The sequence below is a fragment of the Roseateles puraquae genome (assembly GCF_002205845.1).
Lineage (GTDB): Bacteria > Pseudomonadota > Gammaproteobacteria > Burkholderiales > Burkholderiaceae_C > Pelomonas > Pelomonas puraquae.
Genome location: NZ_NISI01000005.1, coordinates 510079 through 565551, shown reverse-complemented (window position 1 = coordinate 565551; position 55473 = coordinate 510079). Strand labels below are relative to the sequence as shown.

The window sequence follows — 55473 nt, the reverse complement described above, 5'->3', positions numbered from 1 at the left end:
GCGTCGAGCAGCTGCCGCTGATCTGGGAGGAACTCATCGCGGCCGGCTTCGAGAGCGGCCACGCCTACGGCAAGTCGTTGCGCACCGTGAAGAGCTGCGTGGGCAGCACCTGGTGCCGCTATGGCGTGGACGATTCAGTCGGCCTCGCGGTGGAGATCGAGAACCGCTACAAGGGCCTGCGCGCGCCGCACAAGATCAAGTTCGGCGTCTCCGGCTGCACCCGCGAGTGCGCGGAGGCGCAGGGCAAGGACGTGGGCATCATCGCCACCGACAAGGGCTGGAACCTGTACGTCTGCGGCAATGGTGGCATGAAGCCACGCCACGCCGAGCTGATCGCCAGCGATCTGTCCAAGGCCGACCTGATCAAGTTCATCGACCGCTTCCTGATGTTCTACGTGCGCACCGCCGACCGGCTGCAGCGCACCAGTACCTGGCGAGACAACATGGAAGGCGGGCTGGACTACCTGCGCAACGTCATCGTCCACGACAGCCTGGGCCTGGGCGCCGAGCTGGAAGCGCAGATGCAGGCCGTCGTCGACACCTATCAGTGCGAGTGGAAGACCGCCGTCACCACGCCAGCCGTGCGCCAGCGCTTCCGCAGCTTCGTCAACAGTGACAAGGCCGATGAGCACATCGTCTTCGTGGACGAGCGCGGCCAGATCCGCCCCGCACGCGCGGACGAACGCCGCGCGGTCGAAGCCCAAACGGCCTGAACCGCCTGAACCCCCAGGAGCCCCGCATGAGCCAACGCTTCACCCCCATCTGCAGCGTCGACCAGATCCTGCCCAACACCGGCGTCGCCGCGCTGGTGGAGGGCCGCCACGTGGCCGTGTTCCGCATCGGCAACGACCGCTTCCATGCCATCGACAACATCGATCCGCGCTCGGGCGCCAGCGTGCTGTCGCGCGGCCTGGTCGGCAACCTCGGCGAGCGTGTCGTCGTCGCATCGCCGCTCTACAAGAACCATTTCGACCTGCAGACCGGCGAGTGCCTGGAGGCGCCGGAGCAATCGGTGCGCGCCCATGCCGTGCAGGTGCAGGACGGCCGCGTGCTGGTGGCCCTGAACTGAACCAATCCCACGAAAGAAGAGACAACCCATGGCCTACGTCGTTCCGACCGAGTTCGTCACCAAGATGGTGGACGCCGGTGAATCCAAGCTGCTGATGTCCACCCGCGACACCCTGATCCGTGCCTACATGGCCGGCGCCATCCTGGCGCTGGCGGCGGCCTTCGCGGTGACGGTCAGCGTCAACACCGGCAACCCGTTGATCGGCGCGCTGTTGTTTCCGGTCGGCTTCATCATGCTCTACCTGATGGGCTTCGATCTGCTGACCGGCGTGTTCACGCTCGTGCCGCTGGCCGTGCTCGACAAGCGCCCCGGCGCCACCTGGGGCGGCGTGTTCCGCAACTGGACGCTGGTGTTCTTGGGCAACTTTGCCGGTGCGCTGACGGTGGCGGTCTTCATGGCCATCATCTTCACGTTCGGCTTCAGCGAGGCGCCCAATGCCGTGGGCCAGAAGATCGGCCACATCGGCGAAGGCCGCACCGTGGGCTACGCGGCCCATGGCGCCGCGGGCATGCTCACGCTCTTCATCCGCGGCGTGCTGTGCAACTGGATGGTGTCGACCGGCGTTGTCGCCGCCATGATGTCCACGTCGGTCTCGGGCAAGGCCATCGGCATGTGGATGCCCATCATGGTGTTCTTCTACATGGGCTTCGAGCACAGCATCGTCAACATGTTCCTGTTCCCGTCGGGCCTGATGCTGGGCGGCCAGTTCACGCTGATGGACTATCTGATCTGGAACGAAATCCCCACCGTGCTGGGCAACCTCGTCGGTGGCCTGACCTTCGTCGGCCTGACGCTGTACTCGACGCATTACAAGACAGCCCCGAAACGGGCCCTGTCCTGATGCTGCGGCTGTCCGTCGGCCAGCACTCCGAGGCCGGCCGCAAGCCGCACAACCAGGACTTCCACGGCGTCGCCCAGCCGACCAACGCCCAGCGCCGCTCACGCGGCATCGCCCTGGCCATCGCCGACGGCATCAGCAGCAGCCCCGTGAGCCAGATCGCCAGCGCCGCTGCGGTGCGCGGCTTCCTGGAGGACTACTACGGCACCTCCGAGGCCTGGACGGTGCGCCGCGCTGCCCACTGCGTGCTGGCGGCCACCAACGCCTGGCTGCATGCGCAGACGCAGCGCGGCGACGGGCGCTTCAACAAGGATCGCGGCTACGTCTGCACCTTCAGCGCGCTGGTCTTCAAGGGGCGTGAGGTGCATCTGCTGCACGTGGGCGACACGCGGGCCTACCGCGTGCACGCCCAGGCCCTGGAGCAACTCAGCCAGGATCACCGCGTGCGCGTGGAGGGCGGCCAGGCCTACCTCGGGCGGGCGCTGGGCCTCGTCCCGCACCTGGAGGCCGATCACGCCTGCTGGCCCGTCGAGCTGGGCGAGACCTTCCTGCTGGCGACGGACGGGGCTTACGAGTACCTGGACGTCGCCGCCGTGCAGAACGCCTTGAGCGGCCAGCCTGATGATCTGCAGGCGGCTGCGCGTGCGCTGGTCAACACCGCCATCGCCCGCGGCAGCCCGGACAACGCGACCGTGATGCTGGCCCGCGTCGAAGCCCTGCCCGGTTCACTCGCGGCACCTATCCGCCGAGATGGGCTTCGCCTGCCACCGCGACTCGCAGCGGGCCAGCGCTTTGAGGCGTACCTGGTCGTCCGTGAGCTGCAGCAGACCGCGCGCAGTCAGGTCGTGCTGGCCGTGGACGCCCAGGGCCGTGAATGGGCGCTGAAGCTGCCCAGCGCCCATCTAGCCGCCAGCGCGCGGGAGCTGGATCGCTTCGCCTGCGAGGAGTGGGTGGCGCGGCGGGTGGACAGCCCCCACGTCATCAAGGCGGCGCCGGCTGAGGCGCAGACGCGAGTTTCTGTTCACCGCCGTCGAGTTCATTCACGGTCAGACGCTGGCGCAATGGATGATCGATCATCCGCACCCCGGGCTGGCCGAGGTGCGCGGTCTGGTCGAGCAGATCGCTCGCGGGCTCCTGGCCCTGCACCGCAAGGAGATGCTGCACCAGGACCTGCGGCCCGAGAACCTTCTCATCGACAGACACGGCACGGTCGTGCTGATCGATCTGGCATCGGCCCATGTCGCGGGCCTGAGCGAGGGCCTGGGCGACGCTCGTGCGCTCGAACTGGCAGGCACGCTGCAATACACCGCGCCGGAGTACTTCACGGGGCGGGGAGGTACACCGCTGGCCGAGCTTTTCTCGCTGGCCGTGCTGGCCTACCAGATGCTGGCCGGCGCGCTCCCTTACGGCCTGGACGTGCCACGGGTGCGCAGCGAGCGCGACCTGCACAAGCTGCATTACGTGCCCCTGCGCACGCGCCGCCCCGACCTGCCGGAATGGCTGGACCGGGTGCTCAGGAAGGCCTTGCATGCGCAGCCGGCGAGGCGCCAGCAGGCGCTGTCGGAGTTCATTCATGACCTGTACGCGCCGGGTCTGGAGTTCACGCGGCACGACCGCTTGCCGCTGCAGCAACGCCATCCCCTGCTCTTCTGGCAGGGGCTGACGCTGCTATTCGCCCTGGCGACGCTGGTGCTGCTGGCGCTGCGGGTCCATGGGCGTTGAGCCCCGAGACAGACCAGGCCCTTCTTCGGCGGGCCGCGGCGGCCGCCGTCAGACGTCCAGCCCCAGCTCCTGGATCTTGCGCGTGATGGTGTTGCGCCCGATGCCGAGCTTTTGCGCGGCCTCGATGCGGCGGCCCCGCGTGATGTCCAGCGCGGTCAGGATGAGCTGGGCCTCGAAACGCTTGGTGAGCGCGTCCCACACGTCGGTTTCGCCAGCGGCCAGGCGGGCACGGGCGTCGGCCGCCATGTCGGCGAGCCAGCCTTCGCCGCTGCTGGTGTTGGCCGGCGTGGGAGCGACGGCCGGCAACGCAGCCGCGGCCAGTGGCGCAGGCGCGGGGCTGGTCATGGGTGAACTGCCGGGCGCGGGCACGTAGCCTGGCTGGAGTTCGTCCGGCAGGTCCTTGGGCTCGATGACCTGGCTGGGCGCCATCACGCTGAGCCAGTGGCAGATGTTTTCCAGCTGCCGCACGTTGCCGGGAAACTCGAAGTGGGTAAGCACCGCGAGCGCCGCGTCGCTGAGCCGCTTGGGCTCCACGCCGAGCTCGGTCGCGCTGCGCTGCAGGAAATGGCGCGCCAGGGCCGGCACGTCTTCCTTGCGCTCGCGCAGCGGTGGCAGGCGCAGGCGGATGACGTTCAGGCGGTGGAACAAGTCCTCGCGGAACACGCCCTGGCGCACGCGCTCTTCCAGGTTCTGGTGGGTGGCGGCGATGACACGCACATTGCTGCGCAGCGGGCTGTGTCCACCGACGCGGTAGAACTGACCGTCCGACAGCACGCGCAACAGGCGCGTCTGCAGCTCGAAGGGCATGTCGCCGATTTCGTCCAGGAAGAGCGTGCCGCCATCGGCCTGCTCGAAGCGCCCGCGCCGCGAGGCCTGAGCGCCGGTGAAGGCGCCGCGCTCGTGGCCGAAGAGCTCGCTCTCCAGCAGGTCCTTCGGGATGGCCGCGGTGTTGATGGCCACGAACGGGCCCTCGCCGCGCGGGCTGTGCTTGTGCAGGGCGCGGGCGACGAGCTCCTTGCCCGAGCCACTCTCGCCGGTGATCATGACCGTCACGTTGCTCTGCGACAGCCGGCCGATGGCGCGGAAGACGTCTTGCATGGCCGGTGCCTGGCCGAGCATCTCGGGCACCTGGGCCGCGGCCTCCTGCTCACCGGCCTCCCGTTGGCTTTCTTCCTGCGCGCGGCGGATCAACTCGACCGCACGCGGCAGGTCGAAGGGCTTGGGCAGGTACTCGAAGGCACCGCCCTGGAAGGCCGACACGGCGCTGTCCAGATCAGAGTACGCCGTCATGATGATGACGGGCAGCGCGGGCAGCCGGGCCTTGACCTTGGCCAGCAGCTCCAGCCCCGAGCCGCCGGGCATGCGGATGTCGGAGACCAACACCTGCGGCACGTCGTCGTCGAGCGCGCTGAGCATGTCGCGCGCATTGCTGAAGCTGCGCACCGGCAGGCCTTCGCGGGCCAGGGCCTTCTCGAGCACGAAGCGGATCGAGTGGTCGTCGTCTACAACCCAGATGGATTTCATTCGGTTCCTCGGCCGTGCCGGCGGGCTCGTGACCTCAGGGCAGTGGCAATGTGATTCGGAAATTCGTCAAACCCGGCTCGCTCTCGCAATCGATCATGCCCTGGTGTTGCTGGGCGATCGTCTGCGCGAGCGTGAGTCCGAGGCCCGAGCCGCCTTCCCGTCCGGAGACCAGGGGGAAGAAGATGCGATCCCGGATCTCGGCGGGGACGCCGGGACCGTTGTCCTCGATATGCAATTCCAATGCCAAGCGCCACCGCTGCTTACCGATCGTCACCTGCCGGGCGACGCGCGTGCGCAGCACGATGTGGGCGTCACCCACGGCCATGCGAGGCCCCAACACCTGGGCCGCGTTCTGCACGATGTTGAGCACCATCTGGATCAGCTGCTCGCGGTCGCCGCGGAAATCGGGCAGCGAGGTGTCGTAGTCGCGGGTGATGGTCAGGCCCTTGGGATGCTCGATCAGCACCAGCGCCCTCACCCGCTCGCAGATTTCATGGATGTTCACGTCGCCCACCACCTGGGCCTTGCGGTGCGGGGCGAGCAGCCGGTCCACCAGGCTCTGCAGGCGGTCGACCTCGTGCACGATGACCTGGGTGTACTCGGTCAGCTCGGGGTTGCCCTCCTGCAGTTCCAGCGCGAGGAGCTGCGCGGCCCCACGGATGCCACCGAGCGGGTTCTTGATCTCGTGCGCGAGGTTGCGCGTGAGCTCCTTGGTGGCCTGCACCTGGTCGAGGTTGCGCTCGTCGCGGTCCTGCCGCGCCTGCTGGGCGATCTCGATGAGTTCCACCAGCACCCGTGGCGCGTTCTCGGCACCGGCCTCCATCTGCGACACGATGACATGCACGGGCAGGCCATCTTCGGGCGCCCAGGCGCCACGCCGCAGCAGCGCATCGAAGCGGCTGCTGGAGTAGTGGTTGGCGGCGACGCCGGCCAACGTCTCGGTCAGGCGTTGGGGGTCGTCGAACCAATCGGGCAGCTGGGCCTTCTGCACGGTGCGCCGCGACAGGCGCATCACGTTCTCGAAGGCGGCATTGGCGAACAGGCATTCGCCGTCGGCACTGGCGACGACGACCATCGTGGCCAGCAGGTCCAGGCCGGCAAACTCGGCCGGCAGCAAGAAGTTGTCAGTCATGGCGCTGGGAAGAGCCTCCCCGGGCGCCATCGGCCCTAGGAGGGAAGTTTGGCGATCTCGCGCTTGAGCGCTTGCACATCGGCCTCGTAGCGGGCGATGTTTTCCTTGAGTTCGGCCATGCGATCCAGGTACTTCTGGTAGTTGCGCTCGTCGCCGCGGCGCTCGCCCTGGCCGTTGTTGAATTCCTTCTGCGCATTGGCCAGGCGCTCCTCGGCCTGGCGCAATTCGGTCTGCAGCACGCGACGCCGCTCGTCATCGCGCACCCGCTGCTGCCCGGCGTCGACACGGGTGTCACCACTGCGCGCTCCGCTGTCCGAGCTGGCCGCTGGCGCGTTGCCCGGTCGTGGCTTGGCCGTCTGCAGCACGGTGATGGGCGTGCCCTCGATCGTGCGGCAACCCTTTTCCGCGGCCTCCTTGGCCGACAGCGCGTCGGTGTAGAGGACCGGCGGGCCGGGGCAACGGTAGACCGTGCCCTGGGCTTGCGCGCCCAGGCTCGCCAGGACAAGCAGCGGTGCCAGCAGTCGATTCAGCATGCCGGAATTGTGGCCCAGATGCGGCAACAAAAAAGGGGCCGCGCCAGCGGCCCCCTTCGGTGGGGATGTCAGAGGCAGCGTGCGTGCTGCCCATGGCCATCACAGCGCGTAGTACATGTCGAACTCGACCGGGTGGGTCGCCATGCGGAAGCGGGTCACCTCCTGCATCTTCAGGTCGATGTAGGCGTCGATGTAGCTGTCCGTGAACACGCCGCCCTTGGTCAGGAAGGCACGGTCCTTGTCGAGGTACTCGAGGGCCTGGTCGAGGCTGTGGCAGACGGTCGGGATCTTCGCGTCTTCTTCCGGCGGCAGGTGGTACAGGTCCTTCGTGGCGGCTTCGCCCGGGTGGATCTTGTTCTCCACGCCGTCCAGGCCAGCCATCAGCAGGGCCGAGAAGGCCAGGTAGGGGTTGGCGGAGGGGTCCGGGAAGCGCGCTTCGATGCGGCGGCCCTTCGGGTTGGCGACATAGGGGATGCGGATCGAGGCCGAGCGGTTCTTGGCCGAGTAGGCCAGCTTCACCGGGGCTTCGAAGCCGGGCACCAGGCGCTTGTAGCTGTTGGTGCCGGGGTTGGTGATGGCGTTCAGCGCACGGGCGTGCTTGATGATGCCGCCGATGTAGTACAGCGCGAACTCGCTCAGGCCGGCGTAGCCGTCACCCGCGAACAGGTTCTTGCCGTCCTTCCAGACTGACTGGTGAACGTGCATGCCGCTGCCGTTGTCGCCGACGAGCGGCTTGGGCATGAACGTGGCCGTCTTGCCGTAGGCATGGGCGACGTTGGTGATGATGTACTTCTGCAGTTGCAGCCAGTCGGCGCGCTGGACCAGCGAGCTGAACTTGGTGCCGATTTCCATCTGACCCGCGTTGGCCACTTCGTGGTGGTGCACTTCGACCGGGATGCCCATCTGCTCGAGGATCAGGCACATTTCCGAGCGCATGTCCTGGCCGCTGTCGACCGGGGGCACGGGGAAGTAGCCGCCCTTGACGGTGGGACGGTAGCCGGAATTGCCGTGCTCGTACTCCTTGGAGGAGTTCCAGGCGCCTTCCTCGGACTCGATCTTGAAGAACGAGCCGGACATCTCATTGCCCCAGCGCACGCTGTCGAAGATGAAGAACTCGGGTTCCGGGCCGAAGTAGGCGGTGTCGCCCAGGCCGGAGGCCTTGAGGTAGGCCTCGGCGCGCTTGGCCAGGGAGCGCGGATCGCGCTCGTAGGCCTTGCCGTCGGCAGGGTCGACCACGTCGCACGACAGGATCAGCGTCGGCTCTTCGAAGAAGGGGTCGATGTTGGCGGTGTTCGGATCGGGCATGAGCAGCATGTCCGAGGCTTCGATGCCCTTCCAGCCGGCGATCGAGGAGCCGTCGAAAGCGTGACCCGACGTGAACTTGTCTTCGTCGAAGGCGGACACGGGCACGGAGACGTGCTGTTCCTTGCCACGGGTATCGGTGAAGCGGAAGTCGACGAACTTGACTTCGTTTTCCTTCACCATGTTCATCACATCGGCGACGGTCTTGGCCATCAAAAGCTCCTAGCGGGATCGAGAGGGGTGGGATGCTGCCGCCAGCGCACACGCGCCAGCGGCCACGGAGAAATTCAAAGCAGGTTGCATGCCAGATGCACCGACATGGGTAGCCGCCCCGTGGCGCCGAACATTATGGGCCGGTAGCTCTTCACGCGGCCAGGGCTATCGCACCATCTCAGTGCTGATGGTTGCACCAAACTGGATCACGCCCTGTTTCAGGGCGCCGTAGGCGGCTTCCATCTGCTCGGCATCGCCCTTCACGCCCAGCTCGATGCAGCGCCCCCACTGCGGATGGTCGACGCTGGGCAGGCTGAAGACCTTGATGCCCGGAAAGCCCGATTCCACCGACTCCATCAGGGGCGTGAGGCTGGCTTCCATCGCGCCTTGCACGATCAGCGAACGCTCCAGCACCCCCACCTGGCGATGCAGTTGCGGGTAGCGGTCGAGCACCCAGGCCATCATCGGATGGGCCATGACGGGGAAGCCCGGCACGAAGTGCACGTTGCCGACGAAGAAACCCGGAATCTTGTTGTACGGGTTGGGAATGATCCCGGCGCCCTCGGGGAACACGCCCATCTCGAAGCGCCGGACGCTGTCGGGCTCGTCTGCAGTGACCGTCTTGCCCTGCTCCGCCGCCATCTGCTGGATGCGCAGCCAGATCAGCTCACGCGCCTCGGGGTGCAGGGCCAGTGGCCGGTCGAGCGCGGCGGCGGCGGCCTGGCGGGTGTGGTCGTCGGGCGTGGCGCCGATGCCGCCGCAGCTCACCACCAGCTGGCCGCTGGCAAAGGCCTCGCGCAGCCGGGCGGTCAGCAGTTCACGGTCGTCGCCCAGGTACTGCGCCCACGACAGCTGCATGCCGCGCTCGGCAAGCAGCTCGATGAACTTGGCGAGGTGCGAGTCGCGGCGCTTGCCCGACAGGATCTCGTCGCCCACGATGATGAGTCCGACTTGCATGGCATTCGACTTTCAGGGGGTGTCGATCACGAGGGCCGATTCGGCCACCGGCTCGGCGGCGCGCCGGGCCTGCAGCGCGGCCAGCGCGTAGTGGGTGAACCAGGCGGTCGAGAAGGCGAACACCAGGGTGTAGAGCCAGATCGCCACGAGGATCATGAAGGGCGCCAGGATGACGCCGGTGACGCCCGACACCGCCCAGATCAGCGACGGCACGGCGCCCAGGTAGCCGCTGATGACGCCCATCGTCAGCATGGGGATGCGGTGGTCCTTCAGCAGGCCGCGGCGCTCCTCGGCGGAGGCGTGCTCGGCGAGCACATCAAAGCCGAACACGCGGTAGGTCAGCCAGCCCCAGATCAGCGGCGGCAACACCATCACCAGCGGCGGGATGAGCCACAGCGGCATCGACAGCACGATGAGCACCAGCGCCAGCAGTGTGGCGCCCAGCGACGCCAGCACGCTCTGCACCAGCGTGCCGCCGCGCTTCTTCTCGAGCAGCGGAAAGCGCCGCTGTGCCACCAGCCCGACGATGGCCGGCGTCATGCACAGGGCCACCAGCAGCAGGCTCAGCAGCAGCACGACGGGCAGCACCCCCGCCAGCACCACGATGGCCGCCAGCGCGCTGCGGAAGGACTGCAGGCCCATGCTGTCCAGCCATTGCAGCAGGCTCTCGATCAGACGCCAGTTCTCCAGCGTCGCGCGCACGCTGGCGATGGCGCTTTCCCAGAAGAAGAACATGAAGCCGAACACCAGCACGCCGCCAATCGCCAGCGGCAGCAGCGACAGCGCGATGACGCGCGGGTGCAGGCAGTAGGCGGCGGCGCGCCAGAACGCGTCGATGAGACCTTGCATCAGGTGGCCCGTTTGAAGGAGGCGAAGAAGCGCAGCAGGCCCAGCCACTGCTGCGACCAGAAGCCCCGCCCATAGTCGCGACCGCCTTCTTCGGGCAGCTGGTCGCGCACGCCGGTGGGGTCGAAGCGCGTGTCGAAGTTGGCGGTGCGAAACAGGATGTCCCACACCGGCAGCAGCACGCCGAAGTTGTGGCCGCCCAGCGTGCCGCGGCCATCGGACTCATGCCCGATGCCGATGCTGTGGTGCAGGCGATGGAAACGCGGGCTCACCAGCAGCCGCTCACCGATGCGTCCGAACCCCAGGCGCAGATTGGCATGCTGCAGGCTCTCGTGCAGCTGGGTGATGACGGTGATGGCCACGAACTGCCCGGGCTCGACACCGATCAGCCGCGCCAGCAGCGCGAAGACGGTGGCCACGATGACGTCATCCAGCAGATGGTTGCGGTTGTCGCTCCACATCGTCATCTGGCGCTGGCTGTGATGCAGGCTGTGCAGCGCCCACCAGGCATTGAGCTGGTGTTGGCCGCGGTGCACCCAGTAGTTGACGAAGTCAAAGACCACCAGATAGATGACAAAGCTCACCCAGGCCACGTCGGTCACACCCGGCCACAGGCCGTCCAGCTGCCAGGTCGGCAGGCCCGCCAGGCGCAGTTGGCCGGCGATGCCATCCCACAGCGGCTCAATGCTGAAGAACATCAGCAGACGCACCAGCCCCAGGCGGTGGATGAGGGTGTAAAACACATCGGTACGCACCGCCGCGTGATCCGTCACCGGCTCCACCGGCCAGCGCCGCTCCAGCAGCCCGATGCCCAGCAGCAGCACGGCCACCTGGATCAGGCCCCAGAGCAGCCAGCCGGTGGCATCGAAGGCGTCTTCCAGCAGGTTGCCCAGGCCCATGCCGAAGACGATGGGCTGCACGACGGACTCATACAGCGCCAGTTGCAGGCTGTCGAAAGTGTTGGAAATCCAGTCGATCACGGCTTGTTGGGCGGGGTCGCAAACAGCGACGAATAGCGCGGATGTTCTCGCAACGGGGCGAAGCATAGGCCGCGTTGCTCCAGCCCGGTCATCAGCGGCTCAAGGACCGCCGGCGCCCAGGGGTCTTGACGTTCCCAGATGCCCAGGTGGGCGAGCAGGATGTCGCCAGGCTTGATGTCCCGCAGGGCCTTCTCCAACAGCAGGGCGTTCGGGTAGGTCTGGCTCGGCAGCTCGTCTCCCAGGAAGCCGGCGCGGCTCCAGCCCACGTGGGTGAAGCCACAGGCCTTGGCCGCGTTCAGCAGCGCGGCGGAGGTGCGCCCGGCTGGCGCGCGGAACAGCGGCGACAGCGGCTTGCCCGTCATCGCCGTGAAGCGCTCGCCCACCTTCTTCAGGTTGCTGCAGTACTGCTCTGGCGTGAGCTCGCGCACCACGGGTGGCTGCACGCCGGCCTGCGTGCGCACCTTGAAGCGCACCACCTTGCCCTCGGCATCGAGGATGTCTTCGAGGAAGACGTCGTGATCCCAGGTGTGCGAGCCGAAGTCATGCCCCTCGGCAGCGCGCTCGCGCCACCACGGCGCCCAGGTCTCGTCCAGCGTCGTGCCGCCAGTCTTGGTGGGCTCGCTGGCCAGGAAGAAGGTGACCCGCGCGTTGTGCCGCTTCAGCGTCTCGGCAATCAGCGGCGCGACACCCATGTGGCCGGTGTCGAAGGTGAGGTACACCGGCTTGTCGCAGGTCGGCTGCGCCATGGCGGTGGAGGTCGCCAGGGCCGTCAGCAGCATCCTGGCGAGGAACTTTCGAACGCGGGGCATCACAGCCGGGGCTTGTGATCCAGCGTCCAGATGCCGTGCGGCGACTTGCCGACCTTGACCTGCCGCACCACCTTGCGGGTGGTGGTGTCGATCTCGGTCACCTTGCCGGCCCAGCGCGAGGTCACCAGCAGGGTCTTGCCGTCGGTCAGCAGTTCCATGTCGTCCGGGCCCGAGGGGCCGGGGAACTGGTCAACCACGCTCATCGTGGTCACGTCGATCTTGCTGATGGTGTTGGCGGCTCGGTTGCTGACCAGCACATGGCGCTTGTCACCCCAGGCGCGGAACGAGTGGGCGCCATTGCCCGTCTCGATACGCTTGGCCAGCTTGGGCGCGGCGCCGCTCACGTCCCACACCTCGACGAACTTGTCGCCCGTGAGGCCCACGAGAATGAACTTGTCGTCGGGCGTCAGGTAAATGTCGGCCGGCATCTTGCCCACGCGCTGCTTCCACTTGATGGCCTGCGTGGCCAGGTCGATGGCCAGCAGCTCGTCGCTGTCCTGCAGGCTGACATACAGCGTCGTGCTCTTGGTGTCGATGTTCAGGTGGCTGGGCGTCTTGGGCGCGGCAATGCGCTTGACCAGCTGCAACGGCTCGGCGGCGGTGCTGCCCTGCCAGCGGTAGAGGTCCACGCGGTCCAGGCGGTTGGACGCGGTGACGAACCACTTCATGTCCGGCGAGAAGCGCAGGTGATACGGGTCAGGGATGCCGCGCACCACGCGCTGGACTTCCGCCGTGCGCGGGTCGATGAAGGTCAGCGAGTCGCCCAGCGCGTTGGCCACGATCAGCGACTTCTCGTCCGGCGACAGGTAGAGGTGATGCGGCTCCTTGCCCGTGGGAAAGCGCTTCACCACCGTGAAGCTGACGGGGTCGACGACCGAGACATCGGCGTCCAGCGAGTTCAGCACGAAGATGGGCGGACGCGCCGGCTGGGCCTGGGCCCCCACTGCAGCCAACCATCCCAAGGCCAACACCCATCTGCGCAACATGCCGAGTACTCCAAGAAAAAGGGCGGCCCACTGCCGCCCTGTACAAGCTCAAGAACCCGAGTTTATCGGGCCGACCTGTTCGGCCCCTGTCCCAGGTCAAGGTGCGCGCAGGCTCAGTCGTTGTCACCGCCCAGCAGACCGCCCAGGAGGCCGCCCCCCGCCACGGCGCCAAGCACGGAGCCTTCCTCGCGGCCACCGCCGCCCGTCTGCGGCGCCGCGGCAAAGATGCGCGAAGCCAGGCGCGAGAACGGCAGGCTCTGCAGCCACACCTCGCCCGGGCCAGTGAGCTTGGCCAGGAACAGGCCTTCACCACCGAACAGTGCCGTCTTGATCTTGCCGACGTACTGGATCTCGAAGTTCACGCCCGGCGTGTAGGCCACCACGCAGCCGGTGTCCACGAGCAGCGTCTGGCCGGGCTGCAGCGTACGGCGCACCACGGTGCCGCCTGCGTGCACGAAGGCCAGGCCGTCGCCCTCGAGCTTCTGCATGATGAAGCCCTCGCCGCCGAAGAAGCCGGTGGACAGCTTCTGCTGGAGGGCGATGCCCAGCGACACGCCGCGGGCGGCGCACAGGAAGGCGTCCTTCTGGCAGATCAGCATGCCGCCGAGCTGGCGCAGATCCATCGGCAGGATCTTGCCGGGGTAAGGCGCCGCGAAAGCCACCCGCAGCTTGCCGGCACCCTGGTTGGTGTAGATCGTCGTGAAGAGCGACTCGCCCGTGATCAGGCGCTTGCCGGCGCCCAGCAGCTTGCCGAAGAAGCCGCCCTGGCTGGCCGAACCGTCGCCGAACACCGTGTCCATGGTGATGCCCGCGTCCATGAACATCATCGAGCCGGCCTCGCCAATCGCCGCCTCGCCGGGGTCGAGCTCGACCTCGACAAACTGCATCTCGGCACCCTTGATTTCGTAGTCAACAACATCCATGGCCATGTGGCTCTCCTGACGGACCAAAAACGGGCCGCATGATAGCCACGCGGCAGCGGGCCACCTTTAATTTCTCTCTTGACAGAAATTTCAGGCGGCGTACGCTGTGCGCCATGGAACTCACCGACATCAGCCGCCGATTCATCGTCCACTGGGGCGAGATGGGCGCCAACTGGGGCGTGAACCGCAGCGTCGCCCAGGTCCACGCCCTGCTTTATGTGCATGGCCAGCCCCTGCATGCGGAAGACATCGCCGACACCCTGGTGCTGGCCCGCTCCAACGTCAGCAACAGCTTGAAGGAGCTGCTGAACTGGCGACTGATCCGCGTGACCCACCTGCTCGGCGACCGACGCGATTACTACGAAACCTCGGGCGACGTGTGGGAGCTCTTCCGCACCATCGTGAGGGAGCGCAAGGAACGCGAGTTCGACCCCACGGTGGCGCTGCTGCGCGAGCTGGCCGCTGATCCGGGGCTCGAGAACGAATCGCCTGCCCTGCAGGACCGTCTGCGCAGCACGCTGGCGCTGATGCAGACGCTGGGCAGCTGGAGCGACGAGATGCTGCGCCTGAGCCCGGCCACGCTGGAGAAGATCCTGCGGCTGGGTGCGCAGGTGCAGCGTTTCGTGCGTCCGGCCGAGCCCGCAGCGCCGGCAGCCGAAGCCGCGTCCGTCTTCCCGGTCACTCCGCCCATGCCGCCCATGGGATGACGCCCACAGCCTGACGAGGCCGCGACGGCCTCTTTTTTGGCCCCTTAGTTTCTCTTTCAACAGAAATAACAGCCATGAACGCCACCACCACCCCACGCACCACCCACACCGTCTACTACGACGGCGACTGCCCGCTGTGCAGCAGCGAAATGGCCTTCTTGATGCGGGCCAACCGTGAGGGCCGGCTGGGCTTTGTCGACATTTCGCGCCCCGGCTTCGATGCCCAGGCCCTGGGCGTGCCCCGGGAGGCCCTGATGGCCCTGCTGCACGTGCGTGACGCGGCCGGCCAGTGGCTGATCGGCGTGCCAGCCATCCAGGCGGTGTATGCCGCCACGGGCCACCGGCGCCTGGCCGCTGCGCTTGAGCATCCCGTCATCGCCCGCCTGGCGCGGCCGGCTTACGCGTGGCTGGCCCGCAATCGCTATCACCTGCCACGCTGGCTGCTGGCGGCCACGCACCTGCACACCGGCCGCTGCGCCCCGGACGGCACCTGCCGGATTCGCCCGGAACGCTGAAAGGACCGCCATGCGCATCCTCGTCATCGGCGCGGGCGGTTTCATCGGCCGCCATGTTTGCCAGGCCCTCATCGCCGCGGGCCATGAGGCGGTGCCGGCGGCACTGCGCCCCGTCACGGCCTGGGACACGCCACAGGCCTGGGCCCGCGCCCTGGCCGGCATGGACGGCGTGATCTACACGGCCGGCTGCCTGCGCGACCAGGCCGAGGGCGTGCGCGACCTGCTTGACCTGCTGCACCACCGCGCGCCGGCCGCCCTGGCGACTGCCTGCGAGATCGCCGGCATCAGGCGTTTGGTGCATGTCTCGGCCTTGTGCGGCGGTCCAAGCGCTTATGCGCGCAGCAAGCAGGCCGGTGACGTGGCGCTGGCCGGTCGGGCGCACATCGTGCGGCCGAGCCTGGTGCTTGGGCCCGGTGGCGTCAGCAGCCGCATGCTGGCGCGGCTCAGTCGCCTGCCCTGGCTGCCCCTCCCCTCAGCGGTGGCCCGCTGCCACGTTCAACCCATCCGCGTGGAAGACCTCGCCGAAGGCCTCGTCCGGCTGCTGGACGCGCCCACGCCCCACGTCGACTGGACTGCTGTCGGCCCACAGATCGTCACCGTGGCCGAGCTCATTGCGCAGCGTCGCGCCGCCAGCGGACGCGCGCCGGCCCGTCTCCTGGACCTGCCCGACGCCCTGAGCCGGCTGAGCGCCCGGCTGGGCGACCGCCTCCCGCTCGGCCCTTGGTGCAGCACTGCCCTGGACCTGCTGGCGCGGGACAGCACCGCCCCCGACGCCTGTTCTCCCCTGGGCCGGCCCCTGCGCGGCGCCCTCGCGGGCGGCTGGACCTGACGCTGCGGTGGCACGGACAGGCAACCGCCGGAACGCAGCCCCCCTAGATTTGTGTCTTGATGCATCCGCCTACCCGAGATGCGGATGCACGGCGATACAGATGACCACAGGCAGAAAACAAGCAGGCGCTGACACTTTGCCGATGGACCTGCACATCGAATCCCAGATGCCCGCCTTGACCCCCGACCAGGCGCTGACCGGCTGGCGACGCGAGTTCTGCGTCGAGCTGCTAGGCGATGGGCGGGCCCGCATCTTCACGCGGATGGTCATTTCACCCTCGCACAAAGCCGCCGAGCTGCAGCACGGGGTGCTGTTCCACCGCGTGGGCGCGGCCTTCCGGGATTTGCGCAGCTGCATGCAAGCCGCCGCGGGCCCGCTGCGGCAGCTGGTGGCCTCCGCGGTTCGCCAGCAGCCCTGCCGGGACAACCTCTTCTCGGCCGTGGTTTACGACCACCAGGCCTGGGAGCGGGTGATGGAAGCGCTGGACCACTGGCAGCGCCGGCCGCATGCGGCGGCACGCGGTGTGGCCGCCGCACCGCAGGGGCCTCGGCCGGCGCTGCGCCAACTGCCCATCCTGAGCCGCCGCAGCCTCGGCGCCCAGCCCGGCGCGCACTGAGCCGGAGCCAGAAGCGACAACGTCAGCCCGGAGGCTGCCGCTCGGCGCATGCAGGCTGCGTTCAGCCCATGTGCAGGCCGCCGTTGCAGGAGAAGTCGGCGCCCGTGGTGAAGCCACTGTCGTCACCAGCGAGCCACGCGACGACAGAGCCGATTTCCTCGGGCGTTCCCAGGCGCTTGACCGGGATGGTGGCGACGATCTTTTCCAGGATCTCGGGCTTGATCGCCTTGACCATGTCAGTGCCGATGTAGCCGGGGCTCACGGTGTTCACCGTCACGCCCTTGGCGGCCAGTTCCTGGGCCAGGGCCATGGTGAAGCCGTGCATGCCGGCCTTGGCGGCGGAGTAGTTGGTCTGGCCGGCCTGGCCCTTCTCGCCGTTGACCGAGCTGATCTGGATGATGCGGCCCCAGCCCTTTTCCACCATGCCCGGCACGACCTGCTTGGTCACGTTGAACATGGAGTTCAGGTTGGTGTCGATGACGGCCTTCCAGTCCTCCGGGGTCATCTTCAGGAACATGCGGTCACGCGTGATGCCTGCGTTGTTGACCAGCACGTCGATGGTGCCGTGCTCCTGCACCGCCTTGGTGAAGGCCTCGACGGTGGAATCCCAGTCCGCCACGTTGCCGACCGACGCATAGAAGGTGTAGCCCAGGGCCTTCTGCTCGTCGAGCCACTTGGTGAAGTCACGGCTCGGGCCGCAGCCGGCGATGACCTTGAAGCCTTCCTTGTGCAGGCGTTGGCAGATGGCGGTACCGATACCGCCCATGCCCCCGGTGACGTAGGCAATTTTTTGGCTCATGGAAGTCTCCTCGTGATTGGACTGTGGGGGATTCGAGTTTCAGCGTTCAACCGTCAGGGCGACACCCATGCCACCACCAATGCACAGCGAGGCAATACCCTTCTTGGCATCGCGCTTGATCATCTCGTGCAGCAGCGTGACGAGCACGCGGCAGCCGCTGGCACCGATCGGATGGCCCAGCGCGATGGCGCCGCCATTGACGTTGACCTTGCTCGTGTCCCAGCCCATCTCGTTGTGCACGGCACAGGCCTGGGCCGCGAAGGCCTCGTTGATTTCCAGCAAATCCAGGTCGGCCGGCTTCCAGCCCGCCCGCTCCAGCGCCTTGCGGGCGGCGGGCACGGGGCCCATGCCCATGTAGGCCGGGTCCAGGCCCGCGGAGGCGTAGGAGGCGATGCGCGCCAGCGGCGTGAGGCCCAGGGCTGCTGCCTTGGCCGCGGTCATGACGACCACACCGGCGGCGCCGTCGTTCAGGCCGGAGGCATTGCCCGCGGTCACGCTGCCGGCCTTGTCGAAGGCGGGGCGCAGGCCGGCCAGGGCTTCGGCGTTGGACTTGCGGTTGATGAACTCGTCGGCCGCGAAGACGATCGGGTCGCCCTTCTTCTGCGCAATGCTGAAGGGCACGATCTCGTCCTTGAAGCGGCCGGCGTCCTGGGCCGCGGCAGCCTTTTGCTGCGAGGCCAGCGCAAGGGCGTCTTGCTGCTCGCGCGTGATGCCGTACTTCTTGGCCACGTTTTCGGCGGTGATGCCCATGTGGTACTGGTTGTAGACGTCCCACAGGCCGTCCACGATCATGGTGTCGACCATCTTCCAGTCGCCCATGCGCTGGCCGTCGCGCGAGTTGGGCAGCACGTGGGGCGACAGGCTCATGCTCTCCTGGCCGCCGGCGATGACGATCTCGCTGTCGCCGTCCCGGATGGCCTGGGCGGCCAGCATCACGGCCTTCAGGCCCGAGCCACAGACCTTGTTGATGGTCATGGCCGGCACCGCCTGCGGCAGGCCCGACTTGATCACGGCCTGGCGCGCCGGGTTCTGGCCCACGCCGGCGGTGAGCACCTGGCCGAGGATGACCTCGCCAATCTGCTCGCCCGACAGGCCCGTGCGGCGCAGCAGGTCCTGGATGACGGCGGCGCCCAGTTCGCTGGCGGGGGTCTTGGCGAGCGTGCCGCCGAACTTGCCGATGGCGGTGCGCGCGGCGGCGACGATGACGATGTCCTGTTGGCTCATGGTGTCTCCAGAAAAATAATCAGGCTTTGACCTTGACGTAGCGGCCGGGCGCGGGCTCGATCGCCTTGAATTTGCGGTTGCCCGGGGTCTTGGGTGCAGGCTTCTTCGCGCCGGCGTGCGAGGCGAGCCAAGCGGACCAGTCGGTCCACCAGCTTCCCGGGTGTTCGGTCGCGCCTTGCAGCCAGGCATCGGGGTCGGCCGGCAGCGCGGTGCTCTTGCTGATCCAGTGGCTGCGCTTGCCCTTGGCCGGCGGGTTGATGACGCCGGCAATATGGCCCGACGCCCCCATCACGAAGCGCCGCTTGCCCTTGAAGAGCTGGGTGTTCCGGTAGGCCGCCTGCCAGGGCACGATGTGGTCTTCACGCGAGCCGTAGATGTAGACCGGGCAGTCGATGGCGCCGAGGTCCAGCTTCTCGCCACACACCGTCAGCTTGCCCGGCACCTTCAGCTCGTTTTGCAGGTAGGTGTGGCGCAAGTACCAGCAGTACATCGGTCCGGGCAGGTTGGTGGAGTCGCCGTTCCAGTACAACAGGTCGAAGGCCGGCGGCGCTTCGCCCTTGAGGTAGTTGCCCACGACATAGTTCCACACGAGGTCGTTGGGCCGCAGGAAGCTGAAGGTGGTGGCCAGCTCCTGGCCGTGCAGCAATTGCGGACCGTTGTGCGCCTCGGGGCCGAGCGTGGCCTCGCGCAAGCGCACGCTGGCTTCGTCCACGAAGATGTCCAGGATGCCGTTGTCGGCAAAGTCCAGCAGCGTGGTCAGCAGCGTCAGGCTGGCGGCGGCCTGTTCCCCGCGGGCGGCCAGCACGGCCAGGGCCGTGGCCAGGATGGTGCCGCCGACGCAGAAGCCCAGCGTGTTGATTCGCTCCTGCCCGGAAATCTCCTGGACGACGCGAATGGCCTGGATGGCCCCCTGCTCGACGTAGTCGTCCCAGGTCAGGTGCTTGACCGATTCATCGGGGTTGCGCCAGCTCACCACGAACACCCGGTGACCCTCGGCCACCGCGTAACGGATCAGGGAGTTGTCGGGCTGCAGGTCAAGGATGTAGAACTTGTTGATGCAAGGCGGCACCAGCAGGAAGGGGCGCGCATGCACCTGCGGCGTCAGGGGCGTGTACTCGATCAGCTGGAAAAGCGCGTTCTCGAAGACCACGCTGCCGGCCGTCGTGGCGACGTTGCGGCCCACTTCGAAGGCGCTTTCGTCGGTCTGGGACACATGACCGCGCTGCACGTCGCCCCACAGCTGCTGCAGGCCGCGGGCCAGGGTCTCCCCGTGGCTGTCCAGCGCGAGCTTTTGCGCCTCCGGGTTGAGCGCCAGGAAGTTGCTCGGAGACGCCGCGTCCACGAACTGCTGCACGGCGAACTTGATGCGGGCCTTGGTCTTGTCGTCGGCCTCCACCTGCTCGGCCATCTTGCCCAGCGTGCGGCCATTGAGCAGATAAAGCTGGCTCATGAAATGGGCCGCCGGGTTGGATCGCCATTCCGGCGCGGCGAAACGCCGGTCCGTTGCGGACGGCGCCTCGCCCTGGCCGAGCGATGCGTTCCAGAGCGCAGTCGCCTGCTTCAGGTAGTCGGCCTGCAACTCGGCCAGCGCAGCGGGGGAAATCTGCGGGAGATGCGCCATGTGCTGCATCAGATCAGCAAAGGGCTGCGCATCCGTTGCAGGCGGCGCATCGTTCTTCTTGCGAGTGGCCATGTCTTCCTCGGAACTCCCGCGTCAGCGGTGTTGTCTCGGTCCGTTGCAATAAGCTTGCCACATTCCGCTGATGCGGCTTTGTAACCGCGCGCGCTGACGCGCCCATGACACATGTACCTCGTTGCCATTGCCTGGGGCTACGTCGCGCTGATGATGGCCGCCGCCGAAGCGCTGAGCCCGCAGGGCACGCTCTTCGGCGCCTTCGTCACGTTGATGCTGTATGGCGTGCTCCCGCTGGGACTCTTGATGTACATCCTCGGCACGCCGGGCCGCAAGCGGCGCCGCCAGGCCGATGAGTTAGCCGCGCAACGCGATGCAGGCGGCCATCCGGCCCCGAGGTCGGCCGAGGGCCTCGCCGCGGAACGAGAAGAAGCGTGAATCATCGGTCAGCGTGCACCAGCCGCCGCCACTGATCTGGGTGACACCGGCAGCGTTCAAGCGTTGGCGAGCCAGCAAGGGCAGGTCCGCGCGCCAGCGAGGCTCGGGATTGGGGCGGTAGAGAAAGCCCGCCTGGTCGTGTGCGACGGCCTCGCGCCCGAAGGCCCTCACCACCTCGGCGCCCACCTCGAACGCTTCGGGTCCGATGCACGCACCCAGCCAGGCGCGCACCTCACCGGGCGCACAACCGGCCGCACGGCAGAGTTCTGCCACGGTGTTCTCCAGCACGCCCGCCGCCAGCCCGCGCCAGCCGGCATGGGCGCCGGCCACGCCGCCGGGAGCAGCAAATAGCACCGGCAGGCAGTCGGCCACGAGGATGGCGACAGCAAGATCGGGGTCGGTCGACACGGCAGCGTCGGCCGCCGGGGCGTTGTCGTCATGCCACTCGGGCCGCAGCTGCACCACGGCCGCACCGTGCACCTGATCCAGGAAGATGGGCCGGGCACCGAGCAGCGGCTGCAAAGCTTCGCGCTGGGCGCGCACCTCGGCCGGATCGCCGGCCTTGCGGCCGTAGTTGGGGCCGCGCGTCGTCATGAAGGCCGTGACGTCGACCTCCTCGGGCCAGTCCGGCCGCAACCAGGCCGCGTCAGGCCGCATCGGGGCACACGCTCGGGTGCGTCTGGGCAAACGCCGGATGGGCCAGGCAGGCGGCATTGATGCGCATCACCGTGGGGTAGGCCTCCAGCGGGCAGTTGAATCGCTCGGCGTTGTAGACCTGCGGCACGAGCAGGCAGTCCGCCAGGCCCGGCGTGTCACCGAAGCAGAAGGCGCCGGCCGTGGCCGCCAGGCGCTGCTCCACGATGGCCAGGCCTGTCGCGACCCAGTGGTGGTACCAGCGGTCGACCGTGGCCTGGTCCTGGCCCAGGTCGTTCTTCAGGTAGCGCAGCACGCGCAGGTTGTTCAGCGGGTGGATGTCACAGCCGATGTCCTGCGCCAGCGCGCGCACCTGCGCCCGCGCCAGCGGGTCGCGCGGCAGCAGCGGCGGCTCGGGATGGGTCTCGTCCAGGTATTCGAGGATGGCCATGGACTGGCTCAGCCAGGCGCCGTCGTCCAGCACCAGTGCGGGCACCAGGTGCGAGACCTGCCGGTTGGCGAAGGGCTCGGCGAACTGCTCGTTCTTCGCCAGGTGGATGGCCGCGTAGTCGTAGTCCAGGCCCTTGAGCGCCAGGCCGATGCGCACCCGCCAGGAGGCCGACGAGCGGAAGTAGTTGTAGAGCTTCATGGCCTGGATTCTCACCCTCTATAAACTCGGCCGCATGCCCTTCCCCGCCCGCTTCAAGCACTGCCCGAACTGCGGCGCCGCCGTGGACTACCGCATCCCCGCCGACGACAACCGCGAACGTGCCGTCTGCCCGAGCTGCCACAGCATCCACTACCAGAACCCGCTGAACGTCGTCGGCACGCTGCCGGTGTGGGAGGCTGACGGCCGCGTACTGCTGTGCCGCCGCGCGATCGAGCCGCGCCACGGGCTGTGGACACTGCCGGCCGGCTTCATGGAGCTGGGCGAGACCACCGCCGAGGGCGCCCTGCGCGAGACGCAGGAAGAAGCCGGCGCCGATGTCGAGATGGGGCCGCTGTACACCGTGCTGAACGTCGTGCGCGTGGGCCAGATCCACCTCTTCTACCGCGCGCGGCTGCGCTCGCCCGAGTTCAACCCGGGGCCCGAATCGCTGGAGGCGCGGCTGTTTGCGGAGGCCGACATCCCCTGGGAGGAGCTCGCCTTCAAGACCACGCGCGAGACCCTGCGCTGCTTCTTCGAGGACCGGGCCCGGGGCGGCAGCTACGCGCTGCGTGAGATCGACGTGGCCTGAGCGGCGTCAGTTCAGCGTCACGAGCAGGGCGGCCTGCAGCACGCTGCGGCGCTTGAGCGCCAGACTCGCCTCGCCCTCCAGCTGAGCGACCAGGGCCACCGTCGGATGAGCAGGCGTGGCCAGGCCCGCGAACACCGGGATGCCGGCGCTGCGCGCGATGCGCCGCACGAGGGACACCGGCAAGTGCTGGCACTCCACGGCGTCGTAGAGCTGGCCGAGCATGCGGGCCGTGTTGTCGACCTGCTCGTCGCTGCTGGCATCGTCCAACCCGGCGCGCACCGACGACACCCGGGCGCCCAGCGCCTTGGCCGCCTCGATGAAGGCGGTGGCCGCGGCGTCCGCTCCGTCAGGCGTCACCAGAGCGAGTTGCTTGCCTGCCAGCAACGGGGCTGCGGCCCCGCCGGCCCGCGCCAGCGCGCCAGCCTGGCGCAGCAGGGCTGCCGCCAGGGCGGGTTGCTGGAAATCGACGCCGACAGCGCCGTCGTTGGCCTGTGAACACATGGCTTGTCAGCGTAGCGAGCGCAACTCGCCGAGCCTTGATGAAAGTCAACCCGGGGGGATCTGGTTTGCTGGTACTTATCCGGTCACCTTCTGTTCACGGACTGTTACGCAGCGCTACCGAGCGATGTCCCGCATTGCTCGTCCATTGGCAAGCCCTCCCTAGCATGACCTCCATCGAACGCCCCACGGAGAACGCCATGCAGACCCTCGCCACGACGCGCACCACCCCCGCCTTCAACGCCCGCCCCGCGGCCGTCGTCGGCTCCCGGGAGGTGGCACGCAACAGCACCGGTCAGCGCATTGCCGAGGCCCTGCAGTTGATCGCCACGGCGCTGGAACCGAAGCGCCGCATCGTGCACGCTGGCGACGTGATCTACCGCGCCGGCGACCGATTCGAGCACCTGCACATCCTGAACTCCGGCTTCTTCAAGCTGGTCAGCCTGTCCAGCGACGGCCGCGAGCAGGTCGTGGGCCTGCGCTTCCGTGGCGACTGGCTGGGTTTCAGCGCCATCTCTCATGGCGTCTACGGCTGCGACGCCATCGCGCTGGACACCGCCGAGGTGTGGACGGTGCGCTACGACGCGCTGCTGCAGGCCTGCATCACGCACCCGGCGCTGATGGCCATCGTGCATGAGGCGATGAGCAACGAGATCCTGCGCGACCGCGACTCGCTGATGACGATCTGCACCTTGCCGGCCGACGCCCGCGTGGCGGCTTTCCTGCACTACTGGGCCGAGTCGTTGTCGGCTCGCGGCCTGCGCGCCGACCAGTTCAGCCTGCGCCTGACCCGTGCCGAGATCGGCAACTACCTCGGCCTCACGCTCGAAACCGTCAGCCGCGTGCTGTCGCGTCTGGCGCGCGCCGAGCTGATCGCGTTCAACGAAAAGAGCCGCCGGGACATCTGCATCCCCGACTTCCCGGCGCTGGCCGCCTACGTCGAGCGCCGCGATGCGCCGGCCGGCCTGCACTGACCTGCCAGCCGCCTGCTGAAAGCCCCTTTCATGGATGCAGCCTCCGCCCCGGATCTGGACACCCCACAGCCAGGCACGGGCGAGGCGGCGAGCGCCGCCGCCCAGGGCCTGCGCCAGTTCATGGCCACGCCACTGGCATTGGCCCTGGTGTATGCCGCCTTCGGCATGCTGTGGATCCTGCTGTCCGACCGGCTGCTGCAGCAAGCCAGCGCGGACTTGGCCACGCTGTCGGCCCTCGCCCAGGGCAAGGGCATCGCCTTCGTGCTGCTGACCAGCAGCCTCATCTATCTCGTGGCCGCACGCCGGCAACGCGCCGTGGCTCCGCCGACGTCGCCTGACCTCGGCGACCTGGCGGCCCATGAACGACCGCTGCGGCTCATGGGCGTCTTCGCGCTGCCGTGCGTCGCCATCGTCGCCGCCAGCCTGGTCAGCTACGCCAGCAATGCCAGCCGCGACCACGCCGAGCACGTCGAACGGCTGCGCCGTGAGGCCCAGGCCAAGGCCAACCTCGTGCAGGGCTGGATTGATCGCCGGGTGCGCGAGGCACGCCAACTCTCCGCGGACCCCACGCTGCGCGGCAGCCTGCTGCGCTGGCGCCGCACACAGGACGAAGCCGCCACCCTCGCGCTGCGCCGCCAACTCCAGATGCTGCTCGCCTCAGGGCACTACAGCGCCGCGCTGATGCTCGACGCCCAAGGCCACCCCGTGCTGAACGCCGACGACGGCCCGGCCGACCTCGACCCCGCCGTGGTGGACGCGGCCCTCATGGCGCTGCAACAGGGCCGGGTGTCGGGCAGCGACTTCCTCGCCCGCCCAGGCCTGGCCGACAGCCTGCGCTTTGAATTGCTCGTGCCCTTGCTGGGCAGCGATGGGCATGCCGACCTGGTCCTGGTGTTGCGCACGGAGCCGCGACGCTCACTGCTGCCGCAGTTGCTCGCAGGGGCTGGATTCGGTGCGCCCGAGACGCTGCTGGTGCGCCCGGGCCCGAAGGGCCTGCTGGCCGTGGGGCTGGGCGGCAGCGACACACCCCTCGTGCGCATCACCAACAGCCCGCCGGGTGACACCAGCCTGGCTGCACTGACCGCCAACCCGGCATTGGCCGGCACGCTGCTCAACGGCCTGCCCCTGGCCCACGCCGGCCGCACCAGCGAGCCCACCGCTGCCGTGGCCTTGCCGCTGCCCGGCTCGCCCTGGTTCGTGGTGGTCCAGGTCCCACGCGACAGCCTGCATGGCGAAGGCGTCGCATCGGGCGCAGCCCTGTTGCTGCTGGTCGACGTGCTGGCCGTGCTGATCACCGGCGCCGTGGTGTTCGTGGCGCTGCGCCGGCGCGAGCAGCAGACCGCTGCCCGCCTGGCCGCGGACCACGCCGAGAAGGAACGCGCCTGGCAGATCGCCGAGGCCATCGCCAACTCGTCGAGCGACCTGATCTTCGCGAAGGACCTGCAGGGGCGTTACCTGTTCGCCAACCGGGAACTCGGCCGCCTGTTGGGCCGGGCGCCCGCCACGCTGATCGGCAAGACAGCCCGGGACATCCCGGCACCGGACCAGGTGCACCACCTGCTGGGCGACGTGGCCGCCGTGGCCCGGTCCGAACAACCCGTCAGCTTGGAGATGCAGCTTGCCACTGCCCAGGGCGACCGCATCTATGCCTGCACCAAGGGGCGCCTCGTGGACAACACCGGCCAGGTGATCGGCGTCTATGGCATCTCCAGTGACATCACCGCGCGGCGGGACCTGCAGCAGCGCATGCAGCAATGGGCCACCGCCTTCGACGACATCCGCGACGGCGTCATCGTGACCGACCCGCTGGGCTATATCCAGTCGGTCAACCGTGCGTTCAGCCAGATCACCGGCTACACCGCCGAGGAGGCCATCGGCGACAACATGCGCCTGGTGCACTCCGGCCGCCACGGTCGCGCGTTCTACGAGCAGATGTGGACGCTGCTGAACCAGACCGGCCACTGGCAAGGCGAGATCTGGAACCGCCGCAAGAACGGCGAGATCTACCCCGAGTGGCTGACCATCCGCGCGGTGCGCAACGACGACGGGCCGGTGACCCACTACGTGGGCGTGTTTACCGACATCAGCCGCATCAAGGACAGCGAGGCCCAGGCCGACTGGCTGTTCCACAACGACCCGCTGACCAAACTGCCCAACCGCGCCCAGCTGCAGCGCCGCCTGGAGCAGGCCCTGGCCCGCGCCAGGCGACGCGAGGCCCGCCCGGCCCTGATGGTCATCGACCTGGACGGCTTCAAGACCGTCAACGACAGCCTGGGTCACCCCGCGGGCGACGAGCTGCTGATCTGCGTGGCCGAGCGACTGCAGGCCCGGCTGCGCCACAAGGACTGCCTCGGGCGGCTGGGTGGCGACGAGTTCCTGCTCATCATCGAGAACGCCGCGCAGGCGGACGACCTCGGCCAGATCGCGCGCGACGTGCTGGCCGCGGTGTCGGAGCCGGTGGCCCTGTCCTGCGGCCGCGATGCCTACCTGACGGCCAGCATCGGCATCAGCCTGTTCCCCGACAGCGAAAGCCCCACTGCGGTGGAGCTGCTGCGCGACGCGGATGCGGCCCTGCACCGGGCCAAGGACCTGGGACGCAACCGCTACTGCTTCTACACCGGCGACATGCATGCCCAGGCCATGGCCAAGCTCGAGCTGGAGGCGGCCCTGAGCCGTGCCATCGAGCGCGAGGAACTGCTGCTGCACTACCAACCCAAGGTGGCCGCGCAGACCGGTGAGGTGGTGGGTGCCGAGGCCCTGCTGCGGTGGCAACGCGGCGCATCAGGACTCGTGCCACCGGGGCAGTTCATTCCGCTGGCCGAGCAGAGCAGCCTGATCCTGGACATCGGCGCCTGGGTCATCGACCGCGCCTGCCGCCAGCTGCGACAGTGGCTGGATGCCGGCCAGCCGGTGGTGCGCGTCGCCGTCAACGTCGCCGCGCGGCAGTTTGCGGCGGGCGACCTCGACACCGTCGTGGCCGCCGCCCTGCAGCGCCACGGCATCGACGCCGAACTGCTGGAGCTGGAGCTCACCGAGGGCATGCTGATGAGCAACCCACAGCAAGGCACCGCGATGCTGCAGCGGCTGCGCGGGCTGGGCGTCAAGATCTCGCTCGACGATTTCGGCACCGGCTATTCGAGCCTGGCCTATCTGCACCAGTTCCCGATCGACACCCTGAAGATCGACCAATCCTTCGTGCGTCGCATCGGCGAAGTGCCTGACGGCGAAGCCCTGGTGGACGCGGTCATCGGCCTGGCCCACCGCCTGCACCTGCGCGTGGTGGCCGAGGGCGTCGAGACCCCGGCCCAGCGTGCTCACCTGCTGCGCCAGGGCTGTGACGAGATGCAGGGCTACCACTTCGGTCGCCCGGCACCGGCGGAGTCGCTGCAGGCGATGCTGTCCCAGCCGCGCGGCTGACGCGCGTCAGCCCGCCGCCGCCAGCGCGCGGGCCATGGCCTGGGCCAGCTCGGCGCGCGAGTAGGGTTTCTGCAGCAGCTCCCAGCTCGGCGGCGCCTGTTGGTCCGCCTCGAGCAGGTCGGCCGAGAACCCCGACATCAGCAGGATGGCCAGCTGCGGCAGGCGGGCCTGGGCGATGCCGGCGAGCTCAGTGCCACGCATGCCCGAGCCCAGGGCAATGTCGGTCAGCAGCAACTCGAAGGGCGCCTCGGGCGTCAACAGCAGCAGCGCCTGCTCGGCGCTGGCGCAGGTCGTCACATCACAACCCAGGGCGTCGAGGAACTGCCGTGCCACCGCGCGCACCTCGGCATCGTCTTCCACCATCAGCACTTTCAGGCCTGGCGGCAGCGTGTCGGTGCCGGTGGCCACCTCCTCGCGCGCCGGGGCCACGTCCCAGGGGCGCGGCAGGAAAAGCGCGATGGTCGTGCCCGCGCCCACGGTCGAGTCGATGGTGACCGCGCCGCGCGACTGCTTTGCAAAGCCATACACCGTGCTCAGCCCAAGGCCCGTGCCGCGGCCAGCCTGCTTGGTCGTGAAGAAGGGCTCGAAGGCGCGCTCCTTGACTGCCTCCGGCATGCCGGTGCCGCTGTCGGCGATGGCAATGCGCAGGAAGCGCTCGTCCAGCGCACTCGGGTCATCGATCTCGCGCCGCACCTGCGCCGGCAGCACACCGGCCGGCCCGGCACTGAAACGCAGCGTGCCGCCCTCGGGCATGGCGTCACGCGCGTTGATGGCGATGTTGAGCAGGGCCGACTCCAGCTGCCCCGGGTCGGCCAGCACCGCCAGGGCCGCCGGCGCGGCGGGCAGCTCCACGCTGATGGTGATGCGCTGGTCCAGCGTGCGGCGAAGCATGTCGGCCAGCGAATGCAGCAGCAGGCCGACATCCACCGTCGTCGGCTGCAGCACCTGGCGACGCGAGAACACCAGCAACTTGCTGGTCAGCTCAGCGCCGCGCCGGGCTGCGCGGGTGGCGGCGCTCACCAGCTGCTGGCCGAAGGCATGGTCGGCCAGCGCGGGGAGTTCTTCCAGCACCTGCAGGTTGCCCTGGATGACGGTGAGCAGGTTGTTGAAGTCGTGCGCGATGCCGCCCGTCAGCTGGCCCACGCTCTCCAGCCGCTGCGCGTGGTTGAGGGCTTCTTCGCTCTGGGCGCGCTGCAGGCACGTGGCGAGCAGGTTGGCCAACGATTGCAGGAAGCGGGTCTCGTCGTCACCGAAATGTGCCAACTGGCGCGACCGCACGCACAGCACGCCCGTCATGCGACCTCGGTCGAACAGCGGCACTGCCAGCAGGCTGGCCATGCCCGCCTCCAGATCGGCCTGCGGCACAGCAAAGCGTTGCTCGCGCGACAGGTCATCCACCCGCAGCGGCTCGCCACGCGACATCACGTGGCCGGCTGCGGTCCCGGGGTCGTTGGGCAAGCAGGCCCCGAGCGGGGCCGACGCGAAGTGGCCGCAACGGCTGACCACCCGCAGCGAGCGCCGGTCGGGCTCCAGCAGCATGACGCTCGAGAACTCCGCCTCCAGCGCCTGCGCGGCCAGCTCGGGCACACGCATCAGCAGCTTCTGTGGGTCGCGCTCGTCCACGGCCAGGCGGCCGAGCTGGGCCAGGTGTTCGCTGTGCCGCGCGCGCGTGAGCGCCTGGCGCACGCGGGGGTAGCTGCCGATGTCGCGGATGGCGGCCACCACGAACGGCCGGCCGTGGCTTTGCAGCGGGCTCAGCGCGATCTCCACCATCACCTCACTGCCGTCCTTGCGGCGCGCCACCAGCTCCATCTGCGTGCCCATGGGGCGTGGCCGGGGGGCCTGGCCATAGGCCTCGCGATAGGCGGCATGGCGGGGCCGGATGCTGTCGGGCACCAGCGCATCCACCGGCAGGCCGACGAGCTCGTGTTGCGCGTAGCCAAGCAACTGCGCGGCCGAGGGGTTGGCCAGCACGATCTGGCCCTGGGGGTCGACCAGCAACAGGCCGTCGGCCGCGGCAGAGAACAGCGAGCGATAGACGCCCAGGTCGTCGATGACCGGCGGGGGCGCGCCTGCGGGCGAAGCGGTGGTCATCAGGCCACCGGCCCGACGGGCGGGATGAAGATGTAGCCTGCACCTCGCACCGACTTGATGATCTGCGGGTTCTCGGGGTCGGCCTCCAGCTTCTTGCGCAGCCGCCCCACCTGCACGTCGATCGTGCGGTCAAACGGCGCCGCCTCGCGGCCGCGGGTCTGCTCCAGCAGGAAGTCACGTGACAGCACCCGACCGCCATGCTGGGCCAGCGTGGCGAGCAGCTCGAACTCGCCGGTGGTGAGCCGCACCTCGGCCCCGGCGGGGTCGTCGAGACGGCGTGCCGCCAGATCCAGCCGCCAGCCGAGGAAGCCGAGCGCCGGACCCGACGGCGCAAGGGGCGCTGCCGGCGAGGCGGCCGGGACCGGCGCCGCCGCCGCGAGCGTCGGCGGTTCCATGCGTCGCAGCACCGCCTTGATCCGCGCCACCAGCTCACGCAGGTCGAAGGGCTTGGTGACGTAGTCGTCCGCGCCGACCTCCAGGCCGACGACCTTGTCCACCGCATCGCCCCGGCCGGTGATGATGACCAGGCCACAGCGCCAGTGCTCGCGCAGCTGGCGCGCGATGGCAAAGCCGTCCTCGCCGGGCAGGCCCAGGTCCAGCAGCACCAGCTCCGGTGGGTCGCTGGGCATCAGGGCCATCAGGTCGCGGCCGGAGTGCAGTTGCGTCGTGCGGAAGCCGTGCGTGGCGAGGTAGTGGGCCAGCAGCTCGGTGATGGCGGTTTCGTCGTCGACTACGGCAATGTGCTGGGCGGTCACGGCGGGCGGGTGCGAGGCAGGTGAGTGGCGTGACGGGCATTCTTGCACCGTTCCAGGGCGCCGAGTCAGTACGCCGTTAGGAGATGCGAGTCGCCCGCGGCACGCAGCGGCAGGCGGATGCGGAAGATGGCGCCGCCCTCGGCCCGGTTCTCCGCCCGGATGCTGCCGCCGTGCACCTCCACGATCTTGCGGCTGATGGCCAGGCCCAGCCCCGTGCCGCCCGAGCCGTCCTTGGTCGTGCTGGACTGCACGAAGGCCTCGAAGATCGATTCGAGCTCATCCGCCGGGATGCCGGGGCCGCGGTCGGCCACGCTGAGGGTGCACTCGTCGGGGCTGGTGGCGATGGCTTGCACCTGCAGCAACCCACCCTGCGGCGAGAACTTGATCGCATTGGCGACCACGTTGCGGATGGCCTGGTGGATGCGCCCGGGGTCGACCTTGGCCGACAGCGGCGCATCGGAGAGCTGCAGCTGCAGCCGCAGGCCGCGCTGGCCCAGCAGCGGGTCCAGCTCGCGCAGCACGCCCTGCAGCACGGTGCGCAGGTCGCAGCGCTCCAGGTCAAAGGTGCCCACGGCGCTTTCGATCTTGGACACGTCCAGCAGGTCGTTCACCAGCGCGAGCATGCGCTGGCCGGAACTGTGGATGTCGGTGAACATGGCGGCCAGCTTCGGGTGCGCCTGGCCGCGGGTGAAGCCCAGCTCCGAGAAGCCGAGGATGGCCTGCAGCGGCGTGCGCAGCTCATGGCTGATGTTGGCCACGAACTCCGACTTGGCGCGCGAGGCCTCCTCGGCCGCGTCGCGCGCGTCGCGCGTGGCCCGCTCCGCGTCGCGGAACTCGCTGACATCCATCAGCGTGCACAGGATGCCGCCCGGCCCATGCGGGCTGCCGGGCACCAGCACCTTGGTGACCACCATGTCGCGGCGCGAGCCGTCGCGGTGCGGGATCTGCGTTTCATAGCTCAGGCGGCCACCGCAATCCATCAGCCGTGTGTCCTGCTCGGTGTGCAGGCGCACATCCTCGGGCGACAGCAGCTCTCCCACCGGCGCGCCGATGACCTCGGCGCGCGAACGCCCGACCAGTTCCTCCCAGGCCGGGTTCACCATCACGTAGCGGCCCTCGGTGTCGAACATCGACACCGGCAAGGGGCTCAGTTCGAGCAGCAGCCCGGTGAAGGCCAGTTGGTGCTGCAGCTGCTCATCGGCCGCCACCCGTTCGCTCACGTCCACCGCGCTGCCGGCGAAACCGATGATGCGCCCCTCGCCATGCAGCGGCACCACCGCGAGCTGGAAATGCCGCGGCTGCCCCTGCGCCGCAGGAATGCAGACCTGCGCCTGGCGGGCGCCGGCCCGGTCGTCCAGCCGGAAGAGCGCGGCCGCGCGCTCACGGTCCTGCGGGCAGGCCAGCTCGCTGAAGCGCCGGCCCGGCGCGCTGTCGATGCCGGCATCGCTCAGGGCTGCCCAGCGGGCATTGACGAAGGTGATGCAGCCCTCGGCATCGGTGCGGAAGATCAGCTCCTGCACGCTCTTGAGCAGCACGCTCAGCTCGCGCTCGCGCAGGGCGACCTGCTCATGGGCGCCATGCAGGGCACGGCGCGCCCGTTCGCGCGCCGCCGTCTCGCGCAGCACCACGGCCAGGCCGCCGCCTATCGCCGCCAGGCCGAGCACCGCCAGGCTGGCCAGCCACTTCGCGCGCTCACGCCAGGTGGCGAGCACCATGTCTTCCGCCAACTCGACCACGACCACCAACGGCCGCGTGCGAGACGCCCGGAAGGCCACGGCCTGCCGACCCGGCTGCGCGCCAGCGCCGAAGTACTCGCCATGCTCCCGCTCGGGCAGCCACTCGGCGAACACCGGATGACCCGCGATCTGCGCGCCAGGCTCCAGCGAGAGCTGGTCGTTGGCGGCAATCAGCTGGCCCGACAGGCTCGCCAGCAAGGCCACGCTGCCCTGCTCAGACAAGGCGCCCTGCTGGAAGTTGGCCAGCGCCCCCGGGTTGATGAGTGCGACCAGCAGCAGCTTCTGCTCACCCGGCCCGGCCACCGTGCGGACCAGGGGCAGCATGCCGACACCCGCGGCACGTGGCGCACCGCTGGCCTGGCCGAGGTCAGCCAGGCTCCGGCCGGGCAGCAGGGCCTGCAGCTGCTCCCGCCCCACCCCAGGCCGGCGGCCCAGACGGTCCAGCGCGACGCGCACGCCCTGCTCCGACGGGATGGAACTCGCGAGCACCCGCCCCTGCTCGTCCAGCACCGCCACGCTGCGCAGGAAGGGCAGGCTGCTGATCAGGCTCTGCGTGACCAGCGGCTGCAGCCGCGCGGGGTCGGCCGAGGCCTGGTTGGCAATGCCCTCACCCAGGGTGCGCAGGATGAGGGCCGCCGAATCCACCGTGCGGGTGACGTGATCCTCCAGCGTGAGGGCCACCAGCTCGGCGCGGTCCAGCGCGGTCTCCAGCGTCTCACGACGCTCGAAGGCGGCCATGCCGACGCTGGCCGCCAGCACGGCCAGGGCCAGCAGGCCCGACAGCAGCTTGGGCAGCAGCCCGGCGCGCCCGAGCAAGGACCGGGATGGCCTGGCGCCCATGGCCTTCAGCGCATGACGACGATCTCTGCCAGGCCGTGGCGCTTGGCAGCCGCCATGAGCCGGCCATCGCGCTTGATGGCCGCCACGAATTCGTCGACTCGTGCGAGCCAGCGGGCATCACCGCGCTTGACGGCGTAGCCATAGGGCAGCACGAAGAAGGGCTTGGGCGGCGACACCAGGCGGGCCCAGTCGGCGTTGTCGAGCAGGCGGCGGCTGTAGGGGTAGTCGGTCATGAAGACATCCACACGGCCGGCCTCCAGCTCCTGCTCCCGGGTGGCCGGCGGCTTGATGACCACCATGCGCGCCTGCTTCAGCGCATCCCGCATGACGGGCTCCATGAAGGTGCCGGCCTGCACGGCCACGAGCACACCGGGCTGGTCGATGTCTGACCACTGCCGCACCGTGCGGCTGGCACGGTTGGTGACGCCGTAGATGTCGCTTTGCAGATAGGGCTCCGTAAAGGCGAGCACCTCCTTGCGCGCGGGCAGCATGCCGACCGCGAACATCGCCACGTCACAGCGGCCGGCGTTCACGTCGGCAGCGAGCTGCGGGAAGGAGGTCTCGACGTACTCCAGCGACACGCCCAGGTCGCGGGCGAGTTCGGCGGAGAGGTCGATGTCGATCCCGCCGAGCTGCTGGGTGCGCGGGTTGCGGTAGGTGATGCCGTAGTAATCGGGCCAGATGCAGACCTGCAACTTGCCGGCCGCCTTGACGCGCTCCAGCGTCTGGGCCTGCAAAGGCGCCGCCTGCGCGGCAAACACGATGCCGGCGACCGCCAGCGCGAGGGTGCGGAGAAAACTCATGACAAGGCCTCTTGTGGGGGCAGGTCAGGCCAGTTCGGCGAGTTGCTCGAAGCTGGGCGGATTGGCGTTGATGCGCTCTCGCAGCGCGATCATGTCGTGCACCTGGTGGGAGAAGGCGTCCACGATGCGCGGGTCGAAGGCCACGCCGCGCTGCTGCACCAGCATGCCGAGCGCAACCTCGTCGCTGAAGGCCTTGCGGTAGCAGCGGTCCATCGTGAGGGCGTCGAAAAAGTCCACCACCGCGACGATGCGGCCCGAGATGGGAATCGCCTCGCCCACCAGCCCGCGCGGATAGCCGCTGCCGTCCCAGCGTTCGTGATGGGTCAGCGCGACTTCGGCAGCGAGCTGGAACAGCGGCACGCGCGAGCGGCCGAGGATGTCGGCGCCCATCTGCGCATGCTGGTTCATCTGCGCCCGCTCGTCGGGTGTGTAGGCGCCGGGCTTCTTGAGGATGGCGTCAGGGATGCCGATCTTGCCCACGTCATGCATGGGTGCGGCGCGGCGCAGCATGCGGGCGAAGCCCTCGGGCTCACCCAGCAGCAGGGCCAGCGCTTCGGCCAGGTAGCCAATGCGCACCATGTGCACGCCGGTGTCGTCGTCGCGGTAGTCGGCTGCGAGTGCCAGGCGCAGCAGGGCCTCGTGGTGAGCACGCGTGACCTCCCGCAGCGCCTCATTGCGCTCGTGGTACATGCGGCCCAGGTCCTGGACGATGCGCTCCATCTGCGCCGAGGCGGCATCGTCGAAGCTGCGGTCGGCGCCTGCGGCATCGACCGGGTTCATCAGGGCCACCATGGTCAGGCGGCAGCCCAGAGTTCGCCGATGCAGCTGATCAGCTGCAGCGGGCTGAAGGGCTTGACGAGATACGTGTCGGCGCCCGCCTGCAAGCCGGCTTCGCGATCACTGGCCTGGCCGCGCGCGCTGAGCATGATGACCCGCGGCCCGCGGCCCGGCGCCTCGGCGGCACGCAGGCGCCGGCACACGTCCAGGCCGTTGATGTCGCCCGGCATCATCACGTCCAGCAGCACCAGGTCCGGCTGGAAGTCCTGCGCCAGCGCCAGGGCGGCCTCGCCATCGGCGGCTTCGCGGACGTCGTAGTCCTCGAACTCCAGCGTCATGCGGATCAGGCGGCGGATGTCCGCGTGGTCGTCGACGATCAGGATCTTTTTCATGATGCGCTTCCTGCGATCAGATGGCATGCTGGAAATTATCAGTTTTATCGAATGCCCTGGCTAGCGCAGGGCCTCATGTTTCCCGCCGGAGGCTCGAAAAGTTCTCGATTCCTGCGCTGTGACCGTCTCAACGGATCTCTCGCGAGGCCAGCGCCGCCCGCCTGCCCCCGCGCCGAGAGTCGCTTCGAAGTGATGGATTCCACGCCAAACCAAGGGTTGCCCCGAGCAAATCTGGTCGATTTGATATCAAATCTATCACATAACCAACCCAAGTCTCGCCATGACCGCCCTCTCCGTCATCGAACAGCAAGCCGTTGAGACCGCCGCACCGCGTGAGGTGCTGACCTGCCGCCTCGGCGCGGAGGCCTACGCCATCGACATCCTGGCCGTGCAGGAAATCCGCCGACAGGAGCCCGCCACCCGCATCGCCAACGCGCCTGCGCATGTGTTGGGCGTGATGAACCTGCGCGGCGTCATCGTGCCCATCGTCGATCTGCGCCGCCAGCTTGGCCTCCCGGCCGAAAGCGGCACCAACACGGTCACCATCGTCGTCAATGTGGATCACCGCACGGTGGGCCTGGTGGTGGACGCGGTGTCAGACGTGGTCGCGCTCAGCGCCGAGCAGATCCAACCCCGCCCGAGCCTCGGTCCCCAGGTGGACAGCGACTTCATCGTCGGCCTCGCCCAGGTCGACGGCGCCGAGGGCCAGCGTCTGCTGCTGCTGGTGGACCTGGTCTTGTTGCTCGGCGAGCTCTGAGCACCGGCCGAGCGCGGCCGCGGCTACCGCCCGCCCAGCACCCGCGCTGGCAGCATGACCAGGGCACGCAGCAACGCGAAGGCGCCATCCACCGCGATGCCCAGCAACCTGAAGGGCAAGGTGATCAGCCACACCAGGGGCCACAGCACCAGAGCCAGCAAGGCCAGCGGCCAGCAGATCACGAACAGCAGGCACCACAGCAGGAAACTGAACATCGCGCGGCTCCTTACCGGGTCGGCTGACCGACCGGCTTCAGGTATTTGTCGAGAAACTCGACCATGCGGCGGTTGGCCACCAGCGTGTTCTTCTTCTTGGAGAACCCGTGGCCCTCGTCGTCGAACACGAGATAGTCCACCGGCACGCCGTTCTTCTGTACGGCCGCAACGATGTCGTCGCTCTCGGGCTTGATCACGCGCGGGTCGTTGGCGCCCTGGATGACCATCAGCGGCTTCCTGATCTCCTTGGCATGGAAGAGCGGTGACGTCGCCATCAGGAAATCGCGGTCCTTCACCGGGTCACCCACCTCCTGGTAGAGCGCCTTGCGGAAACTCTCCCAGTAGGGCGGGATGCTCTCCAGCGTGCGCAGCCAGTTGCTGACGCCGAAGATGTCGATGCCCACCTTGAAGGCCTCCGGCCGGAAGGCCATGGCCGACAGCACCATGTAGCCGCCATAGCTGCCGCCGACGATGCCGATGCGTTCATGGTCAATGACGCCGGTGGAGGCCAGGAAGGTCTTGGCCTCGATACAGTCCCACAGCGGCTCGCGGCCATGCTTGCCGTCGTCGGCCGTGAAGAAGCTCTTGCCATAGCCCGAGCTGCCGCGGTTGTTGATGCCGAGCACCGCATAGCCGTTGTTGACGAAGTACTGCATCAGCGCCGAATAGCCACGCATCGTCTGCCCGCCCGGGCCACCGTGAACCCAGACGACCGCCGGCACCTTGTGCGTCGGGGAGGCCTCCTTGGGCAGCATGAAGACCGACGGAATGACCATGCCGTCGAAGCTCCTGAAACGCACGATGCTCGCGTCCACCAGCTCCGCCGGGTCGATCTCCTTGGACAGACTCTGCGTGAGTTGCTTCGGCGCCGCACTCGCGCCGACCTCGGCCACGAAGAGGTTGTTGGGCGAGCGGTCACCGTTCACGTAAAACGCCATGCGCTTGCCGCTGCGAGAGAAGGTCACGCCGCGCACTTCGCCACCGGGCAACTTGGGCAGCGCGATCGGCTTGCCGTCGCGATACAGGCGCAGCGCGATGCTGGCATCGGCATTGATGCCGGTCACGCGGTGCCGGCCGTCACGCGAGAAGGCGGTGTAGGCCACGTCCCAGTCGGCCTTCTCGACCTCGCGGGTCTTGCCGGTGGCGATGTCGTAGGCGATGACGCGGGTGAACTCGCCGCCGTCGTTGCTCGTCATCAGCAGCTCGCGCCCGTCGGGTGTGAAGTCCTGCGGCGCGTACTGCGCCACGCCGGTGTGCGGCGAGATGTGCTTGACCGAACCGGTGTGCAGGTCAGCCAGGTGCACGTCGGAGTCTGCCGTGGTGTTGACCTTGGCCAGCGCCAGCCAGCGCCCGTCGCGGCTGATGTCGGCCACCTCCCAGCCGCCTTCGTTCTTGAACACGAGGCTGCGCGCGTAGGTCTTGGCGTCGTAGCGGTAGAGGTCGAAGAAGCGGGGGTCGCGCTCGTTGGTCGTCACATAGAACGCGCTCTCGTCGCCGCTCCAGCCGGCAAACGAAGCCTTGAGCTTGTCACCGGGCGTGAGGTCGCGCTCGCTGCCGTCGAGCTCGCGCACGTAGAGGTGATTGAGCTCATTGCCGCCTTGGTCGCGGGTGTAGAGGAAGCGGTCGTCTTCCGGGAAGAAGCTCACCGCGTAGTGGCTGTCGGTCTTGGAAGTGGTCAGCGCCACCGGCTTGCCGCCGCCCACGGGCATCGCGTAGACGTTGAAGATGCCGGTCTCGTTGCTGTGGAACAGGATGCGGCTTTCGTCCGCCGAGAAGCTGGCGCCACCGATGTTGACCGTGGCCATGAACTGCTCGATGGTGTAGCGCTTGGCCGGGCGCGGGGCCTTGGCCGCTGCGGCGGGCTTGTCGGCGGCCAAGGCCGCCGCGACGGGCTTGTCGGCGGCCAAGGCCGCCTCAGGGGCGCCCGTCAGCAGGGCCAGGGAGGCAACAAGGGTCAGCAGGGGTCGGCTCATGGCGTCTCCAGTGAATGAAGGCGCCGACTCTAGCCAGCACCGCCCCGCCAGCCCATCCGGGTTGTGACGAAGCGGCGTATGAGGCGGACAGACGGTTCAGCGCTGCGGCCGTCCCGCGACATAGCAAGCCGCCAGGTTGCGCTCGTCGGCCAACGTCATCCAGGCGAACACCCGCTCGTGCAGCTCACGCACCACCGCGTCGCGGGCCTGAGCCACCGGGCCGACAGCCCAGTCCCAGACACACAGGTCGGCCACCTGGCCGACCGACAGACCGCCGATCTCATGGCCGAGCTGCAGCGCCTGGGCCGCGCCACGGGTGGCCGCATGCAGGGCCGCCCAGGCCGTGAGCCGCTCGCCACGCAGGGCCTGCACCTTGTAGGCATCGCCCATGTTGCGCGGCAGGCTGAGCGTCGTGCCGCCGCCCACATCGCTGGCCAGGCTCACCGCGAAGGGCGCGCCCGGCCAGTCGAACAGGCCGCTGCCCAGGAACAGGTTGCTCGACGGGCAATGCGCGATCTGAGCGCCCCGCTCGACCATCACCCGCCGGTCGGCGTCGTCCAGGTAGATGCCATGCGCCAGCACCGCCCGCGGGTGCAGCAGGCCGACGGCGTCGTAAACATCCAGGTAGCTGCGCGCCTGCGGGAAGAGCTCCCCCACCCAGGCCACCTCCGCGCGGTTCTCGGCCACATGGGTCTGCATGTAGAGGCTGGCGTCGGCGCGGCAAAGGGCGCCCGCCATGGCCAGTTGCTCCGGCGTGCTGGTCGGCGCAAAACGCACGGTCACGGCATAGCCGAGCCGGCCCTGGCCGTGATAGCGGTCGATGAGGTCGATGCAGTCGCGCTCGGCCTGGGCCACGTCGTCGCGCAGGCCGTCGGGCGCGTGGCGGTCCATCAGCACCTTGCCGGTGATGAGCCGCATGCCGCGCGCGGCCGCGCTCTCGAACAGCGCCTCGGCCGAGACCTTGTGCACCGTGGGGAACACGACGGCGGCGGTGGTACCGCTGGCCAGCAGCGCATCCAGGAACACCTCGGCCCCCGCCCGCGAGCGCGCCGGGTCGGCGAAGGCGCGCTCGGCCGGAAAGGTGTAGCGCTGCAGCCAGTCGAGCAATTCGGTACCGTAGGAGGCGATGACCTCCAGCTGCGGGCAGTGCACGTGGGTGTCGATGAAGCCCGGCAGCACCAGCTGGCCGGCATGGTCCTTGCGCACCCAGCTGTCGTCCGGCGTCTCGGCCTGGCGGCCGACGATGCGCCCGTCCTCGATCAGCAGCCAGTGGTCGGGGTCGAAGCGCACCGCCGCGGGGGTGGTGTCGCCCCAGGCCGGTGCGGCGGTGAAGTCGAGCAGGTCGCCGCGCAGCGCCCAGCGGCGCGGGTGATCGACGAATTTTTCCTGGTTAGTAAAACTCATATGGCAATTCTGGGGCAAGCCTCGACAATCCGACCCAGCATGAATACCAGACCCATCCGCTTTTTCCACCGCGGCGAGGTCGTCGAGGTGGCCGACCTGCCGCCCACGACCACCGTGTTGCAGTACCTGCGCGAGCATGCCGGCTGCACCGGCACCAAGGAAGGCTGTGCGGAAGGCGACTGCGGTGCCTGCACCGTCATCCAGGGCGAGCTCGATGCGGCCGGCCAGCTCCAGCTACGCAATGTCAATGCCTGCACCCAGTTCCTGCCCACGCTGGATGGCCGCGCGCTGCTGACCGTCGAGGACCTGGGCGGCCCCGAGCGCCTGAACCCCGCCCAGCAAGCCCTGGTGGCCTGCCATGGCTCGCAATGCGGTTTCTGCACGCCCGGCTTCGTGATGACGATGACGGCCGTCTACGAACGCCATGGCGAGGCTGGCACCCGCCCAGACCGCCAACAGCTCGCCGATGACCTCGCCGGCAACCTGTGCCGCTGCACCGGCTACCGCCCCATCCTGGATGCCGCCGAGCAGATGTTCGACGCGCCCGCCCAGCACCTGGACCGCGCCCCGCTGCAGGCTGCGTTGCAGGCCCTGGCGATGGACGAGCCGCTGGACTACGGTCATGCCGGCCTGCGCTTTCATGCGCCGCAGACCTTGGCGGACCTGGCCCTGCTGCGCCAGACCTACCCCGAGGCGACGCTGCTGGCGGGGTCCACCGACATCGGCCTGTGGGTCAACAAGCAGTTCCGCCAGCTGCACCACCTGATCTACACCGGCCGCGTGGCCGCGCTGCGCGAGATCCGCCCCGAGCCGTTCGGCGAGCAGCCGGGCCTGTGGATCGGTGCCGCCGCTTCGCTCGAAGACGCCTGGGCCGCTCTCACCACGCTGGCGCCTTCGCTGGCCGAGCTGTGGCGGCGCTTTGCCTCGCCGCCGGTGCGCCATGCCGGCACGCTGGGCGGCAACATCGCCAACGGCTCGCCCATCGGCGATGGCGCGCCCGCGCTCATCGCGCTGGGTGCCGACGTCGTGCTGCGCCGGGGCGACGAGCAGCGCCGCCTGCCGCTGCAGGACTTCTACCTCGACTACATGAAGAAGGACCTGCAGCCCGGCGAGTTGGTCGAAGCGGTGCACGTGCCCAAGCCCGACACCAGCTGGGCAATTGCCGCCCACAAGATCTCCAAGCGCCACGACAGCGACATCTCCGCCGTCTGCGCGGTACTGGCCGTGCAACTGCGCAACGGCACCGTGCAGCAGGCACGCTTCGCCTTCGGCGGCATGGCTGCCATCGTCAAGCGCGCGGCGGCTGCCGAGGCCGCCGTGGTGGGCCAGCCCTGGGTCAAGGCCACGGCCGAAGCCGCCGCCGCCGCCCTCCCCCAGGACTTCAAGCCCCTGACCGACATGCGCGCCTCCGACGCCTACCGGCTGAAGGTGTCGCAGAACCTCATCCGCAAGCTCTGGCTCGAAACGCTGGATCGCAAGACCATCACCATCTGGCGCGCCGGGAGGTTGGCCGCATGAACAAGCCCGAAGCCTTGGTGCTGGACCTGCCGGTGGTCGGCACCTCACGCCCTCACGAGTCGGCACACCTGCATGTCAGCGGCGCCGCGCCCTACACCGACGACCTGCCTGAGCCCGCCGGCACCCTGCACGCCGCCCTGGGCCTGTCGCCGCTGGCGCACGGCAAGCTCATCGCCATCGACCTCGACACCCTGCGCCGCCAGCCCGGCGTGGTCGCGGTGCTGACCGCGGCCGACATCCCGGCCGAGAACAACTGCGGCCCGCTGCTGCACGACGACCCCATCCTGGCGAGCGATGAACTGCGCTATGTCGGCCAGCCGGTGTTCGCCGTCATCGCGACCGACCGCGAACTGGCCCGCCGCGCGGCCGCCCTGGCCAAGAAGGTCATCCAGGCCGAAGCCCTGCCTACGGTCATCACGGCGCTGCAAGCCCACGCGGCTGGGCAGTACGTGCTGCCGCCGATGCACCTCACCCGCGGCGAACCGGCCGAGCAACTCGCGCGCGCGCCACACCGCCTGCAGGGCCAGTGGAGCCTGGGTGGGCAGGAGCAGTTCTATCTGGAGGGCCAGATCAGCCTGGCCGTGCCGCAGGAAGGCGGCGAAGGCCTGCTGGTGCACTGCTCCACCCAGCACCCGAGTGAGATGCAGCAGCTGGTGGCGCATGCGCTCGGCTGGGCGGCGCATCGCGTGGTGGTGCAATGCCGGCGCATGGGCGGCGGCTTCGGTGGCAAGGAGAGCCAGTCGGCGCTGTTCGCCTGCGTGGCCGCCGTCTCCGCGCTGAAGCTGAAGAAGCCCGTCAAGCTGCGCGTGGACCGTGACGACGACTTCCTCATCACCGGCCGCCGGCACGGCTTCGACTATCGCTGGGATGTCGGCTACGACGACGAGGGCCGCGTGCTGGCCGCCGACATCGACCTGATCTCCAACGCCGGCCACAGCGCCGACCTGTCGGCACCCGTGATGGCGCGCGCGCTCTGCCATTTCGACAATGCCTACTGGCTGCCGCATGTGGCCATGCACGGCTACTGCGCCAAGACGAACACCCAGAGCAACACCGCCTTCCGCGGCTTCGGCGGGCCGCAGGGCGCGATCGCCATCGAGATGATCCTCGACGGCATCGCCCGCCGCCTGGGGCTGGATGCGGCGATGGTGCGCCAGCGCAACTTCTACGCGCCGGGGCAGGACGTGACACCCTACGGCCAGCGCGTCGAGGAGCTGCATGCGCAAGCCCTCACCGCCCAACTGCTGGCCAGCAGCCGCTACGCCGAGCGCCGCGCCGAGATTGCCGCCTTCAATGCAGCCAGCCCGGTGCTCAAGAAAGGCCTGGCGTTCACGCCCGTGAAGTTCGGCATCTCCTTCAACGTGGTCCACCTGAACCAGGCCGGCGCACTGGTGCATGTCTACACCGACGGCTCGGTGCTTGTGAACCACGGCGGCACCGAAATGGGCCAGGGCCTGAACACCAAGGTGGCGCAGGTCGTGGCGCATGAACTGGGCATCCCGTTCGACAGCGTGCGCTGCTCGGCGACCGACACCAGCAAGGTGGCCAACACCTCGGCGACCGCCGCCTCCACCGGCAGCGACCTCAACGGCAAGGCCGCACAGGACGCGGCCCGCAAGATCAAGACGCGGTTGGCGGCCCTGGCGGCCGAGCGCTTCGGCTGCACGGCCGACGACGTGCGGTTCGAGGCCGGCAGGGTGAGCGGCGGCGGGCAGAGCCTGTCGTTCAAGGAGCTGGTGGCGGCCGCCTATCTGCAGCGTGTGCAGCTCTGGAGCGACGGCTTCTACGCCACGCCCGGCCTGCACTGGGACCGCACCAAGCTGCAGGGCCACCCTTTCTACTACTACGCCTGGGGCGGCGCGGTCTGCGAAGCCCTGGTGGACAGCCTCACCGGCGAAAGCCGCATCACCCGTGCCGACCTGCTGCATGACGTGGGCAGCAGCCTGAACCCGGCGCTGGACATCGGGCAGGTCGAAGGCGGCTTCGTCCAGGGCATGGGCTGGTTGACGATGGAGGAGCTGGTCTGGCACCCGGTCACCGGCCTGCTCACCACCCACGCGCCCAGCACCTACAAGATCCCGACCGCCAACGACTGCCCGACCGAGTTCCGCACCGAGCTCTTCGGCGTGGCCAATGCCAGCGAGACCATCCACCGCAGCAAGGCGGTGGGCGAGCCGCCGCTGCTGCTGGGCTTTGCAGCCCTGCTGGCCATCAAGGACGCCTGCGCCGCCTGCGGGCCCGAAGGCTGCGACCCGCCGCTGCGCGCACCGGCCACGGCCGAGGCCGTGCTCGACGCGATCGACGCGGTGCGATGAGGGCGGCCGCAGCGCTGCTGGGTCTGGCCATCACGATGGCCGGCTGCGCCAGTGCGCCAAGCGTCAGGCCTGCCTTGCCCCCAGCGCCCGCGCTGATCAGCGTGCAGGCCTGGGGCGGCACGCCGGGTGACGTGACGGCGCCGCCGCAGCGCATCACCCACATCACGCTGCACCACCAAGGCGAGATCTGGCAGGACGGCACCGACCCGGCGGCCTACCTGCGCCGGCTGCAGCAGTGGTCTCGCCTGACCAAGCGCTGGGCCGACATCCCCTACCACTACGTCATCGCGCCTGACGGCCGCATCTTTACCGCGCGCCCACTGGCCCAAGCGGGTGACACCAACACCGAGTACGACCCGCGCGGACACGCCCTGCTGATGCTGGTCGGCAATTTCGAGGAGCAGCAGCTGACGCCGGCGCAGCTGGAAAGCGCGGTGGCCTTGAGCGCCTGGCTGGCTGCCACCCACGGGCTGGGGCTGGATGCGATCGCCAGCCACAAGGACTTCAGCCGGCAGACCGTCTGCCCCGGGCGCAACCTGTACGCCTATCTTGAATCGGGCTGGTTCCGCACCGAAGTGGGCAAGCGGCTGGGCCTTCAGGCGCCGCGCTGAACCCGCTGCGTGGCCACCACCACCGCCTGGGTGCGCGAGGCCACACCCAGCGCCTTGAGCACCGCGGCGACGTGGTCCTTCACGGTGTCGACGCTGACGCCCAGTTCACGCGCAATCAGCTTGTTGGACAGGCCCTGGGTCAGCAGGTGCAGCACATGCTTCTGGCGGGGCGTGAGGGGCAGCGCGCCCCAGTCGGGCGTGGGCGAGGCGGGCGCCGCGGCAGCGGTTTCGTCGACGCGAGGCTTGAGCGGGGGGACATAAGTACCACCGGCCAGCACCAGGTGCAGGGCCTGCACCAGGGTGTCGAGGTCGCTGCGCTCGGGCACATAGCCCATGGCGCCGGAGCTCAGGGCGCGCAAGGCATCGTCGGTGTCGTCGCTGCCGGAGATGACCACCACGGGCAGCAGCAGGTGGGTTTGATGGATCTCCTCCATCAGCTCGAAGCCGCCGGGCACCCGCAGGTCCAGCAGCACGAGGCGAGGCAGCGCCTGGGCGAGTGACTGGCGTGCGGCATCGACCGTGTCGACCCCCTGCACCTGCGCACCGCCGAAATGCTGCTCGATCAGACCGGTGAGCGCCGCGCGCACCATCGGGAAACCATCGACCAGCAAGACCTTCATCACCCCTCCTGCAAACGCTGGATCATAGTCAACGCAGAGCGGCCGCCAGCAGAGGTTTCGCCCAGGCCGGCACGCTGCGCAATGGTGCATGCGCCACCACGCGACCGGCCTGCACATGCAGCAGCAACACCGGCTGCGGCCGGCGGCCGGCACGCGGGTCGGCCTCGAAGCTGTTGTCGTACAGGCGCAGGCTGGCGAGATGGGGCATGAGCTTCACGAGGTTGCCACGACTGGCATCGAAGCGTTCACGCACCTTGGCTTCGGGGATGTCGTGGCCGCCCGCGGCCACCCGTGCCTGGATGCGGCGCAGGTGCAGCTCCGGCGTGGCCAGGCCGGCGAACCAGACATGGACCTCCGCACCTGCTCGTGCGCCCTCCAGCAACAGGCGCACGATGCTGCTGCCGCCCAGGGTCGTCTCGAAGGCATAGGTCCACCCCTCGGCCAGCGCACGCTCCAGGCCGCGGCGGCCGAGGGTCCAGGCCAGGCCGTTGGCCTGCTCCGCCGACAGACCCGGCTGCTGAGCCCGCAGCTGGGCCGCCATCAGGTCGGGATTGAAGAACTCGGCGCCGCTGGCCTGCAAGGCCGCACCGCCCAGCGAGCTCTTGCCGGCGCCATTCACGCCGGCCAGCACGAACAGACGCGCGGGCAAGGCTCAGGCGGCCTTGCGTGCCGGCTTGCGGCCCTTGGCCTGCTTCACGGCGGCTTCGGCCACCGCCGCCGGGGCCATCGCGAACGCGTCAGCCATGGCACCGGACTGCCCCTGCATGCGCGCCAGCATCGCGTCGAACTCGCCACCGAGCGCACCCAGGTCGGGCTCGGCGGCCCGCTGCAGCTCGCGGTAGCGCTCGACCGACATCAGCACATAGGTCGGCTGGTCGTGCTTGGTGATCAGCACCGCCCCGTGCGCGGCCACGGTGCGGCCCACCTTCTGAATGCCCGCCACGAGCTCGGTGGCCGAGACGCTGGGGAGCTGGTCGGCCAGGGCTTGATCCATCAGGACGGTCATTGCGCTTCTCCGGGTATTTCCTGCATTTTCCCTATTTTGCGGAAAACCCCAAAAACCGCCATCCCGCCCCGGAAGCTCGCTCACCAAGCGCCCCCTTGAGGGGAGCGGCGCAGCCGCTTCGGGGGTGGTCCGTCAATGGGCCTCTTCCCAGTTGCCTCCCACGCCCACCTCGGCCAGCAGCGGCACCTTGAGCTCAGCCACGCCGGCCATCAGGCGCGGCACCTCGGTGCGCATCCAGTCGAGTTCGGCCTCGGGCACCTCGAACACCAGTTCGTCGTGCACCTGCATCACGATGCGCGACTGCTTGCCGGTGCGGTCCAGCTCGGCCTGCACGGCCAGCATGGCGAGCTTGATCAGGTCGGCGGCCGTGCCCTGCATGGGCGCGTTGATGGCCTGACGCTCGGCACCGGCACGGCGCGGGCCGTTGCCGCCGCGGATCTCGGGCAGGTAGATGCGCCGGCCGAAGAGCGTCGACACATAGCCGCGCTCGGCTGCGCCGGCCTTGGTCTCGTCCATGTAGCGCTTCACGCCAGCGAACCGGGTGAAGTAGCGCTCGATGTAGTCCTTGGCCGCCTTCTGCTCGATGCCCAGGGCCGAGGCCAGGCCGAAGGCGCCCATGCCGTAGATCAGGCCGAAGTTGATGGTCTTGGCATAACGCCGCTGCTCGCTTGACACTTCAGCCAGCGGGATGCCGAACACCTCGCTGGCGGTGGCCCGGTGCACGTCCTGGCCTTCCTGGAAGGCCTTCAGCAGGCCCGGGTCCTCGCTGATGTGGGCCATGATGCGCAGCTCGATCTGCGAGTAGTCGGCACTGACGATGCGGCAGCCCGGCGGCGCAACAAACGCCTCGCGCACACGCCGGCCTTCCGCGGTGCGGATGGGAATGTTCTGCAGGTTGGGCTCATTGCTGGACAAGCGACCCGTGACCGCCACCGCCTGGGCGTAGTTGGTGTGCACGCGGCCCGTGGTCGCGTTGATCTGCTGGGGCAGCTTGTCGGTGTAGGTGCTCTTGAGCTTGGCCAGGCCCCGGTACTCCAGGATCTTGGCGGGCAGCGGGAAGTCGGCGGCCAGCTCGGTCAGCACCTCCTCGTCGGTGGAGGGCGCGCCGGTGGCGGTCTTCTTGATGACGGGCAAGCCCAGCTTGCTGAACAGGATGTCGCCGATCTGCTTCGGGCTGCCGATGTTGAAGGGCTGGCCGGCGATGTCATAGCACTGCTGCTCCAGCTGCACCAGGCGCTGGCCGATCTCATGGCTTTGCTGCTGCAGGCGGCCGGCGTCGATCAGCACGCCGGTGCGCTCGATGCGAGCGAGCAGCTCGGCGGTGGGCATCTCGATGTCGCGGTAGATGCGCAGCAGGCCGTCATCGGCCTGGAGCTGCGGCCACAGCACCTCGTGCAGGTGCAGGCACATCTCGGAGTCTTCGCCCGAGTAGGTGGTGGCCTTGGCCACATCCACCTGCGCGAACGGGATCTGGTGCGCGCCCTTGCCGCACAGGTCTTCGTAGCTCAGGCCCTTGCGGCCGAGGTGGCGCTCGGCCAGTGCTTCGAGGTTGTGCGTCTTGTGCGCCTCCAACACATAGCTCTGCAGCAGGGTGTCGTGCGCGACGCCGGCCAGCGCGATGCCGTGGTTGGCGAACACGTGGCGGTCGTACTTGAGGTTCTGGCCGATCTTCAGCGCCGAGGCGTCCTCCAGCCAGGGCTTGAGGCGGGCCAGCACCTCGTCCAGCGGCAGCTGCGCCGGGGCATCGGGGCCGCTGTGCTGCAACGGGATGTAGGCCGCCTCGCCGGGCTTGTCGGCGAACGAGATGCCGACGATCCGCGCGGCCATCGGGTCGAGGGAGTCGGTCTCGGTGTCCAGTGCGCACAGCGGGGCCGCGCGCAGCCGGGCCAGCCAGGCGTCGAGCTGCTCGAAGCTCAGCACGGTCACGTACTGCCGCGCCACATCAGCAGCGCCCGCGGGCGGCTCCGGTTCGTCGAACAGGCCCGGGCTGGCGCCAGGCGCCGCCTTGGGCTTGGGCGCAGGCGCTTCGCCGGTGAGTTCCTGCAGCCAGGCCTTGAAGCCGTTGCGCGCATAGAACTCGCCCAGCGCGGCCTTGTCAGGCTGACGGAAGGCCAGGTCTTCCAGCGCCGGCCAGCCGGGCACATGCGCGGCCAGCTCGCAGTCCAGCTTGACGGTCACCAGCTTGCGCCCCATGGGCAGCCAGTCGAGCGCGGCACGCAGGTTCTCGCCGGCCTTGCCCTTGATGCCGTCCGCCGCAGCGATGACGCCGTCCAGCGAGCCGTACTCGGCGATCCACTTGGCCGCCGTCTTGGGGCCAACGCCCACCACGCCCGGCACGTTGTCCACCGTGTCGCCCATCAGCGTCAGGTAGTCGATGATGCGGTCGGGCGGCACGCCGAACTTGGCCAGCACGCCGGCTTCGTCCAGACGCTCGTTGCTCATGGTGTTGATGAGCTCGACGTCGGCATTGACGAGCTGCGACAAATCCTTGTCGCCGGTGGACACGATGACCTTGTGCCCCGCACTCGCGCCCACGCAGCACAGGGTGCCGATCACGTCGTCGGCTTCCACGCCGGGCACCATCAGCACCGGCCAACCCAGCAGCTTCACGACCTCGTGGATGGGCTCGATCTGGGCGCGCAGCTCGGGCGGCATGGGCGCGCGCTGGGCCTTGTATTCCGGGTACCAGTCGTCACGGAAGGTCTTGCCCGGCGCGTCGAACACGCAGACGGCATGCTCGGCGCCGATGTCGGCCTGCAGCTTCTTGAGCATGGCCACCATGCCGCGCACGGCGCCGGTGGGCTGGCCCTCGGGGCCGCGCAGGTCGGGCATGGCATGGAAGGCGCGGTAGAGATAGCTGGAGCCGTCGACCAGCAGCAGGATGGGTTTACTCATGGCGACGGATTCTCCGGCAGGTCCCACCTAGAATCGGCAGCATCATGCGCGCCCCTGCCGTTTCCCTGCTGCTTGCCGCAGCCGCCAGCTTTGGCGGCGTCGCCCTGGCCGACCCACCGCCCGAGCCCAAGGTGGAGCACAACGTGGCCGAGGACGACCAGGTGCGCATCGAGGAGCTCAAGGTGCGTGGCGAGACCAAGAAAGTCACCGTCAAGAACAAGAAGTCCAAGGCGCCCGACTACGAAATCATCGTCAACGACGCAGGCCGCGAATCGGCCGGCGGCACCGGCACCGGCCTGCCGAAGAGCGGCTCGGGCACGCGCGTCTGGCGCGTCCTCAACTTCTGACCGTCTGACCCTTTCGCGGCCTGCGGGCTGCTTCTCAGCCCTTTCCATGGCCGTTTTTACCGAAGTCAGCCCCGCCCAGGCCCAGGCCCTGCTCGATCACCTCCGGCTCGGCCAGCTCAGCTCGCTGCGCGGCATTGGCGCCGGCATCGAGAACACCAACTACTTCGTCGACTGCACCGGCGACGACGGCCACCTGCACCGCTACGTGCTGACGCTGTTCGAGCGCCTGACGGCCGAGCAGCTGCCTTTCTACCTGCGCCTGATGCAGCACCTGGCCCAGCGCGGCGTGCCGGTCCCTGAGCCGCATGCCGATGCCGCAGGCGACATCCTCTTCCAGGTTGCCGGCAAGCCGGCGGCCATCGTCGACCGCCTGCATGGCGGCCACCAGATGGCGCCCGACGCTTTTCATTGCCAGCAGGTCGGCGCCACGCTGGCGCAGATGCATCTCGCCGGGCGCGACTTCCCGCTGAAGCAGCCCAACCTGCGCGGCCTGGCGTGGTGGCGGGAGGTGGCGCCGCAACTGCTGCCCTTCCTGGACGAAGCCCAGGCCTCGCTGCTGCGCAGCGAGCTGGCCTACCAGGAGCAGCTCGCCGCTTCGGCCGACTATGCCCACCTGCGGGCCGAGCTGTCGGGCCCGATCCACGCCGACCTGTTCCGCGACAACGTCATGTTCGAACCCGGCGAGGGCCCGGGCCGCGAGCGGCTGACCGGCTTCTTCGACTTCTACTTCGCCGGCTGCGACACCTGGCTGTTCGACCTCGCCGTCTGCCTGAACGACTGGTGCATCGACCTGAGCGACGGCCGCCTGATCGAGGAGCGCGCCGCCGTCTTCGTGGCCGCCTACGAAAGCGTGCGGCCCCTGTCGGGCGCCGAGCACCGCCTGCTGCCGGCGCTGCTGCGTGCAGCGGCGCTGCGCTTCTGGCTGTCGCGCCTGTTTGACCTGCACCTGCCGCGCGAGGCCAGCCTGCTGAAGGCGCACGACCCGCGCCACTTCGAGCGGGTGCTGCGCGCGCGCATCGACCGGCCGTGGCACGCACTGCATGACGGAGTCGCGGAATGACGATGCAACTTCATCTGCAGCAGGTGCCGCCGCGCAACGGGCGGCTCTGGATTCGCCACGGCTTCAAGGTCTTCCAGCGCCAGCCGCTGGCGCTGGCGGGGCTGTTCGGCCTGTTCCTGTTCGCGGGCTTCGTGGCGATGCTGATCCCGGGCCTTGGCCTGCTGCTCACCATGGCCTCGCTGCCCTTGCTGTCGCTGGGCTTCATGCTGGCCACGCACCTGGTGCTGCAGAAGAAGACGCCGACCGCAGCGGTCTTCGCCGCGCCGCTGAAGCTCACGCCCGAGCGTCGCCGCAACCAGCTGATCCTGTGCTTCGGCTACGCCGGCGCCATGCTCGTCATCGGGCTGTTGGCCGACTGGGCCGATGGCGGCAGCACCCGCGACCTGCAGCGCCTCATCGCCGAAAACGCGGACAACGACACCATCGCGAACGCCGCGACGGACCCGCGCCTGTTCTGGGGCCTGGCCACGCGGCTGGGCTTGATCAGCCTGCTGTCCGTGCCTTACTGGCACGCGCCGGCGCTGGTGCACTGGGGCGGCCAGGGCGTGGCCCAGGCCTTGTTCTCCAGCACGCTGGCCCTGTGGCGCAACAAGGCGGCGTTCGCGGTGAACATGCTGCTGTGGACGGGCCTGGTGATGGGCATCGGCAGCGCGGTCACGCTGGTCTTCACGCTGGTGGGCCTGCCCACGGTGGCGCCGGTGGTGCTGATGGCCACGGGCCTGATGCTGTCCACCGTGTTCTACGCTTCGCTTTACTTCAGCTTCGTCGACTGCTTCATGTTCGGCGCGCCGCAGAACCTGCTCGACGGCCAGGCCTGAGCCGACACGACCCGGTCCACGGGTTTTTCATGAAGGCGACATGCAGTTTGCCTAGATTGCCGCGGTTTTCACCGTTAGCCATCCAGCTGCAGCCATGTCCCAAAGCCTTTCCCTCGATCGTCGCCAAGCCCTGAAGTACCTGGGCACGCCCCTGATGCTGCCCCTGAGCGGCGCTGCCGTCGGCAGCCTGCTGACCGGTTGCGGCGGTGGCAGCGATGACAACAGCACGCCCACCGCGACGTTTGCGTCGGCCAGCTTCGTGTCCATGGCCGCCCCGAGCCTGACGACCCCGGCTGACATGGCCAAGACCCTCGTCAATTCGACGCTGATGGTCAAGTTCAGCGACGACAGCACGCAGGGCTTCTCGCTGTCCTACGCGCCCTTCTTCACGACCGGCGACCTGGTGCCGGACGGCAAGGGCGGCACCATCCTGGCCGGCGGCTACGTCGACTTCGCCGGCAAGCCCATCATCGACACGACGGTGGCCGGCAAGGAGCGCCAGTTCTTCAGCGACTCGCCGGACGGCACCTCGCTGCTCAAGCTCGACAACCCGACCGTCAGCGGCATCAAGGGCAAGGCCGTCTTCGCGGTCGTGCAGTTCGAGTACACGACCTGGGCCCAGGACGGCAAGACCGACATGTACGGCAAGCTGCCCTCCCCCATCGCCGTCCTGACGCTTGACCAAGACCCCACCACCGGCAAGCTCACCCTGGTCAAGTACCACAACGTCGACACCTCGCCCGCCATGGGCCTGTGGATCACCTGTGGCGCCAGCCTCTCGCCCTGGGGCACGCACCTCTCCAGCGAAGAGTACGAGCCGGATGCCTTCACCATCGCATCCAACACGATGTTCAAGGCCTACAGCAAGAACCTGTTCGGCGACGAGACCAAGGCCAACGTCTACCACTACGGCCACCTGCCCGAAGTGACGGTCAACCCGGACGGCACGGGCACCATCAAGAAGCACTACTGCCTGGGCCGCATCTCGCATGAGCTGATCCAGGTCATGCCCGACAACCGCACCGCCATCATGGGCGACGACGCCACCAACGGCGGCTTCTTCATGTTCGTGGCCGACAAGGAGAAGGACCTCTCCGCCGGCACCCTGTACGTCGCCAAGTTCGGCGCGGGCTTCTCGCTGGACCCGGCCGCCGCGGGCGCGCCCATCACCTGGATCAAGCTCGGCTCGGCCACCAGCGCCGAGATCAAGGCGCTGGCGGACACGCTCAAGCCCACCGACATCATGGACGTGTCCACCACCGACCCGGCGGATGCGAGCTTCACCAAGATCTGGCTGAGCGGCAAGACCCAGTGGGTGCGCGTGAAGGCCGGCATGGACAAGGCCGCCGCCTTCCTGGAGACCCACCGCTACGCCGCGCTCAAGGGTGGCTCCATGGCCTTCACCAAGATGGAAGGCACGACCGTCAACATCAAGGACAAGGTCGCCTACTCGGCCCTGCAGAACATGCAGAGCTCCATGGTCAAGGGCAATGCCGCCTACAACGCTGACTACAACATCGGCATCGACAAGGCCCTGAACGCCGGCGGCGTGCTGGCCCACACCCTGAGCGCCGGCCAGAAGGACTCGGCCGGCACCGCCATCAACAGCGACTGGGTGCCCTCGGTCACCAAGACCCTGCTGATCGGTGAAGACCTGGCCACCGCCGACGCCCTGGGCAACCTCGCCAATCCCGACAAGATCGGTGCGCCGGACAACCTCAAGTTCTCGGAGAAGCTGCGCACGCTCTTCATCGGCGAGGACAGCAGCTATCACGTCAACAACTTCCTGTGGGCCTACAACGTCGACACCAAGGTGCTGAGCCGCGTGGCCTCCATGCCCTCTGGCGCCGAGGCCACCGGCCTGGGCGTGGTGGACGACCTGAACGGCTGGACCTACATCACGGCCAACTTCCAGCATCCGGGTGACTGGATTTCTCCGCTGCACAACACGGTCAAGTCGACGCTGGACCCGCTGGTGCGCGCCAACTACAAGGACCGCTTCGGTGCGCAGGTCGGCTACCTGACCGGTGCCATCACCAGCGTGAACCTGACCAAGAAGCCGGTCTGAGTTCGCCAGGCCTGCGGGCCTGATCAGGCCCGCGGAATCGCGTAGGTGCCGGTGGCATGCGCCACCGGCTCGTCTTCCCCCTCCGAGAAGACGTAGACCTCGCCCACCGCGAGCGTGCGCCCCAGCTTGAGCAGGCGGCAGCGCGCCACCAGCCGGCGGTCAGCCCGCGGCTTGCGCAGGAAATTGATCGACAGGTTCGTCGTGACGGCCAAGGGGACGATGCCGATCTGCGCCAGGATGGCCACGTACAGCGCCACATCAGCCAGGGTCATCATGACCGGACCCGACACCGTGCCACCGGGCCTCAGCTCGGCAAGCCCGACCGGATGCGCCACCACCACGCTGCCGTCGTCATCCAGGGCTTCGAGGGTGCAGCGCGTCTGCGGAAACTCGGCCTGCAGGAAGGCCGCAAGCTCGGCCTGGGAGGGGCGGGGTGAGGTCATGGTCAATTGCAAGAATTTGCGAGGAAGCCGCCGGCGAGCCTAGCACCGCCTCAGAATCGGGCGATGGCGAGCCCCGAACCTACATTCACCGGCACCATCGCCCAGGTCTACGAGCGCCACATGGTGCCCTTGATCTTCGAGCCCTACGCGGCCGATCTGTCGGCGCGTGCGGCTGCGCTGGCTCCGGCCCGGGTGCTGGAGATCGCCGCCGGCACGGGCGTGCTGACGCGGCACCTGGCGGCAGCGCTGCCGCCCGCCAGCCACCTGGTGGCCAGCGACGTCAACCCGGCCATGCTGGACATCGCACAGCAACTGCCCACCGCGCGCCCCGTGCCCTGGCGCCTGGCCGATGCGATGACCCTGCCCTTCGACGACGCCAGCTTCGAGCTGGTGGCCTGCCAGTTCGGCGCGATGTTCTTCGCGGACAAGCCTGCGGCCTATGCGGAGATCCGCCGCGTGCTCGTGCCCGGGGGCATCTTCCTGTTCAACGTGTGGGACCACATCGACAGCAACGAGCTTGCGGCCACCGTGACCGAGGCCCTGGCGCTGGCCCTGCCGGACGACCCGCCCCGCTTTCTCGCCCGCACGCCCCACGGCTATCACGACATCGACCAGATCCGGGCCGACCTCGCGGCCGGCGGCTTCCTGCGCGAGGCGGACATCGTCACGCTGCCGCTGCGCGCCTGTGCCTACTCGCCGGCCGGGCCGGCCCTGGGCTATTGCCAGGGCACGCCGCTGCGCCACGAGATCGAGGCACGCGCGCCAGGGCGGCTGTCGGAGATGACGGCCGTGGCCGCGCAGGCCATCGGCGAACGCTTCGGCGTGGGCGCGGTGGACACGCGCATCCAGGCCCACATCGTCATCGTGGGCCGCTGAACACTCAGCCCGCGTCGGGCGCGTAGGCGATGCGGCTGCGCAGCCGCAGCGACACCCGGGTGCCCGCCGCGCTGTGGCCGTCGATGCGCAACTGCGCCCCGATGCGCTGCGCACGCTCGGCCATGCCCACCATGCCGAAGTGCCCGCGGCGCGCTGCCTCGTCAGCCCGCGCAGCGGGCATGCCCACGCCATCGTCTTGAACCACGATCTCCAGCCAGCGCCGGCGGTAGATCAGCCGCACCTCCACCTGCGTCGCATGCGCGTGGCGGGCGGCATTGAAGAGCGCCTCGCTGACGATGCACAGCACTTCATCGAACACCGTCGGCCGCAGGCCGCGGCGGGTGCCCTGGCTGCTGACATCGAGCCGGGTATCCGGCGCGAACGGCTGCTCGGCCAGCACCCGCCGCAGCGCGTCTTCCATGTCGCCGGTGTCGACCCGGCGCAGCCCCTGCAGGCGATCTCGCCCGTCCACCAGCACCGATTCCGCGCGGTCCACCGCCTGCTGCAGCGCCTCGCGGGTGCCCGGGTCGTGCGCCACCCGGTCGACCACCGACTGGAATCGCAGGATCAGGCCCTGCACGCTCTGCAGCAGCGTGTCGTGCATCTCGCGGGCGATGCGCTCGCGCTCGCGAAGCCGCTCCTGGCTGCGCTCCCGGGCGCGCGCCAGGTACTGCCGCAATCGCATGAGATAGAAGCCATAGAGCAAGGCCAGCAGCAGCACCGCGGCGCCCACGCGGAACGGCAGCGACTGCGTGAAGGTGGCCGGGATGACCAGCGTCACCTGCGCCGGCTGCTCAGCCCAGAGGCCGTCGTTGTTGCTCGCGCGCAGCTCGAAGCGGTAGGTGCCGGGGCCGAGGTCAGACAGCAGCGCGCTGCGCTGCGCCCCCGGCTCACTCCAGGCGTCGCTCACGCCGACCAGCCGGTGGCTGAACCGCACCCGCTCGGGCACCGTCAGGCTCAGCGCCGTGAAGGCCACGCGAACGGTCGTCGTGCCGGCCGGCAGCTTCACTTCGGCCGCGGCCGGAAAGATGTCCTCGCCCACCTGCAGTTCGCGCACCTGCACCGGCGGCGGCAGGCGGTTGGGCACGAGGCCGCCGGGCTCGACGCGCATGACGTGACGCCGTGTCAGGAACCAGATGCGGCCATCGCCGCCGACGGCCATCTGCGCGCCGGGCGCCTTCTGCACGAAGCTGTCGAGACCATCCTGGAAATCGAACACCCGGGCCGTCAGCGGCGCCTGCGGCTGCTGCAGGGCGCGGGCCAGGTCGGCCGTGCGCAGCCGCACCACGCCGGCATCACCGATCGCCCAGGTCTCCCCGTCGGGCGTCTGCGCGATGCCGTTCAGCGAGGCGGCCCAGGGGTGGCGCGTCGCCGCAAGCGGGCTGGCTGCGGCGGCTCCCGCCACCGTCAAGCCGAGATGGCCGCTGACGAGCACCCCCAGGTCCGTGGGCAACAGGCCCTCAATTGCGCCAGCAGCCGACTGGCGTGCGTCCAGCGCCACAAAGGGCAGCGGGCCCACGGGCGGCGCAGCCCGGAACAGCACCACGGCGCGGCCACGGTCATCCACGACCGCATTCGCCGGCAACGTCGGCGAGCGCTCGGGCCAACGGTCCCAGCGGCCTTGCGCCATCACATGCAGCCCGTGGGCCAGTGCCGGCATCCAGAGGCGGCCGTCGGCATCCTGCGCACAGCCATAGGCCGTGGTGCCTGCGGGCTTGGCCTGCGCGCGCGGGGCCGGGCCGTCCACCTTCAGCACGCGGTCCGCCAGGAAGAGCCACACGCCGCGATCGACCGC

General features: G+C 68.9%; 52 protein-coding genes and 1 pseudogene (2 of these 53 cut by a window edge). 22 read left to right on the top strand and 31 right to left on the bottom strand.

Features of this window, described 5'->3' with window-relative positions:
• The 5 genes and pseudogenes from nirB to CDO81_RS29225 form a co-directional block, all read left to right on the top strand.
• Positions 1–713, top strand: the end of a protein-coding gene (gene nirB, locus CDO81_RS15045) for a nitrite reductase large subunit NirB (protein WP_088484030.1). The gene continues 1816 nt to the left of window position 1, outside the view; only the last 713 of its 2529 coding nucleotides appear in the window; the start codon falls outside the window, past its left edge; its stop codon occupies positions 711–713.
• 26 nt (positions 714–739) lie between these two features.
• Positions 740–1069, top strand: a complete 330-nt coding sequence (gene nirD / locus CDO81_RS15040; protein WP_088484029.1) for a nitrite reductase small subunit NirD — start codon at positions 740–742, stop codon at positions 1067–1069.
• Positions 1070–1097: 28 nt separating this feature from the next.
• The gene (locus tag CDO81_RS15035; protein WP_088484028.1) at positions 1098–1910 is read left to right on the top strand and encodes a formate/nitrite transporter family protein; all 813 of its coding nucleotides are present in this window, start codon (positions 1098–1100) and stop codon (positions 1908–1910) included.
• Positions 1910–2428 (top strand): annotated as a pseudogene (locus CDO81_RS29230) (PP2C family protein-serine/threonine phosphatase); the annotation flags it as partial. The gene CDO81_RS15035 and the pseudogene CDO81_RS29230, both read left to right, overlap by 1 nt.
• 544 nt (positions 2429–2972) lie before the next feature.
• Positions 2973–3629, top strand: a complete 657-nt coding sequence (locus CDO81_RS29225; protein WP_338139976.1) for a protein kinase domain-containing protein — start codon at positions 2973–2975, stop codon at positions 3627–3629.
• 48 nt (positions 3630–3677) lie between these two features.
• Here CDO81_RS29225 and ntrC read toward each other — a convergent pair whose 3' ends face one another.
• The 10 genes from ntrC to CDO81_RS14980 all read right to left on the bottom strand — a co-directional run bounded on the left by ntrC (position 3678) and on the right by CDO81_RS14980 (position 13840).
• Positions 3678–5153 carry a nitrogen regulation protein NR(I) gene (gene ntrC, locus CDO81_RS15025; RefSeq protein ID WP_088484027.1) on the bottom strand — a complete coding sequence of 492 codons (1476 nt, stop codon included), beginning with the start codon at positions 5151–5153 and terminating at the stop codon, positions 3678–3680.
• Between the two features lie 34 nt (positions 5154–5187).
• On the bottom strand, positions 5188–6285 hold the full coding sequence (gene glnL / locus CDO81_RS15020) for a nitrogen regulation protein NR(II) (protein ID WP_088484026.1): 1098 nt from the start codon (positions 6283–6285) through the stop codon (positions 5188–5190).
• A 35-nt stretch (positions 6286–6320) separates the two neighbouring features.
• Positions 6321–6818, bottom strand: coding sequence for a hypothetical protein (locus CDO81_RS15015; RefSeq protein ID WP_088484025.1), 498 nt, complete (start codon positions 6816–6818; stop codon positions 6321–6323).
• Positions 6819–6917: 99 nt separating this feature from the next.
• Positions 6918–8333, bottom strand: a complete 1416-nt coding sequence (glnA, locus tag CDO81_RS15010; RefSeq protein ID WP_088484024.1) for a type I glutamate--ammonia ligase — start codon at positions 8331–8333, stop codon at positions 6918–6920.
• A 165-nt stretch (positions 8334–8498) separates the two neighbouring features.
• Positions 8499–9290: a competence/damage-inducible protein A gene (locus tag CDO81_RS15005; protein ID WP_088484023.1), complete on the bottom strand. Its 792-nt coding sequence runs from the start codon at positions 9288–9290 to the stop codon at positions 8499–8501.
• 12 nt (positions 9291–9302) lie between these two features.
• Positions 9303–10139, bottom strand: coding sequence for an EI24 domain-containing protein (locus tag CDO81_RS15000; protein ID WP_088484022.1), 837 nt, complete (start codon positions 10137–10139; stop codon positions 9303–9305).
• Positions 10139–11113 (bottom strand): sterol desaturase family protein, encoded by a 975-nt coding sequence (locus CDO81_RS14995; RefSeq protein WP_193466505.1) that lies wholly within the window; start codon positions 11111–11113, stop codon positions 10139–10141. Before CDO81_RS14995 ends, CDO81_RS15000 begins: the two co-directional genes overlap by 1 nt.
• Positions 11113–11925, bottom strand: coding sequence for a polysaccharide deacetylase family protein (locus tag CDO81_RS14990; protein WP_088484020.1), 813 nt, complete (start codon positions 11923–11925; stop codon positions 11113–11115). Before CDO81_RS14990 ends, CDO81_RS14995 begins: the two co-directional genes overlap by 1 nt.
• On the bottom strand, positions 11925–12911 hold the full coding sequence (locus CDO81_RS14985; RefSeq protein ID WP_088484019.1) for a YncE family protein: 987 nt from the start codon (positions 12909–12911) through the stop codon (positions 11925–11927). Before CDO81_RS14985 ends, CDO81_RS14990 begins: the two co-directional genes overlap by 1 nt.
• 113 nt (positions 12912–13024) lie before the next feature.
• Positions 13025–13840, bottom strand: coding sequence for a TIGR00266 family protein (locus CDO81_RS14980; RefSeq protein ID WP_088484018.1), 816 nt, complete (start codon positions 13838–13840; stop codon positions 13025–13027).
• Positions 13841–13947: 107 nt separating this feature from the next.
• Between CDO81_RS14980 and CDO81_RS14975 the strand changes: the two genes are divergently transcribed.
• The 4 genes from CDO81_RS14975 (at position 13948) to CDO81_RS14960 (ending at position 16501) form a co-directional block, all read left to right on the top strand.
• Positions 13948–14541, top strand: coding sequence for a GbsR/MarR family transcriptional regulator (locus tag CDO81_RS14975; protein ID WP_088484017.1), 594 nt, complete (start codon positions 13948–13950; stop codon positions 14539–14541).
• 74 nt (positions 14542–14615) lie between these two features.
• Positions 14616–15056 (top strand): thiol-disulfide oxidoreductase DCC family protein, encoded by a 441-nt coding sequence (locus CDO81_RS14970; protein ID WP_088484016.1) that lies wholly within the window; start codon positions 14616–14618, stop codon positions 15054–15056.
• A gap of 10 nt (positions 15057–15066) precedes the next feature.
• Complete coding sequence (locus CDO81_RS14965) at positions 15067–15885, top strand: NAD-dependent epimerase/dehydratase family protein (RefSeq protein WP_158218292.1); 819 nt, start codon at positions 15067–15069, stop codon at positions 15883–15885.
• Positions 15886–16027: 142 nt separating this feature from the next.
• Positions 16028–16501, top strand: a complete 474-nt coding sequence (locus CDO81_RS14960; protein ID WP_088484014.1) for a hypothetical protein — start codon at positions 16028–16030, stop codon at positions 16499–16501.
• 61 nt (positions 16502–16562) lie between these two features.
• On the opposite strand, the gene phbB is transcribed toward CDO81_RS14960, so the two are convergent.
• Genes phbB through phaC form a run of 3 tightly spaced genes read right to left on the bottom strand, consistent with a single transcriptional unit; the run spans position 16563 to position 20154 of the window.
• Complete coding sequence (gene phbB, locus CDO81_RS14955) at positions 16563–17300, bottom strand: acetoacetyl-CoA reductase (RefSeq protein ID WP_088484013.1); 738 nt, start codon at positions 17298–17300, stop codon at positions 16563–16565.
• Positions 17301–17339: 39 nt separating this feature from the next.
• On the bottom strand, positions 17340–18524 hold the full coding sequence (locus CDO81_RS14950; protein WP_088484012.1) for an acetyl-CoA C-acetyltransferase: 1185 nt from the start codon (positions 18522–18524) through the stop codon (positions 17340–17342).
• A gap of 19 nt (positions 18525–18543) precedes the next feature.
• Positions 18544–20154: a class I poly(R)-hydroxyalkanoic acid synthase gene (gene phaC / locus CDO81_RS14945; protein ID WP_241517019.1), complete on the bottom strand. Its 1611-nt coding sequence runs from the start codon at positions 20152–20154 to the stop codon at positions 18544–18546.
• A 174-nt stretch (positions 20155–20328) separates the two neighbouring features.
• On the opposite strand from phaC, the gene CDO81_RS14940 reads away from it, so the two are divergent.
• Positions 20329–20595 carry a hypothetical protein gene (locus tag CDO81_RS14940; RefSeq protein WP_088484010.1) on the top strand — a complete coding sequence of 89 codons (267 nt, stop codon included), beginning with the start codon at positions 20329–20331 and terminating at the stop codon, positions 20593–20595.
• Here the strand turns inward: CDO81_RS14940 and CDO81_RS14935 are convergent.
• Together CDO81_RS14935 and maiA are read right to left on the bottom strand one after the other, a co-directional pair.
• On the bottom strand, positions 20515–21252 hold the full coding sequence (locus tag CDO81_RS14935) for a purine nucleoside phosphorylase YfiH/LACC1 family protein (protein ID WP_088484009.1): 738 nt from the start codon (positions 21250–21252) through the stop codon (positions 20515–20517). The two genes, CDO81_RS14940 and CDO81_RS14935, sit on opposite strands and share 81 nt — an antisense overlap.
• Positions 21242–21877 (bottom strand): maleylacetoacetate isomerase, encoded by a 636-nt coding sequence (maiA, locus tag CDO81_RS14930; RefSeq protein WP_088484008.1) that lies wholly within the window; start codon positions 21875–21877, stop codon positions 21242–21244. Before maiA ends, CDO81_RS14935 begins: the two co-directional genes overlap by 11 nt.
• Positions 21878–21911: 34 nt before the next feature.
• Here maiA and CDO81_RS14925 point away from each other — a divergent pair, with 34 nt between their 5' ends.
• Positions 21912–22466 carry an NUDIX hydrolase gene (locus CDO81_RS14925; RefSeq protein WP_088484007.1) on the top strand — a complete coding sequence of 185 codons (555 nt, stop codon included), beginning with the start codon at positions 21912–21914 and terminating at the stop codon, positions 22464–22466.
• A 6-nt stretch (positions 22467–22472) separates the two neighbouring features.
• On the opposite strand, the gene CDO81_RS14920 is transcribed toward CDO81_RS14925, so the two are convergent.
• On the bottom strand, positions 22473–22967 hold the full coding sequence (locus CDO81_RS14920) for a Rossmann-fold NAD(P)-binding domain-containing protein (protein WP_088484006.1): 495 nt from the start codon (positions 22965–22967) through the stop codon (positions 22473–22475).
• A 164-nt stretch (positions 22968–23131) separates the two neighbouring features.
• Between CDO81_RS14920 and CDO81_RS14915 the strand changes: the two genes are divergently transcribed.
• Together CDO81_RS14915 and CDO81_RS14910 are read left to right on the top strand one after the other, a co-directional pair.
• Complete coding sequence (locus CDO81_RS14915; protein WP_241517012.1) at positions 23132–23938, top strand: Crp/Fnr family transcriptional regulator; 807 nt, start codon at positions 23132–23134, stop codon at positions 23936–23938.
• A 30-nt stretch (positions 23939–23968) separates the two neighbouring features.
• Complete coding sequence (locus tag CDO81_RS14910; RefSeq protein ID WP_088484005.1) at positions 23969–27355, top strand: putative bifunctional diguanylate cyclase/phosphodiesterase; 3387 nt, start codon at positions 23969–23971, stop codon at positions 27353–27355.
• Positions 27356–27361: 6 nt separating this feature from the next.
• Here CDO81_RS14910 and CDO81_RS14905 read toward each other — a convergent pair whose 3' ends face one another.
• The 6 genes from CDO81_RS14905 to CDO81_RS14880 form a co-directional block, all read right to left on the bottom strand.
• Positions 27362–29449, bottom strand: coding sequence for a PAS domain S-box protein (locus tag CDO81_RS14905; RefSeq protein ID WP_088484004.1), 2088 nt, complete (start codon positions 29447–29449; stop codon positions 27362–27364).
• Positions 29449–30204 carry a winged helix-turn-helix domain-containing protein gene (locus CDO81_RS14900; RefSeq protein ID WP_088484003.1) on the bottom strand — a complete coding sequence of 252 codons (756 nt, stop codon included), beginning with the start codon at positions 30202–30204 and terminating at the stop codon, positions 29449–29451. Before CDO81_RS14900 ends, CDO81_RS14905 begins: the two co-directional genes overlap by 1 nt.
• 65 nt (positions 30205–30269) lie before the next feature.
• Positions 30270–32756 (bottom strand): ATP-binding protein, encoded by a 2487-nt coding sequence (locus CDO81_RS14895; protein ID WP_158218291.1) that lies wholly within the window; start codon positions 32754–32756, stop codon positions 30270–30272.
• A gap of 29 nt (positions 32757–32785) precedes the next feature.
• Positions 32786–33583 (bottom strand): ABC transporter substrate-binding protein, encoded by a 798-nt coding sequence (locus tag CDO81_RS14890; RefSeq protein ID WP_088484001.1) that lies wholly within the window; start codon positions 33581–33583, stop codon positions 32786–32788.
• 24 nt (positions 33584–33607) lie between these two features.
• Positions 33608–34363: an HD-GYP domain-containing protein gene (locus CDO81_RS14885; protein WP_241517011.1), complete on the bottom strand. Its 756-nt coding sequence runs from the start codon at positions 34361–34363 to the stop codon at positions 33608–33610.
• A 14-nt stretch (positions 34364–34377) separates the two neighbouring features.
• On the bottom strand, positions 34378–34752 hold the full coding sequence (locus CDO81_RS14880; RefSeq protein WP_088484000.1) for a response regulator transcription factor: 375 nt from the start codon (positions 34750–34752) through the stop codon (positions 34378–34380).
• 280 nt (positions 34753–35032) lie between these two features.
• On the opposite strand from CDO81_RS14880, the gene CDO81_RS14875 reads away from it, so the two are divergent.
• Complete coding sequence (locus CDO81_RS14875; protein WP_088483999.1) at positions 35033–35509, top strand: chemotaxis protein CheW; 477 nt, start codon at positions 35033–35035, stop codon at positions 35507–35509.
• Positions 35510–35532: 23 nt separating this feature from the next.
• Here the strand turns inward: CDO81_RS14875 and CDO81_RS14870 are convergent, their stop codons facing one another.
• The 3 genes from CDO81_RS14870 to guaD form a co-directional block, all read right to left on the bottom strand.
• A complete protein-coding gene (locus CDO81_RS14870) occupies positions 35533–35724 on the bottom strand; it encodes a hypothetical protein (RefSeq protein ID WP_088483998.1) in 192 nt (63 codons plus the stop codon).
• An 11-nt stretch (positions 35725–35735) separates the two neighbouring features.
• Positions 35736–37697, bottom strand: a complete 1962-nt coding sequence (locus CDO81_RS14865; RefSeq protein ID WP_088483997.1) for a S9 family peptidase — start codon at positions 37695–37697, stop codon at positions 35736–35738.
• A 96-nt stretch (positions 37698–37793) separates the two neighbouring features.
• Positions 37794–39101 (bottom strand): guanine deaminase, encoded by a 1308-nt coding sequence (guaD, locus tag CDO81_RS14860; RefSeq protein WP_088483996.1) that lies wholly within the window; start codon positions 39099–39101, stop codon positions 37794–37796.
• A gap of 39 nt (positions 39102–39140) precedes the next feature.
• On the opposite strand from guaD, the gene xdhA reads away from it, so the two are divergent.
• The 3 genes from xdhA to CDO81_RS14845 are packed head-to-tail and all read left to right on the top strand — an operon-like array spanning position 39141 to position 43545.
• Positions 39141–40619, top strand: a complete 1479-nt coding sequence (gene xdhA, locus CDO81_RS14855) for a xanthine dehydrogenase small subunit (protein ID WP_088483995.1) — start codon at positions 39141–39143, stop codon at positions 40617–40619.
• On the top strand, positions 40616–42934 hold the full coding sequence (xdhB, locus tag CDO81_RS14850; RefSeq protein ID WP_088483994.1) for a xanthine dehydrogenase molybdopterin binding subunit: 2319 nt from the start codon (positions 40616–40618) through the stop codon (positions 42932–42934). The genes xdhA and xdhB overlap by 4 nt, the downstream gene beginning before the upstream one ends.
• Entirely contained in the window at positions 42931–43545 is a 615-nt protein-coding gene (locus CDO81_RS14845; RefSeq protein ID WP_088483993.1) for a peptidoglycan recognition protein family protein, read from the top strand. The genes xdhB and CDO81_RS14845 overlap by 4 nt, the downstream gene beginning before the upstream one ends.
• On the opposite strand, the gene CDO81_RS14840 is transcribed toward CDO81_RS14845, so the two are convergent.
• The 4 genes from CDO81_RS14840 to polA all read right to left on the bottom strand — a co-directional run bounded on the left by CDO81_RS14840 (position 43530) and on the right by polA (position 48066).
• The gene (locus CDO81_RS14840; RefSeq protein ID WP_088483992.1) at positions 43530–44165 is read right to left on the bottom strand and encodes a response regulator transcription factor; all 636 of its coding nucleotides are present in this window, start codon (positions 44163–44165) and stop codon (positions 43530–43532) included. The genes CDO81_RS14845 and CDO81_RS14840 overlap by 16 nt on opposite strands.
• 28 nt (positions 44166–44193) lie before the next feature.
• The gene (locus CDO81_RS14835) at positions 44194–44814 is read right to left on the bottom strand and encodes an ATPase (RefSeq protein ID WP_241517010.1); all 621 of its coding nucleotides are present in this window, start codon (positions 44812–44814) and stop codon (positions 44194–44196) included.
• A 3-nt stretch (positions 44815–44817) separates the two neighbouring features.
• Positions 44818–45171, bottom strand: a complete 354-nt coding sequence (locus tag CDO81_RS28845; RefSeq protein WP_088483991.1) for a type II toxin-antitoxin system Phd/YefM family antitoxin — start codon at positions 45169–45171, stop codon at positions 44818–44820.
• A gap of 132 nt (positions 45172–45303) precedes the next feature.
• The gene (gene polA, locus CDO81_RS14825) at positions 45304–48066 is read right to left on the bottom strand and encodes a DNA polymerase I (protein WP_088483990.1); all 2763 of its coding nucleotides are present in this window, start codon (positions 48064–48066) and stop codon (positions 45304–45306) included.
• 44 nt (positions 48067–48110) lie between these two features.
• Here polA and CDO81_RS14820 point away from each other — a divergent pair, with 44 nt between their 5' ends.
• The 4 genes from CDO81_RS14820 to CDO81_RS14805 all read left to right on the top strand — a co-directional run bounded on the left by CDO81_RS14820 (position 48111) and on the right by CDO81_RS14805 (position 52359).
• Positions 48111–48413, top strand: coding sequence for a hypothetical protein (locus CDO81_RS14820; protein WP_088483989.1), 303 nt, complete (start codon positions 48111–48113; stop codon positions 48411–48413).
• A 46-nt stretch (positions 48414–48459) separates the two neighbouring features.
• On the top strand, positions 48460–49473 hold the full coding sequence (locus CDO81_RS14815) for a homoserine kinase (protein ID WP_088483988.1): 1014 nt from the start codon (positions 48460–48462) through the stop codon (positions 49471–49473).
• The gene (locus tag CDO81_RS14810) at positions 49470–50291 is read left to right on the top strand and encodes a BPSS1780 family membrane protein (RefSeq protein ID WP_144397260.1); all 822 of its coding nucleotides are present in this window, start codon (positions 49470–49472) and stop codon (positions 50289–50291) included. Before CDO81_RS14815 ends, CDO81_RS14810 begins: the two co-directional genes overlap by 4 nt.
• Before the next feature lie 94 nt (positions 50292–50385).
• Positions 50386–52359 carry a PhoX family protein gene (locus tag CDO81_RS14805; protein WP_088483986.1) on the top strand — a complete coding sequence of 658 codons (1974 nt, stop codon included), beginning with the start codon at positions 50386–50388 and terminating at the stop codon, positions 52357–52359.
• Between the two features lie 23 nt (positions 52360–52382).
• On the opposite strand, the gene CDO81_RS14800 is transcribed toward CDO81_RS14805, so the two are convergent.
• Positions 52383–52802 carry a PaaI family thioesterase gene (locus tag CDO81_RS14800; RefSeq protein WP_088483985.1) on the bottom strand — a complete coding sequence of 140 codons (420 nt, stop codon included), beginning with the start codon at positions 52800–52802 and terminating at the stop codon, positions 52383–52385.
• Positions 52803–52865: 63 nt separating this feature from the next.
• Here CDO81_RS14800 and CDO81_RS14795 point away from each other — a divergent pair, with 63 nt between their 5' ends.
• A complete protein-coding gene (locus CDO81_RS14795; RefSeq protein WP_088483984.1) occupies positions 52866–53678 on the top strand; it encodes a class I SAM-dependent methyltransferase in 813 nt (270 codons plus the stop codon).
• A 4-nt stretch (positions 53679–53682) separates the two neighbouring features.
• Here CDO81_RS14795 and CDO81_RS14790 read toward each other — a convergent pair whose 3' ends face one another.
• On the bottom strand, positions 53683–55473 hold the 3' portion of the coding sequence (locus tag CDO81_RS14790) for a sensor histidine kinase (protein ID WP_088483983.1). It continues 1185 nt past the right edge of the window; only the last 1791 of its 2976 coding nucleotides appear in the window; its start codon lies beyond the right edge, outside the window; it ends in the stop codon at positions 53683–53685.

Excerpts from the sequence above, each read along its gene's own strand:
- nirD (WP_088484029.1), top strand. The coding sequence starts at position 740 with ATGAGCCAACGCTTCACCCCCATCTGCAGCGTCGACCAGATCCTGCCC.
- CDO81_RS15035 (WP_088484028.1), top strand. The coding sequence starts at position 1,098 with ATGGCCTACGTCGTTCCGACCGAGTTCGTCACCAAGATGGTGGACGCC.
- CDO81_RS29225 (WP_338139976.1), top strand. The coding sequence starts at position 2,973 with ATGATCGATCATCCGCACCCCGGGCTGGCCGAGGTGCGCGGTCTGGTC.
- ntrC (WP_088484027.1), bottom strand. The coding sequence starts at position 5,153 with ATGAAATCCATCTGGGTTGTAGACGACGACCACTCGATCCGCTTCGTG.
- glnL (WP_088484026.1), bottom strand. The coding sequence starts at position 6,285 with ATGACTGACAACTTCTTGCTGCCGGCCGAGTTTGCCGGCCTGGACCTG.
- CDO81_RS15015 (WP_088484025.1), bottom strand. The coding sequence starts at position 6,818 with ATGCTGAATCGACTGCTGGCACCGCTGCTTGTCCTGGCGAGCCTGGGC.
- glnA (WP_088484024.1), bottom strand. The coding sequence starts at position 8,333 with ATGGCCAAGACCGTCGCCGATGTGATGAACATGGTGAAGGAAAACGAA.
- CDO81_RS15005 (WP_088484023.1), bottom strand. The coding sequence starts at position 9,290 with ATGCAAGTCGGACTCATCATCGTGGGCGACGAGATCCTGTCGGGCAAG.
- CDO81_RS15000 (WP_088484022.1), bottom strand. The coding sequence starts at position 10,139 with ATGCAAGGTCTCATCGACGCGTTCTGGCGCGCCGCCGCCTACTGCCTG.
- CDO81_RS14990 (WP_088484020.1), bottom strand. The coding sequence starts at position 11,925 with ATGCCCCGCGTTCGAAAGTTCCTCGCCAGGATGCTGCTGACGGCCCTG.
- CDO81_RS14985 (WP_088484019.1), bottom strand. The coding sequence starts at position 12,911 with ATGTTGCGCAGATGGGTGTTGGCCTTGGGATGGTTGGCTGCAGTGGGG.
- CDO81_RS14980 (WP_088484018.1), bottom strand. The coding sequence starts at position 13,840 with ATGGCCATGGATGTTGTTGACTACGAAATCAAGGGTGCCGAGATGCAG.
- CDO81_RS14975 (WP_088484017.1), top strand. The coding sequence starts at position 13,948 with ATGGAACTCACCGACATCAGCCGCCGATTCATCGTCCACTGGGGCGAG.
- CDO81_RS14970 (WP_088484016.1), top strand. The coding sequence starts at position 14,616 with ATGAACGCCACCACCACCCCACGCACCACCCACACCGTCTACTACGAC.
- CDO81_RS14965 (WP_158218292.1), top strand. The coding sequence starts at position 15,067 with ATGCGCATCCTCGTCATCGGCGCGGGCGGTTTCATCGGCCGCCATGTT.
- CDO81_RS14960 (WP_088484014.1), top strand. The coding sequence starts at position 16,028 with ATGGACCTGCACATCGAATCCCAGATGCCCGCCTTGACCCCCGACCAG.
- phbB (WP_088484013.1), bottom strand. The coding sequence starts at position 17,300 with ATGAGCCAAAAAATTGCCTACGTCACCGGGGGCATGGGCGGTATCGGT.
- CDO81_RS14950 (WP_088484012.1), bottom strand. The coding sequence starts at position 18,524 with ATGAGCCAACAGGACATCGTCATCGTCGCCGCCGCGCGCACCGCCATC.
- phaC (WP_241517019.1), bottom strand. The coding sequence starts at position 20,154 with ATGCAGCACATGGCGCATCTCCCGCAGATTTCCCCCGCTGCGCTGGCC.
- CDO81_RS14940 (WP_088484010.1), top strand. The coding sequence starts at position 20,329 with ATGTACCTCGTTGCCATTGCCTGGGGCTACGTCGCGCTGATGATGGCC.
- CDO81_RS14935 (WP_088484009.1), bottom strand. The coding sequence starts at position 21,252 with ATGCGGCCTGACGCGGCCTGGTTGCGGCCGGACTGGCCCGAGGAGGTC.
- maiA (WP_088484008.1), bottom strand. The coding sequence starts at position 21,877 with ATGAAGCTCTACAACTACTTCCGCTCGTCGGCCTCCTGGCGGGTGCGC.
- CDO81_RS14925 (WP_088484007.1), top strand. The coding sequence starts at position 21,912 with ATGCCCTTCCCCGCCCGCTTCAAGCACTGCCCGAACTGCGGCGCCGCC.
- CDO81_RS14920 (WP_088484006.1), bottom strand. The coding sequence starts at position 22,967 with ATGTGTTCACAGGCCAACGACGGCGCTGTCGGCGTCGATTTCCAGCAA.
- CDO81_RS14915 (WP_241517012.1), top strand. The coding sequence starts at position 23,132 with ATGACCTCCATCGAACGCCCCACGGAGAACGCCATGCAGACCCTCGCC.
- CDO81_RS14910 (WP_088484005.1), top strand. The coding sequence starts at position 23,969 with ATGGATGCAGCCTCCGCCCCGGATCTGGACACCCCACAGCCAGGCACG.
- CDO81_RS14905 (WP_088484004.1), bottom strand. The coding sequence starts at position 29,449 with ATGACCACCGCTTCGCCCGCAGGCGCGCCCCCGCCGGTCATCGACGAC.
- CDO81_RS14890 (WP_088484001.1), bottom strand. The coding sequence starts at position 33,583 with ATGAGTTTTCTCCGCACCCTCGCGCTGGCGGTCGCCGGCATCGTGTTT.
- CDO81_RS14885 (WP_241517011.1), bottom strand. The coding sequence starts at position 34,363 with ATGAACCCGGTCGATGCCGCAGGCGCCGACCGCAGCTTCGACGATGCC.
- CDO81_RS14880 (WP_088484000.1), bottom strand. The coding sequence starts at position 34,752 with ATGAAAAAGATCCTGATCGTCGACGACCACGCGGACATCCGCCGCCTG.
- CDO81_RS14875 (WP_088483999.1), top strand. The coding sequence starts at position 35,033 with ATGACCGCCCTCTCCGTCATCGAACAGCAAGCCGTTGAGACCGCCGCA.
- CDO81_RS14870 (WP_088483998.1), bottom strand. The coding sequence starts at position 35,724 with ATGTTCAGTTTCCTGCTGTGGTGCCTGCTGTTCGTGATCTGCTGGCCG.
- CDO81_RS14865 (WP_088483997.1), bottom strand. The coding sequence starts at position 37,697 with ATGAGCCGACCCCTGCTGACCCTTGTTGCCTCCCTGGCCCTGCTGACG.
- guaD (WP_088483996.1), bottom strand. The coding sequence starts at position 39,101 with ATGAGTTTTACTAACCAGGAAAAATTCGTCGATCACCCGCGCCGCTGG.
- xdhA (WP_088483995.1), top strand. The coding sequence starts at position 39,141 with ATGAATACCAGACCCATCCGCTTTTTCCACCGCGGCGAGGTCGTCGAG.
- xdhB (WP_088483994.1), top strand. The coding sequence starts at position 40,616 with ATGAACAAGCCCGAAGCCTTGGTGCTGGACCTGCCGGTGGTCGGCACC.
- CDO81_RS14845 (WP_088483993.1), top strand. The coding sequence starts at position 42,931 with ATGAGGGCGGCCGCAGCGCTGCTGGGTCTGGCCATCACGATGGCCGGC.
- CDO81_RS14840 (WP_088483992.1), bottom strand. The coding sequence starts at position 44,165 with ATGAAGGTCTTGCTGGTCGATGGTTTCCCGATGGTGCGCGCGGCGCTC.
- CDO81_RS28845 (WP_088483991.1), bottom strand. The coding sequence starts at position 45,171 with ATGACCGTCCTGATGGATCAAGCCCTGGCCGACCAGCTCCCCAGCGTC.
- polA (WP_088483990.1), bottom strand. The coding sequence starts at position 48,066 with ATGAGTAAACCCATCCTGCTGCTGGTCGACGGCTCCAGCTATCTCTAC.
- CDO81_RS14820 (WP_088483989.1), top strand. The coding sequence starts at position 48,111 with ATGCGCGCCCCTGCCGTTTCCCTGCTGCTTGCCGCAGCCGCCAGCTTT.
- CDO81_RS14815 (WP_088483988.1), top strand. The coding sequence starts at position 48,460 with ATGGCCGTTTTTACCGAAGTCAGCCCCGCCCAGGCCCAGGCCCTGCTC.
- CDO81_RS14810 (WP_144397260.1), top strand. The coding sequence starts at position 49,470 with ATGACGATGCAACTTCATCTGCAGCAGGTGCCGCCGCGCAACGGGCGG.
- CDO81_RS14805 (WP_088483986.1), top strand. The coding sequence starts at position 50,386 with ATGTCCCAAAGCCTTTCCCTCGATCGTCGCCAAGCCCTGAAGTACCTG.
- CDO81_RS14800 (WP_088483985.1), bottom strand. The coding sequence starts at position 52,802 with ATGACCTCACCCCGCCCCTCCCAGGCCGAGCTTGCGGCCTTCCTGCAG.
- CDO81_RS14795 (WP_088483984.1), top strand. The coding sequence starts at position 52,866 with ATGGCGAGCCCCGAACCTACATTCACCGGCACCATCGCCCAGGTCTAC.